Source organism: Enterobacter cloacae complex sp. P6RS, assembly GCF_014982245.1.
Taxonomy (GTDB): Bacteria; Pseudomonadota; Gammaproteobacteria; order Enterobacterales; family Enterobacteriaceae; genus Enterobacter; species Enterobacter bugandensis.
In genome coordinates this window covers 348,955-405,759 of sequence record NZ_JADCLB010000020.1, presented here as the reverse complement: position 1 = coordinate 405,759, position 56,805 = coordinate 348,955, and the positions used below count along the sequence as shown (strand labels likewise).

Annotated in this window: 58 protein-coding genes and 1 pseudogene (2 of these 59 cut by a window edge); 27 read left to right on the top strand and 32 right to left on the bottom strand. The window is 55.9% G+C overall.

Annotated features, from left to right (window positions below):
• Nucleotides 1–524 carry the beginning of an IucA/IucC family siderophore biosynthesis protein gene (locus tag INF73_RS15685; RefSeq protein WP_193541496.1) on the bottom strand. It extends 1,219 nt beyond the left edge of the window, so the window shows 524 of its 1,743 coding nt (coding positions 1–524); the start codon lies at nt 522–524; the stop codon falls past the left edge of the window.
• 138 nt (nt 525–662) lie between these two features.
• On the opposite strand from INF73_RS15685, the gene INF73_RS15680 reads away from it, so the two are divergent.
• A complete protein-coding gene (locus INF73_RS15680) occupies nt 663–1,874 on the top strand; it encodes an MFS transporter (RefSeq protein ID WP_193541494.1) in 1,212 nt (403 codons plus the stop codon).
• Here the strand turns inward: INF73_RS15680 and mtfA are convergent.
• Nucleotides 1,871–2,668: a DgsA anti-repressor MtfA gene (gene mtfA / locus INF73_RS15675; RefSeq protein ID WP_045260370.1), complete on the bottom strand. Its 798-nt coding sequence runs from the start codon at nt 2,666–2,668 to the stop codon at nt 1,871–1,873. The genes INF73_RS15680 and mtfA overlap by 4 nt on opposite strands.
• A gap of 189 nt (nt 2,669–2,857) precedes the next feature.
• Here mtfA and INF73_RS15670 point away from each other — a divergent pair, with 189 nt between their 5' ends.
• From INF73_RS15670 to INF73_RS15660, 3 genes are all read left to right on the top strand, one after another.
• On the top strand, nt 2,858–3,004 hold the full coding sequence (locus INF73_RS15670; protein ID WP_193541492.1) for a DUF2256 domain-containing protein: 147 nt from the start codon (nt 2,858–2,860) through the stop codon (nt 3,002–3,004).
• Entirely contained in the window at nt 3,001–4,530 is a 1,530-nt protein-coding gene (locus INF73_RS15665; RefSeq protein ID WP_193541490.1) for a cryptochrome/photolyase family protein, read from the top strand. Before INF73_RS15670 ends, INF73_RS15665 begins: the two co-directional genes overlap by 4 nt.
• Nucleotides 4,531–4,620: 90 nt before the next feature.
• Entirely contained in the window at nt 4,621–5,520 is a 900-nt protein-coding gene (locus INF73_RS15660) for a LysR family transcriptional regulator (RefSeq protein WP_193541488.1), read from the top strand.
• Here the strand turns inward: INF73_RS15660 and INF73_RS15655 are convergent.
• The 3 genes from INF73_RS15655 to INF73_RS15645 form a co-directional block, all read right to left on the bottom strand.
• Nucleotides 5,495–6,283, bottom strand: coding sequence for a substrate-binding domain-containing protein (locus tag INF73_RS15655; protein ID WP_193541485.1), 789 nt, complete (start codon nt 6,281–6,283; stop codon nt 5,495–5,497). The genes INF73_RS15660 and INF73_RS15655 overlap by 26 nt on opposite strands.
• Nucleotides 6,280–7,593, bottom strand: coding sequence for an MFS transporter (locus tag INF73_RS15650; RefSeq protein WP_028013725.1), 1,314 nt, complete (start codon nt 7,591–7,593; stop codon nt 6,280–6,282). The genes INF73_RS15655 and INF73_RS15650 overlap by 4 nt, the downstream gene beginning before the upstream one ends.
• A 280-nt stretch (nt 7,594–7,873) precedes the next feature.
• Entirely contained in the window at nt 7,874–9,172 is a 1,299-nt protein-coding gene (locus INF73_RS15645; RefSeq protein ID WP_193541484.1) for a serine hydrolase, read from the bottom strand.
• 106 nt (nt 9,173–9,278) lie between these two features.
• Between INF73_RS15645 and INF73_RS15640 the strand changes: the two genes are divergently transcribed.
• Nucleotides 9,279–10,172 (top strand): LysR family transcriptional regulator, encoded by an 894-nt coding sequence (locus INF73_RS15640; RefSeq protein WP_193541482.1) that lies wholly within the window; start codon nt 9,279–9,281, stop codon nt 10,170–10,172.
• Here INF73_RS15640 and fumA read toward each other — a convergent pair.
• Complete coding sequence (fumA, locus tag INF73_RS15635) at nt 10,161–11,810, bottom strand: class I fumarate hydratase FumA (RefSeq protein ID WP_193541480.1); 1,650 nt, start codon at nt 11,808–11,810, stop codon at nt 10,161–10,163. The genes INF73_RS15640 and fumA overlap by 12 nt on opposite strands.
• 53 nt (nt 11,811–11,863) lie before the next feature.
• Nucleotides 11,864–13,372, bottom strand: coding sequence for an anion permease (locus INF73_RS15630; protein ID WP_023325580.1), 1,509 nt, complete (start codon nt 13,370–13,372; stop codon nt 11,864–11,866).
• A 612-nt stretch (nt 13,373–13,984) separates the two neighbouring features.
• On the opposite strand from INF73_RS15630, the gene INF73_RS15625 reads away from it, so the two are divergent.
• Both INF73_RS15625 and INF73_RS15620 read left to right on the top strand, forming a co-directional pair.
• Nucleotides 13,985–16,765: a flavocytochrome c gene (locus INF73_RS15625; protein WP_193542889.1), complete on the top strand. Its 2,781-nt coding sequence runs from the start codon at nt 13,985–13,987 to the stop codon at nt 16,763–16,765.
• Nucleotides 16,766–16,823: 58 nt separating this feature from the next.
• Nucleotides 16,824–17,786 (top strand): FAD:protein FMN transferase, encoded by a 963-nt coding sequence (locus INF73_RS15620; RefSeq protein WP_063437814.1) that lies wholly within the window; start codon nt 16,824–16,826, stop codon nt 17,784–17,786.
• Here the strand turns inward: INF73_RS15620 and dcuR are convergent.
• Both dcuR and INF73_RS15610 read right to left on the bottom strand, forming a co-directional pair.
• Entirely contained in the window at nt 17,767–18,486 is a 720-nt protein-coding gene (gene dcuR, locus INF73_RS15615; protein ID WP_028013719.1) for a two-component system response regulator DcuR, read from the bottom strand. The two genes, INF73_RS15620 and dcuR, sit on opposite strands and share 20 nt — an antisense overlap.
• Nucleotides 18,483–20,099: a sensor histidine kinase gene (locus INF73_RS15610; protein ID WP_193542891.1), complete on the bottom strand. Its 1,617-nt coding sequence runs from the start codon at nt 20,097–20,099 to the stop codon at nt 18,483–18,485. The genes dcuR and INF73_RS15610 overlap by 4 nt, the downstream gene beginning before the upstream one ends.
• Nucleotides 20,100–20,264: 165 nt before the next feature.
• Here INF73_RS15610 and INF73_RS15605 point away from each other — a divergent pair, with 165 nt between their 5' ends.
• Nucleotides 20,265–21,143: an N-acetylmuramic acid 6-phosphate etherase gene (locus INF73_RS15605; RefSeq protein WP_193542893.1), complete on the top strand. Its 879-nt coding sequence runs from the start codon at nt 20,265–20,267 to the stop codon at nt 21,141–21,143.
• 42 nt (nt 21,144–21,185) lie between these two features.
• Here INF73_RS15605 and ompC read toward each other — a convergent pair whose 3' ends face one another.
• Nucleotides 21,186–22,352: a porin OmpC gene (gene ompC, locus INF73_RS15600; RefSeq protein ID WP_047367847.1), complete on the bottom strand. Its 1,167-nt coding sequence runs from the start codon at nt 22,350–22,352 to the stop codon at nt 21,186–21,188.
• Between the two features lie 285 nt (nt 22,353–22,637).
• Here ompC and INF73_RS15595 point away from each other — a divergent pair, with 285 nt between their 5' ends.
• The 3 genes from INF73_RS15595 to INF73_RS15585 all read left to right on the top strand — a co-directional run bounded on the left by INF73_RS15595 (nt 22,638) and on the right by INF73_RS15585 (nt 25,288).
• A complete protein-coding gene (locus INF73_RS15595) occupies nt 22,638–23,339 on the top strand; it encodes a phosphohydrolase (RefSeq protein ID WP_045260359.1) in 702 nt (233 codons plus the stop codon).
• 61 nt (nt 23,340–23,400) lie between these two features.
• Complete coding sequence (locus tag INF73_RS15590; RefSeq protein ID WP_049000107.1) at nt 23,401–24,816, top strand: DNA cytosine methyltransferase; 1,416 nt, start codon at nt 23,401–23,403, stop codon at nt 24,814–24,816.
• Nucleotides 24,797–25,288 (top strand): very short patch repair endonuclease, encoded by a 492-nt coding sequence (locus INF73_RS15585; protein WP_041909351.1) that lies wholly within the window; start codon nt 24,797–24,799, stop codon nt 25,286–25,288. Before INF73_RS15590 ends, INF73_RS15585 begins: the two co-directional genes overlap by 20 nt.
• Here INF73_RS15585 and yedA read toward each other — a convergent pair.
• Nucleotides 25,260–26,174: a drug/metabolite exporter YedA gene (yedA, locus tag INF73_RS15580; protein ID WP_193540494.1), complete on the bottom strand. Its 915-nt coding sequence runs from the start codon at nt 26,172–26,174 to the stop codon at nt 25,260–25,262. The two genes, INF73_RS15585 and yedA, sit on opposite strands and share 29 nt — an antisense overlap.
• A gap of 175 nt (nt 26,175–26,349) precedes the next feature.
• Here yedA and INF73_RS15575 point away from each other — a divergent pair, with 175 nt between their 5' ends.
• From INF73_RS15575 to dgcQ, 3 genes are all read left to right on the top strand, one after another.
• Nucleotides 26,350–27,264 (top strand): DUF808 domain-containing protein, encoded by a 915-nt coding sequence (locus tag INF73_RS15575; protein WP_169804339.1) that lies wholly within the window; start codon nt 26,350–26,352, stop codon nt 27,262–27,264.
• Between the two features lie 78 nt (nt 27,265–27,342).
• Complete coding sequence (locus INF73_RS15570) at nt 27,343–27,525, top strand: YodC family protein (protein WP_193540496.1); 183 nt, start codon at nt 27,343–27,345, stop codon at nt 27,523–27,525.
• A gap of 73 nt (nt 27,526–27,598) precedes the next feature.
• Nucleotides 27,599–29,299 carry a cellulose biosynthesis regulator diguanylate cyclase DgcQ gene (gene dgcQ / locus INF73_RS15565; protein WP_063437729.1) on the top strand — a complete coding sequence of 567 codons (1,701 nt, stop codon included), beginning with the start codon at nt 27,599–27,601 and terminating at the stop codon, nt 29,297–29,299.
• Here the strand turns inward: dgcQ and INF73_RS15560 are convergent.
• Nucleotides 29,284–30,084: a mannosyl-3-phosphoglycerate phosphatase-related protein gene (locus tag INF73_RS15560; protein WP_193540498.1), complete on the bottom strand. Its 801-nt coding sequence runs from the start codon at nt 30,082–30,084 to the stop codon at nt 29,284–29,286. The genes dgcQ and INF73_RS15560 overlap by 16 nt on opposite strands.
• 300 nt (nt 30,085–30,384) lie before the next feature.
• The gene (gene yodD, locus INF73_RS15555; protein WP_048959254.1) at nt 30,385–30,612 is read right to left on the bottom strand and encodes a YodD family peroxide/acid resistance protein; all 228 of its coding nucleotides are present in this window, start codon (nt 30,610–30,612) and stop codon (nt 30,385–30,387) included.
• A 128-nt stretch (nt 30,613–30,740) separates the two neighbouring features.
• On the opposite strand from yodD, the gene dsrB reads away from it, so the two are divergent.
• Complete coding sequence (gene dsrB, locus INF73_RS15550; RefSeq protein WP_013097741.1) at nt 30,741–30,929, top strand: protein DsrB; 189 nt, start codon at nt 30,741–30,743, stop codon at nt 30,927–30,929.
• A 102-nt stretch (nt 30,930–31,031) separates the two neighbouring features.
• On the opposite strand, the gene rcsA is transcribed toward dsrB, so the two are convergent.
• From rcsA to fliF, 14 genes and pseudogenes are all read right to left on the bottom strand, one after another.
• Nucleotides 31,032–31,655, bottom strand: coding sequence for a transcriptional regulator RcsA (rcsA, locus tag INF73_RS15545; protein ID WP_013097740.1), 624 nt, complete (start codon nt 31,653–31,655; stop codon nt 31,032–31,034).
• Nucleotides 31,656–31,942: 287 nt separating this feature from the next.
• Nucleotides 31,943–32,735 (bottom strand): annotated as a pseudogene (fliR, locus tag INF73_RS15540) (flagellar biosynthetic protein FliR); the annotation flags it as partial.
• A 7-nt stretch (nt 32,736–32,742) separates the two neighbouring features.
• Nucleotides 32,743–33,012: a flagellar biosynthesis protein FliQ gene (fliQ, locus tag INF73_RS15535; protein WP_003859587.1), complete on the bottom strand. Its 270-nt coding sequence runs from the start codon at nt 33,010–33,012 to the stop codon at nt 32,743–32,745.
• Between the two features lie 9 nt (nt 33,013–33,021).
• The gene (gene fliP / locus INF73_RS15530) at nt 33,022–33,759 is read right to left on the bottom strand and encodes a flagellar type III secretion system pore protein FliP (protein ID WP_028013705.1); all 738 of its coding nucleotides are present in this window, start codon (nt 33,757–33,759) and stop codon (nt 33,022–33,024) included.
• Nucleotides 33,759–34,133 (bottom strand): flagellar biosynthetic protein FliO, encoded by a 375-nt coding sequence (gene fliO / locus INF73_RS15525; protein WP_193540500.1) that lies wholly within the window; start codon nt 34,131–34,133, stop codon nt 33,759–33,761. Before fliO ends, fliP begins: the two co-directional genes overlap by 1 nt.
• Before the next feature lie 2 nt (nt 34,134–34,135).
• A complete protein-coding gene (gene fliN, locus INF73_RS15520; protein WP_003859592.1) occupies nt 34,136–34,549 on the bottom strand; it encodes a flagellar motor switch protein FliN in 414 nt (137 codons plus the stop codon).
• The gene (fliM, locus tag INF73_RS15515; protein WP_028013703.1) at nt 34,546–35,550 is read right to left on the bottom strand and encodes a flagellar motor switch protein FliM; all 1,005 of its coding nucleotides are present in this window, start codon (nt 35,548–35,550) and stop codon (nt 34,546–34,548) included. Before fliM ends, fliN begins: the two co-directional genes overlap by 4 nt.
• 4 nt (nt 35,551–35,554) lie before the next feature.
• Nucleotides 35,555–36,025, bottom strand: coding sequence for a flagellar basal body-associated protein FliL (fliL, locus tag INF73_RS15510; RefSeq protein ID WP_021241388.1), 471 nt, complete (start codon nt 36,023–36,025; stop codon nt 35,555–35,557).
• Between the two features lie 106 nt (nt 36,026–36,131).
• A complete protein-coding gene (fliK, locus tag INF73_RS15505; RefSeq protein WP_193540502.1) occupies nt 36,132–37,364 on the bottom strand; it encodes a flagellar hook length control protein FliK in 1,233 nt (410 codons plus the stop codon).
• Nucleotides 37,361–37,804, bottom strand: a complete 444-nt coding sequence (gene fliJ / locus INF73_RS15500) for a flagellar export protein FliJ (protein ID WP_006811155.1) — start codon at nt 37,802–37,804, stop codon at nt 37,361–37,363. Before fliJ ends, fliK begins: the two co-directional genes overlap by 4 nt.
• 21 nt (nt 37,805–37,825) lie before the next feature.
• Nucleotides 37,826–39,196, bottom strand: a complete 1,371-nt coding sequence (gene fliI / locus INF73_RS15495; protein WP_023330814.1) for a flagellar protein export ATPase FliI — start codon at nt 39,194–39,196, stop codon at nt 37,826–37,828.
• The gene (gene fliH, locus INF73_RS15490; RefSeq protein WP_193540504.1) at nt 39,196–39,903 is read right to left on the bottom strand and encodes a flagellar assembly protein FliH; all 708 of its coding nucleotides are present in this window, start codon (nt 39,901–39,903) and stop codon (nt 39,196–39,198) included. The genes fliI and fliH overlap by 1 nt, the downstream gene beginning before the upstream one ends.
• Complete coding sequence (gene fliG / locus INF73_RS15485) at nt 39,896–40,894, bottom strand: flagellar motor switch protein FliG (RefSeq protein ID WP_014832476.1); 999 nt, start codon at nt 40,892–40,894, stop codon at nt 39,896–39,898. The genes fliH and fliG overlap by 8 nt, the downstream gene beginning before the upstream one ends.
• A complete protein-coding gene (fliF, locus tag INF73_RS15480; protein ID WP_028013700.1) occupies nt 40,887–42,566 on the bottom strand; it encodes a flagellar basal-body MS-ring/collar protein FliF in 1,680 nt (559 codons plus the stop codon). Before fliF ends, fliG begins: the two co-directional genes overlap by 8 nt.
• Before the next feature lie 228 nt (nt 42,567–42,794).
• On the opposite strand from fliF, the gene fliE reads away from it, so the two are divergent.
• From fliE to yedD, 3 genes are all read left to right on the top strand, one after another.
• Nucleotides 42,795–43,109, top strand: coding sequence for a flagellar hook-basal body complex protein FliE (gene fliE / locus INF73_RS15475; RefSeq protein WP_013097729.1), 315 nt, complete (start codon nt 42,795–42,797; stop codon nt 43,107–43,109).
• A gap of 242 nt (nt 43,110–43,351) precedes the next feature.
• Nucleotides 43,352–43,864: a DUF4823 domain-containing protein gene (locus INF73_RS15470; protein WP_126327033.1), complete on the top strand. Its 513-nt coding sequence runs from the start codon at nt 43,352–43,354 to the stop codon at nt 43,862–43,864.
• A 154-nt stretch (nt 43,865–44,018) separates the two neighbouring features.
• On the top strand, nt 44,019–44,432 hold the full coding sequence (gene yedD / locus INF73_RS15465) for a lipoprotein YedD (RefSeq protein WP_045260349.1): 414 nt from the start codon (nt 44,019–44,021) through the stop codon (nt 44,430–44,432).
• A 102-nt stretch (nt 44,433–44,534) separates the two neighbouring features.
• Here the strand turns inward: yedD and amyA are convergent, their stop codons facing one another.
• The 4 genes from amyA to fliD are packed head-to-tail and all read right to left on the bottom strand — an operon-like array spanning nt 44,535 to nt 48,305.
• A complete protein-coding gene (amyA, locus tag INF73_RS15460) occupies nt 44,535–46,022 on the bottom strand; it encodes an alpha-amylase (protein WP_193540506.1) in 1,488 nt (495 codons plus the stop codon).
• Between the two features lie 52 nt (nt 46,023–46,074).
• Complete coding sequence (gene fliT, locus INF73_RS15455) at nt 46,075–46,449, bottom strand: flagella biosynthesis regulatory protein FliT (protein ID WP_045260347.1); 375 nt, start codon at nt 46,447–46,449, stop codon at nt 46,075–46,077.
• Nucleotides 46,450–46,454: 5 nt separating this feature from the next.
• Complete coding sequence (gene fliS / locus INF73_RS15450) at nt 46,455–46,859, bottom strand: flagellar export chaperone FliS (protein WP_193540509.1); 405 nt, start codon at nt 46,857–46,859, stop codon at nt 46,455–46,457.
• 21 nt (nt 46,860–46,880) lie between these two features.
• Nucleotides 46,881–48,305: a flagellar filament capping protein FliD gene (gene fliD / locus INF73_RS15445; RefSeq protein ID WP_045631645.1), complete on the bottom strand. Its 1,425-nt coding sequence runs from the start codon at nt 48,303–48,305 to the stop codon at nt 46,881–46,883.
• A 399-nt stretch (nt 48,306–48,704) separates the two neighbouring features.
• Here fliD and INF73_RS15440 point away from each other — a divergent pair, with 399 nt between their 5' ends.
• The 9 genes from INF73_RS15440 to sdiA all read left to right on the top strand — a co-directional run bounded on the left by INF73_RS15440 (nt 48,705) and on the right by sdiA (nt 56,616).
• Entirely contained in the window at nt 48,705–49,529 is an 825-nt protein-coding gene (locus tag INF73_RS15440) for a flagellin (protein ID WP_047362882.1), read from the top strand.
• A gap of 62 nt (nt 49,530–49,591) precedes the next feature.
• Nucleotides 49,592–50,797, top strand: a complete 1,206-nt coding sequence (gene fliB / locus INF73_RS15435; protein ID WP_193066858.1) for a flagellin lysine-N-methylase — start codon at nt 49,592–49,594, stop codon at nt 50,795–50,797.
• A gap of 129 nt (nt 50,798–50,926) precedes the next feature.
• Nucleotides 50,927–51,646: an RNA polymerase sigma factor FliA gene (locus tag INF73_RS15430; protein ID WP_014170714.1), complete on the top strand. Its 720-nt coding sequence runs from the start codon at nt 50,927–50,929 to the stop codon at nt 51,644–51,646.
• Nucleotides 51,647–51,700: 54 nt separating this feature from the next.
• Nucleotides 51,701–52,252 (top strand): flagella biosynthesis regulatory protein FliZ, encoded by a 552-nt coding sequence (gene fliZ / locus INF73_RS15425; protein WP_028013680.1) that lies wholly within the window; start codon nt 51,701–51,703, stop codon nt 52,250–52,252.
• Between the two features lie 86 nt (nt 52,253–52,338).
• Entirely contained in the window at nt 52,339–53,139 is an 801-nt protein-coding gene (gene tcyJ, locus INF73_RS15420) for a cystine ABC transporter substrate-binding protein (RefSeq protein ID WP_028013679.1), read from the top strand.
• 107 nt (nt 53,140–53,246) lie between these two features.
• A complete protein-coding gene (gene dcyD / locus INF73_RS15415) occupies nt 53,247–54,233 on the top strand; it encodes a D-cysteine desulfhydrase (protein ID WP_193540511.1) in 987 nt (328 codons plus the stop codon).
• A gap of 21 nt (nt 54,234–54,254) precedes the next feature.
• On the top strand, nt 54,255–54,923 hold the full coding sequence (tcyL, locus tag INF73_RS15410; protein ID WP_028013677.1) for a cystine ABC transporter permease: 669 nt from the start codon (nt 54,255–54,257) through the stop codon (nt 54,921–54,923).
• Nucleotides 54,920–55,672 (top strand): L-cystine ABC transporter ATP-binding protein TcyN, encoded by a 753-nt coding sequence (tcyN, locus tag INF73_RS15405; RefSeq protein ID WP_041909387.1) that lies wholly within the window; start codon nt 54,920–54,922, stop codon nt 55,670–55,672. The genes tcyL and tcyN overlap by 4 nt, the downstream gene beginning before the upstream one ends.
• A gap of 221 nt (nt 55,673–55,893) precedes the next feature.
• Complete coding sequence (sdiA, locus tag INF73_RS15400; RefSeq protein ID WP_028013675.1) at nt 55,894–56,616, top strand: transcriptional regulator SdiA; 723 nt, start codon at nt 55,894–55,896, stop codon at nt 56,614–56,616.
• Between the two features lie 66 nt (nt 56,617–56,682).
• Here sdiA and INF73_RS15395 read toward each other — a convergent pair whose 3' ends face one another.
• Nucleotides 56,683–56,805 carry the 3' portion of a DUF2594 family protein gene (locus tag INF73_RS15395; protein WP_014832453.1) on the bottom strand. It continues 102 nt past the right edge of the window, so 123 of the gene's 225 nt are visible here — the last part of the coding sequence; its start codon lies off the right edge, out of view — the gene reads right to left on this strand; the stop codon is at nt 56,683–56,685.

Genomic DNA, 56,805 nt, shown 5'->3' with positions numbered 1-56,805 from the left:
GGCAGATACCGGCGCGCCTCGGTTTCGTTGAACGGCTCGTGGGATTTTGGCGCAGGGTGAAACGCGTGGCCCACCAGCAGCGCCTGTTCCGCTTCGGCAAACGTCAGCGGCTTGTCGCGCAGCGTTGCCCAGCCGTGACGCAAATCAATCGCCTGCCAGGTATGGGTATGGCTTTCCAGCGCGCGCTGTTTAAAACGCGTCAGCGTATCGGCATCCAGTGAGCCTTTTACTGAGGGTTTTTCAAGAATTAAATCAATCATTTGAGTGAAAGTGACGGCGTCACCACTGTCGCTATCGCTCTGAATAAGCGTTGCCGGGAAACGGTACTGATGGTGCTGGGTGGGGGAGAAATAGCGTACCGGAACCCGAAGGGCCTGGGAGGAAGAGAGTGGAATATGAATGTGCGCTAACTCATCCGCTGCGGCTGCAGGGAGATAGCGCCAGTCCTTCGTTTCGCGTAACAGGGCGTTTAAAAAACACTGGGCTGCAACGTCTGTACCGGCAGAGCGGGGCAGAGCACGCATAGATGTACCTCATTCCATGACTGATAATAATTCTCGTTATGATATTCATTCTGTTTACAGTGGCAACTATTTTTGCAATATTTGTTTTCATTAACTTCATAATTTCCACACATTTATTGACACTATGTTCACATTCTCATGCGCGCTGATTCTGAAACGTTGACCGAAAATATCACCTCCAAAGCCAACTGGCCCCTGGCGCTCTGCGCGGGCCTGCTGGGCATTGGGCAAAACGGTTTGCTGGTCATGCTTCCGCAGCTGGTGACCCTGACCGGGCTTTCACTCTCGGTCTGGGCCGGGCTGCTGATGTTCGGCTCAATGCTTTTTTTACCCGCGTCCCCCTGGTGGGGACGCCAGAGCGAGCGCCGCGGCTGTAAGGTCGTTATGGTGGCCTCCCTCAGCGGCTATCTCGCCAGCTTTGGCGTCATGGCGCTGGTGGTCTGGGCGATGGCGGCAGGGAGGCTGGAAAGCACCTGGGGGCTGTCGGGGCTGATCCTCTCGCGTCTGCTGTATGGCCTGACGGTGTCGGGCATGGTGCCTGCCGCGCAGACGTGGGCCATTCAGCGTGCGGGCCTGGATAAACGCATGGCGGCGCTGGCAACCATCAGTTCCGGCCTCAGCTGCGGCCGCCTGCTGGGGCCTCCGCTGGCGGCGCTGATGCTCAGCGTTAACCCGGTCGCGCCGCTCTGGCTGATGGCGATCGCGCCGTTAATCGCTCTGCTGCTGGTGCTGCGGGAGGTGGCGGATCCGCCGCTGCCGCCGGTGGCACACCAGGCGACCCGTCTGCAGATGTCCATGCTGCCGTTCCTGCTGCTGGCGATGCTGCTGGCGGCGCTGGTGAGCCTGATGCAGCTCGGCCTGTCACCGCACCTCAGCCCCTTGCTTGACGGCAACGCCCGGGATATCAGCCATCATGTTGCGCTCCTGCTGAGCCTGGCCGCGCTGGCTACGCTCGCGGCGCAGTTCCTGGTGGTTCGTCCGCAGCATTTCAGCCCGCTGACCCTGCTTTGCATGGCGGCGGTGCTGATGGTGGCTGGGCTGGCGCTAATGTGTATCGCCGAACTGGCGCTATTCTACGTGGGGATTGCTATCACTTCGCTCGGCGCGGCAATGGCAACGCCGGGCTATCAGCTGCTGCTGAACGATCGCCTGACCACGGGGAAGGGGGCGGGCGCTATTGCGACCAGCCACACGCTGGGCTATGGCGTCAGCGCGCTGCTGGTGCCCGTTGTGACGCGCTTTTTCGGCGAACAGTATTTAACGACGGCGGCCTTTGGCGTGGCGGCGCTGTTTTTAGCGCTGAGCATCGGGGTACGGTTAACCGAGCGTACCCCTGTCGAAAAAAATTAATGGACGTGGTGGGATGAAGGGCCGCCAGCGCCCTCATTTTGCCGCAGGCGCTGGAGCGGATCCTGCTGATAAAACTGGCTGAAACGCTGCCACAGCGCCGGGAAACGGGGCGCGAAGAGTTCGGGGGCGCTGAAGAAGTACTCCGAGAGCACTGCAAAGCACTCGGCGGGGTCAGTTGCCGCATAGGCATCAATGCTGGCCGCGCTTTCGCCCACCAGATCGATCTCATCCTGGATGTTATCCATTGCCGCATGCAGGTCGTGCTCCCATCCTGCGACTTCACGTAGCGGAATAAAAGGCACGCCGCTGGCGCGATCCCCGTTGCGGGTATCAAGCTTATGCGCCACCTCGTGAATAATCAGATTAAAGCCCGAGGCGTCGAACGAGTCCTGAATGTCGAGCCAGTTGAGGATAATTGGCCCCTGCTGCCAGCTTTGTCCGGACTGCACCACCCGCTGGTTGTGTACCAGCCCGATATCATCCTCCCACTCGTCATCGACGACGAACGGTGCAGGATAAATCAGCACTTCATGAAAACCGTCCAGCCACTCAATGCCGAGCTCCAGCACCGGCAGGCAGAAAAGCAGGGCGATGCGGGCGTTTTTCAGCGGATCAAGCTCGAACCCCTGCAGCGGCACCAGACGTTTTTGCTGCAAAAAACGATCCGCCATCTGAACCAGCTTCGATTGTTCATCCGGCTTAAGATTCGCCAGAACAGGGATCGCCAGCGCGTCATCCCACGGCAGCGCCATATCCCGGCCAGCCTCATTCGTTTTCCAGGGCCACTTAATCATCGCTTTGCTCGCAAACTCGTCACTTGAACACAAAGGGGAACGTTATCATTGCAACACTTATAGCCCGAATAAACTATCATTTCGTACGTAGCGGTGGGTAGCGCTTTGCAGGCATCACCTTCATTTTGTGACGTCTGTCGTAGCCTTTATCCGCAGGTGGGGTGAATAAATCAGTACGGTATTGAAAAGATGAGCGATTTCAAAGGCAACAAGCAGGACCTGCCCAGTCGGCTGTGCGTGCACTGCCAGCGGCCGATGACGTGGCGCAAAAAATGGGCGAAATGCTGGGATGAGGTCAAATACTGTTCCGAGCGTTGCCGCAGGAGCCAGCGTTGACCGAGCTGCGTCTGATCCTGGGCGATCAGCTTAATCCGCATCACAGCTGGTTTGACACCCGCAACCCAAACGTCATTTACGTGATGCTGGAGCTGCGGGCGGAAACCGCATACGTGCTGCATCATGCCCAGAAAGTTATCGCTATCTTCGCCGCCATGCGGGCGTTTGCCTCAGCGTTGAAAGAGAAGGGGCATCGGGTAAGGTATGTCCGGCTCTCTGACGGTTCAAACCGCGGCGCGCTGGAAGAGAATCTCAACGCGCTTGTTACGCATTACAGCGCCGACAGGGTATTGTGGCAGGAGCCCGACGAATGGCGTCTTGATGTGCAGCTGCAGGCGTGGGCGAAAACAGTGTCCGTTGAAACAGCCTGCGTCAGCAGCGAGCATTTTTTCACCCCCCGCGACGCGGTAAGCGTGTTTTTTGCGTCGCGTAAAAGCTGGCGAATGGAATACTTTTATCGGGAAATGCGCCGTCGGCACGGGATTCTCTTGACCTTTGAAGGCGAGCCGGAAGGGGGGAAATGGAATTATGATGCTGAAAACCGCAGGCGCTGGTCCGGCGAGCCGCCCGCACCGGGTGACTCGCGCCCCCGCCACGATCGTTCAGCCTTGTGGGCAGAGATCCAACGCTGCGGCGTAAAGACCTTCGGCGAACCGCAGGCCGACAATTTTCGCTGGCCGCTCAACCGTTCGGAAGCCAAAGCCAGTCTGGATGCGTTTATTTCTCACGTGCTCCCGCAGTTTGGAAACTGGCAGGATGCGATGCACGCGGAGGAACCTTTTCTTTTTCATTCGTTAATTTCTTTTGCGCTGAATACCAAAATGCTTAATCCCCGGGAAGTGGTGGCCGCCGCCCAGCAGGCATGGCGTTCTGGCCACGCGCCGCTGCCTGCCGTTGAAGGGTTTATCCGACAAATTCTCGGCTGGCGGGAGTACGTGCGCGGGATCTACTGGTCGCAAATGCCGGGCTATCGCGAGCTGAATGCCCTGGAGCAGCACGCTCCGCTGCCGGACTGGTTCTGGACGGGGAGAACGCAGATGCGCTGCCTGGCGCATGCCGTTGGGCAATCGCTTACCGAGGCTTACGCCCACCATATCCAGCGCCTGATGGTGATCGGGAACTTTAGTCTGCTCAGCGGTCTGTCGCCGCAGGCGGTCCATGAGTGGTATCTGGGGGTCTATATTGATGCGTTTGAATGGGTGGAGCTGCCCAATACTCTCGGCATGAGCCAGTTTGGCGATGGCGGGTTACTGGCCAGTAAGCCCTATGTCTCAAGCGCATCCTACATTCATAAGATGAGTAATTACTGTCAGGGATGTCGGTACCAGCACAACCAGCGCACCGGAGAGCTGGCGTGCCCGTTCAATGCCCTCTACTGGGATTTCTTTGCGCGCAACCGGGCGCGCCTCGGTAACAATCCCCGCCTGGGCATTGTCTATAAACAGCTTGCGGATATGAAGGAAGAGGAACGGCGGGCGATTGCTGACCAGGCCGGGCGCATTCGCCTCAATCTCAACGACCTCTGACCTATTTCAACACCGCGCCGGTTGCGGAAGGTCAATAAGACGCTATTATTTTTGACTTTGTTGCTTTCCCTGCCAGGACATCCAGACGCTATGCCCGTGAATTTCGACCTTAACGATCTCTATGCCTTCAGGGCGTTAGTGGAATACGGTAACTTCCGTGTCGCCGCTGAATCAATCTGCATATCCCAGTCGGCGCTGAGCCGCAGGATCGAAAAGCTGGAAGCCGCGCTGGGAACCAGGCTGTTTGACCGAACCACCCGCCGCGTCGCCCTGACGTTATACGGGCAAAACTTTGCTGAGCGCTCCGCGCAGCTGCTCGACAGCGTTGAGTCAATGCTGGCGGATGTCGATAAGGCCAGTGAAGAGCGGACGGGGCTGATTACGGTCGCCGCGGTACCTTCCGCCGCCTGTTACTTTATGCCTGATGTGATCCGTCGCTTTCAGTCTCGCTTTCCGCGCGTTCGCATTAAGCTCATCGACAGCAGCGCGGGGAATGTGATTGACGCCGTGGCCCGCAGCCAGGCGGATTTTGGCATCTGCTTTGCAGGAAACCTGCCGTCTGAAATCGAATTTTTCCCGCTGGTGGAGGATGTCTACGTTGCGGCGTGCAGAAAGGATCACCCTCTGGCGCAGAAGAGTCACCTGACGTGGCAGGCGTTTTACCAGCAAGACTATATCTCCCTCGATAAAACGTCAGGCAACCGCAACCTGCTCGATCGGATGCTGGGGGAGATCGTTCCCGAGCGCCCCAGCGTCTGCGAAACGCGCCACGTCACCACGATGCTCGGTATGGTAGAGGCGGGGATCGGCATTGCCGCCGTTCCCGCCATGTCAATGCCGACCTCAGAGCACACGCCGCTGACGCACCTGCCGCTCGTGGCGCCGGAAGTGAAACGCACCGTTGGGCTTATCCGGCGCCGGGGGCGCATCCAGTCTTATATCGCGGCTGAACTGGAAAAAGAGATCACCGAGCGGTATCGCCGGACGTAACGGGGATCATCCCCGTCTTCTCGATGACGGCGCGTGAGGGCGGTGAGGCGAGATAGGTCAGCAGCGCTTTACCCTCGTCAGGATGTTCAGCGTGACGGGTGACCGCGCCCGCGAAGCGCGTGATGTACTGCAGATTATCCGGGATTTTACCGATAAAAGTGACGCCCTGAACCGGCAGTAGCTCGCTCACCTGCTGGAAGCCCACGGCGTATTTCCCTTTTGCCACTTCTGAAGCAACCGGAATGCGTTCGACCATCGTTGCTTTAGCCGCCGCCTCCTTTTCAATCCCCAGCTTTTTGAACAACGTCTGGCTGACATATCTGCCGCTGGCGCTGTCTGAGTAGGCGATGGAGCTGGCCTGAAGCAGCGCTTTACGTAGCGTCGCCTCGCTGCTGATATCAGGGACATCCGCCCCTTTTTTCACCACCATTCCGACGGGGGAGTCCGCAAGTTCCGTTCGCGAACCCGGCTGGGTCTGGCTGGTTTTTTCGAGCTTCGCCAGCGCATCGCCCACCATAATCACCACGTCGGCTTTCTCGCCGCGCGCGAGCCGGTTTGGGATCGCCTGCGGCGTAGCGCCCATTGACGGACCGGGAATAATCACGATGGTATCGCCAGTCTGGCGTTCATATTCCGGTGCCAGCTTTTCAAGGGCGGCTTTGAAACCGCCTGAAATCATCACTTTCACCTCCTGAGCGCAGGCATTGGCGCTCAGGAACGTCAGCATCAGCGCGGTGGCGGCATAACGAGAAGTGCGAGTCATGCGGCCCCCTGCGACTTAACGGTGTTTTGCACCGAAACCGCGCGACGACGGTAGAGGTAGAGGGTTGCCAGCAGGGCACACACCGCGGCGAAGCTCATCCAGTAGCCCGGCGAGGCTTTGTCACCAGTGTATTCAATCAGCGCGGTGGACATCACCGGGGTAAAGCCGCCGAAGATCGCCGTTGCGAGGCTGTAAGCCAGAGAGAACCCTGCCACGCGGACTTCAGCGGGCATAATTTCCGTCAGCGCCGGGATCATCGCCCCGTTATACAGCCCGTACAGGAAGGAGAGCCACAGCAGGACGCTCAGCATCATGGAGAAGCTTGGCGCATCAGCCAGCAGCGTCAGGGCCGGATAGCTGCTGGCCAGCGCCAGCAGGGTCATGGCAATCAGCACCGGTTTACGCCCGAAGCGGTCCGACAGCGCGCCGCCCACCGGCAGCCAGATGAAATTAGAGATCGCAACCAGCAGCGTGACCAGCAAGCTGTCCGAGGCGCTCAGCATCAGCACTTTTTTGCCGAAGGTTGGCGCGTAGACGGTGATCAGGTAGAACGCGGTGGTGGTCATCGCCACCATCAGCATGCCCGCGACCACCACCTGCCAGTTGCCAAGCAGCGTTTTAAAGACCTGACGCATCTCCAGATGATGGCGGCGCGCGCTGAACTCTTCCGTCTCCTCCAGCTTGCGGCGCAGGAAAAAGATAAACGGCACGATTAAACAGCCGAACAGGAACGGGATGCGCCAGCCCCATTCACGAATTGCGCTCTCTTCCATCAGCGCGTTCAGGGCAAAACCCATCGCCGCGGCGACCATAATGGCAACCTGCTGACTGCCGGACTGCCAGCTGGTATAGAACCCTTTGCGGCCCGGCGTGGCGATTTCAGCGAGATAGACCGAGACGCCTCCAAGCTCCGCACCGGCGGAAAAGCCCTGCAGCAGACGGCCCGTCAGTACCAGCAACGGTGCCCAAAGCCCGATGCTTTGATAGGACGGGATCAGCACGATCAGGAAGGTGCCTGCCGCCATGATGGAAAGCGTCACGATCAGCCCTTTGCGGCGACCCACCTTGTCAATATAAGCCCCCAGCACAATGGCCCCGACTGGACGCATCAAGAAGCCCGCGCCGAAGACGGCAAAGGTCATCATCAGCGACGCAAATTCACTGCTCGCCGGGAAGAACGTGTGGGCGATGTAGGTGGCGTAGAAGCCGAAAAGAAAGAAATCGAATTGCTCAAGAAAGTTGCCGGACGTCACGCGAAGTATCGCGCCCGCCTTAGAGCGTACGGTTGCAGGTGAGGTTGAGGAAAACATGGTTATCTCCAGTTTATTGTTGACGTTTTACGCGTCTGTTTCTGAAAACTGGATCAGGATGAGGAATTAGATAAGCGCAAATGCCGCATCGACTGATGCATTTCTTGCATGAATATAATCCGGCGAATAAATACAATTAATGGCAACAATAACTTAACAAAATATTGGCTTTTTATTCACCAACATTCTGTAAGTCTCTGATATTGCGATTTTGTGATGTAGCGCAGAGGCGCGTTTTAGAATGAGCCGGGTAACCGCGTCGTTACCCGGCGGAGGCCATTTAGCGCAGCGCCCTGGCAATCGCGCTAAACATCAGAGAGGCTTCCAGCGGCTGGGCGCTGAAGGACGGTTCCGCCTGCGGCCAGATAGACCACTGGACGATGACCAGATTTTCCTTCGGGTTCACCATAATCATCTGCCCGAAAATGCCCAGCGCCCAGAGTGAACCTTTCAGCGAATCCTGGGCCGTCGGCTCTACGCCCGTGGCGTTGGCGGGCACTTCGTTGTTCCACCACTGATAGCCGTACAGCCCCTCGGGATGGGCGTCTGAGACCGAGCCTTTGGCCTTCGTCCAGTCTGACGACTGCTGGATCCAGTTTTCCGGCAGGATGGTCTTACCGTTCGGCAGCGTACCGTTGTTCAGGATAAATTGCCCGAAGCGTCCCCAGTCCTCCAGCGTGGCGTTAAAGCCGTGCGCGCCAACGTCGTGCTGGCCTTTGCTGTAGGCATGCCACACGCCGTCGCTCGCCATGCCGTAAGGCTGCCAGATGCTTTTCTCCAGATAGGCCGCCAGCGTCATGCCGGTGGCCCGCTCCAGCACGTCACCCAGCAGCCAGGCGCCGCCCGAAGAGTAAGACCAGGTCTCTCCGGCCGGGTGCGCCCTGCGTAACCCCTTCACCAGCTTGCGCACGCAGTCATAGGTACCCGGCTTCGCCTCGCACTCGGTGAGCTGCGCGAAGTCGGATTTAGGGTTGGTGTAATCCTCGTTCCACGCCACGCCGGAGGTATGGGTGATAAGCTGCTTAAGCGTCACGCCGTCCCACGCGGTGCCTTTCAGGTCGGGTTCATACCGCGTGACCAGGTCGTCGAGCGAGTGAATTTTTCCCTCTTTGAGGGCCACGCCCACCAGCGCCGATACCACCGATTTCCCAACCGAGCGCGAGGTCCAGAGCGTGGAGTCGGTATTGCCCTCTCCAAGGTACTTCCAGGCGATTTTGCCGTCCTTCAGCACCAGCATGCCGCTTACGTTCTGGCGTTTAAGGTACTCCTGAAGGCCGTAGCGCCTGCCGTTGACCTGATACCATGCGTCAGTGAGCGGCTTATCCGACATTTCCAGCGCCACGGCGCTACCGTGGCGGAAAACATCCCCGGCGTAGTTGCGGTAGTCATTGCGAAAGCCCACCACGCGGTCAGCCTGACTCCAGGTGAGCATCTTATGGGTGTCCGGCAGCGCGGCGTCAAAGGGGGCAGGGCAGGCGCTAAGGTCGGTGCCTTTGCAGGCGGCCACTGCCGCAGGGGAGAGCAGGGCGCTGAAGACAAGTCCCGCCAGCAGGGCATGGTTTACTTTTCTGTTTTTCATATCCGTCTCTTTCAGGTTAAGAACGGCTTCAGTTTAAAAACCCGGGGGCTATAATAAAAAACGCGTAGTGGGGGAAAATCCCCCTATAAAACAGAGGGAGCGTAGCGTGGCGGGACTGATTTACTCTTTTGCACAGCTCGAGGCATTTACCGCCGTGGCCGAGAACGGGGGCCTGAGTAAAGCCGCGGTGGCGCTGAAGAAGGACCGCACGACGCTTCGCGATCTGGTTGATTTTCTTGAGGATGGCTTGGGCTACGCGCTGTTTATTCGCGACGGCCGCACCCTGCGGCTCACGCCCGAAGGGGAACAGCTTCAGCGCCAGGCGCACCTGCTGATGCGGCAGGTAAAAGCCTTTGAGGCGTTTGCCAGAGAGGTGCCGCACGGTGCCACGCAGGACCTGACGCTGGCCTACGATCCTTTTACGCCCAGAGCCTTTCTGCACGGGGTGATTGCTGAAATGGCCGCGCGAAACATCCGGCTGAGCCTTATCTGCACCTCTCGGGATGAATCGGAACGGCTGCTGGCGAACACCGACGCGGATCTGGCCATCTGCCAGGCGCGCAACCGCAGCGTGGGCAATGACATGGAGTGGCGCGCCCTCGGCGCCATTGATATGGATTTTTATGCCGCCCGCGGGCTGTTTGCGGACAGTGCTTCCCCACTGTCGCTGCTCGATCTCTCCCTGGTGCCCCAGGTCGTCATGCACCCCGCCTCGGACGAGCCGGTGGCGCGCCGCCTGCAGATCTCCGGGCATACCCTCTTTACCAACGAACCGGAGATGCTGCGCGGTCTGCTGGAGCGCGGCTGCGGCTGGGGATTCTTACCGACGCATTTTCATGCCGGTCAGTGGCAAAACGTAAAAAGGCTGCACACCGAAGTGGGCAGCCAGGGGATTGGTCAGACGATGGTCACCATCTGGAAGCCGGGGAGCGACAAGCGCAGCACGATCGCTGAAACGCTGTCGCTCCTGCCGGACGTATGGAAGCACTCAGCGCTGTGAACAGCCTTTGCACTGCTTGTTCTGGATCTGCTGGAAGAAGTCGTTGCCTTTATCATCCACCAGAATAAACGCCGGGAAGTTCTCCACCTCAATTTTCCAGATCGCCTCCATACCCAGCTCAGGATAGGCCACACACTCCAGGCTCTTGATGCTGTTTTGCGCCAGCACCGCCGCCGGGCCGCCAATGCTGCCCAGGTAGAAGCCGCCGTGCTTATGACAGGCGTCGGTTACCTGCTGGCTGCGGTTGCCTTTTGCCAGCATGATCATGCTCGCGCCGTGGGATTGCAGCAGGTCTACATACGAGTCCATGCGCCCCGCCGTGGTCGGGCCGAGTGAGCCAGACGCGTAGCCTTCCGGGGTTTTTGCCGGACCCGCATAGTAAATCGGATGATCTTTGACGTACTGCGGCAGCGCTTCGCCGTTATCCAGCAGCTCTTTAAGCTTCGCGTGGGCAATGTCGCGCGCCACGATAATGGTGCCGTTCAGCGACAGGCGGGTAGAGACCGGGTGCGCGGAAAGCTGCGCCAGGATCTCGTTCATCGGCTTGTTCAGGTTGATGCTCACCACGTTGCCTTCGCCCTGCTGGCGCAGGGATTCAGGAATATACTGACCCGGGTTGTGCTCAAGCTTCTCAATCCAGATCCCGTCGCGGTTGATCTTCGCCTTGATGTTGCGGTCGGCGGAGCAGGAGACCCCCATGCCGATTGGGCAGGAGGCACCGTGGCGTGGCAGGCGGATCACGCGGATATCGTGGGCGAAGTATTTCCCGCCGAACTGCGCGCCGAGGCCGAGGTTCTGTGCTTCCTGGAGCAGTTCCTGTTCGAGCTGAACGTCGCGGAACGCCTGGCCGTGCTCGTTGCCTTCGGTTGGCAGCGCGTCGTAGTAGCGGGTGGAGGCGAGCTTCACGGTTTTCAGCGTGGCTTCCGCTGAGGTGCCGCCGATAACAAACGCGATATGGTACGGCGGGCAGGCTGCGGTCCCCAGGGTACGCATCTTCTCAACCAGGTAGTTTTTCAGCTTCGCCGGGGTAATCAGCGCTTTGGTTTCCTGGTAGAGATAGGTTTTGTTGGCAGAGCCGCCGCCCTTCGCCATGCACAGGAATTTATACTCGTCACCGTCGACGCTGTAGAGGTCAATCTGTGCGGGCAGGTTGGTGCCGGTATTCACCTCTTTATACATATCCAGCGCCGCATTCTGCGAGTAGCGCAGGTTGTCTTCAATATAGGTGTTATACACGCCCTGGCTCAGGGCCGCTTCGTCACCGCCCCCGGTCCAGACGCGCTGGCCTTTCTTACCCATAATGATTGCCGTGCCGGTATCCTGGCAGGTTGGCAGCACGCCTTTCGCCGCAATTTCCGAGTTGCGCAGGAACTGCAGGGCCACGTACTTATCGTTCTCGCTGGCTTCCGGGTCGTTAAGAATGGCGGCAACCTGCTTCTGGTGGGAAGGACGCAGCATAAATGCGGCGTCGTGGAAGGCCTGCTGCGCCAGCAGGGTCAGGGCTTCGGGCTCCACCTTCAGCACTTCCTGGCCGTCGAATTCGGCAATGGAGACATGCTCGTTGGTCAGCAGGTAGTATTCGGTGTCGTCATGCGAAAGAGGGAAGGGGTTCTGATAAAAAAACGGTTTATTCGACATAGTATTGCTCCACAAAAATAAAACCGCCGGAGGAGAAGTCCGGCGGTCAGGAATCAGAACATCATGGACATCCACGGGTAGCCAATCAGCAGCAGGGCCGCCAGGAAGATGGCACCGAAGATGGTGCCGAGGCGCCAGTAGTCTTTGGTTGGCAGGTAGCCGCTACCGTAGTAAATCGGGCTTGGGCCAGTGCCGTACGGGGTGATAATCCCCATGACGCCCAGCGAGGTCACCATCAGCAGAACGAACACTTCCATATTCATGCCCGGAATGGTGGAGGCGATGGTCAGCATCGCTGGCAGCAGCGCCGTGGTGTGCGCGGTGGTGCTGGCAAACAGGTAGTGCAGCAGGTAGAACGCCAGCAGCAGGACGATGGTCGCCACGCCCGGAGAGATACCGCTCATCAGCAGGCCGCCTTCTTTACCTAACCAGCTGATAAAGCCGGTAGAGGAGAGGCCATCCGCCAGCGCCACCAGGGTGGCGAACCAGACGAAGGTGTTCCACGCCGCTTTGTTGCCGGTGATATCGTTCCACTCCAGCACGCCGGTCCACAGCATCAGGCCGACGATGAGCAGGGCCGCCATCGCGGGTTCAATCCACGCGGCGGCGAAGATCCACATCAGCAGCGCGCAACATACGAACACCAGCAGCAGGATTTCATTGCGGGACAGTTTGCCCAGTTTTTCCAGTTCACGGGTCGCCCACAGCGGCACTTCGTTGTTCACCTTCACTTCTGGCGGGTAGAACCAGTAGGCCAGCAGCGGCATGGTCAGAATCAGCAGGATGCCCAGCGGCAGGAAGGCGAGGAACCAGGTCCCCCAGGAAATGTCGATCCCAACCGTACTTTTCACCAGCGCCAGGGCCAGCAGGTTTGGCGCGAGGGCGGAGAGGAACATTGAGCTGGTGATACAGGCCGCGGTGATCGCCACCCACATCAGGTACGAACCAATCTTACGCGCGCTAGGGTCGTTCGGTTTTGAACCGTACAGCGGCGGCAGGTTAGCGATGATCGGGTAGATGGTCCCGCCGCTGCGCGCGGTGTTGGACGGGGTGAACGGTGCCAGCAGCAGGTCAGCAAACGTAATCGCGTAACCGAGCGTCAGGCTGCGGCGGCCAAGGTACTTCACCAGAATCAGCGCCAGACGGCGGCCGAAGCGGGTTTTGTCATAGCCTGCGGCGAACATAAAGGCACCGAAAATCAGCCAGACGGTGGAGTTACCAAACCCGCTCACCGCCCATTTAAAGGAGGCGCCCGCCAGCTTAAATTTCGGGTCAGCCAGCTGTTCAGGGCTGAACAGCACCCACTGGCTGCACAGGGCAATGGCGACCACGCCGGTCAGACCGATCACCGCGCCCGGCAGGGGTTCGAAGATAAGACCGACGATCACGCCGACGAAGATGGCGAAGTAGTGCCACGCGTAAGGCGGCAGCCCTTCAGGAACGGGAACAAACAGCAGCAGTACGGCGACGATGACGGGCAGTGCCATCATCAGCAGACGTTTTGCGTTTCCATTTGATGCCTGGTTCGCCACAGGGGGCGTTACAGCAGTTTTTGTATTCATAGTTTCACGTCTTAAGTTGTCAAAAATTCGGTCGCACTGAAAAGTCAAAATTGCTTTCTTAAGTTTCTTTGCTTTTTTTAGTTATTAAAGGTGCGTTTTTGTATTTTCAGTAATAGCGATTTAACGCTTTTTTGTGTGCGTTAAATTAAAAAATGATGATGTTTTTTATATTGCGCTTTTAAATGCCATGACTATTGATCGAGATCAAAAAAACAGAATTGCAGCGTTATTTTTATGCTTTTATTAATAACCACTCTGGCGTATGTGGTTATTATCTTTTTTGCGGGTTTATTTTATCATTTCTGTAACAATTTGAATTTTTAATAATTGCTATTTAGTTGATTTTAAAGAGTGTTTTTGGTTTTTGGTGTAATGGTTTTACCATTTTTTATTTAACGTATTTTAAAATATTGTGAATGCCTGAATGACAATCGCTAACACCAATGTATTATTAGTGTTATTACAGGGATTAAATAGTTTTTTAACTAACGTAATAGCTTTAGAAACTAAAAAAATCATTATATTAATATCATGACATCGGCAAAGAACGACGAAATAAAAAAATTAATCCGATAACGAATTCTCAATTTTTAAAAGTTTGGAGTTTCTATTATGAGCACTAACGAACGCATTCTTAGCCCCTTCACATTACCGAATGGCACTGAACTGAAAAACCGTTTGTTAATGGCCCCTATGACCACCTGTACCGGCTATTATGACGGCACCGTCACCAGCGAGCTGGTGGAGTACTATCGGGCCCGTTCCGGCAGCATTGGCACCATCATCGTGGAGTGCTGCTTCGTCGACGATCTCGGCCTCGCCTTCCCGGGCGCAATTGGTATTGATAACGACGAGAAAATCGCCGGGCTGGCGAAAATCGCCAAGGCCATTAAATCCAAAGGCTCTAAGGCCCTGCTGCAGATCTACCACGGTGGCCGCATGGTTGATCCGAAACTGATCGGTGGCCGTACCCCGGTTGGCCCAAGCGCCGTGGCCGCGCCGCGTGACGGTGCCGCAACGCCGGTTGCCCTGACCGCCGAAGAAGTGGAAGGCATGATCGGCAAGTTTGGTGAAGCCGTGCGCCGCGCCATCCAGGCCGGTTTTGACGGTGTGGAAATCCACGGGGCGAACACCTACCTGATTCAGCAGTTCTACTCTCCAAACTCTAACCAGCGCGACGACGAGTGGGGCGGCAGCCGCGACAACCGCGCGAAGTTCCCGCTGGCGGTGCTGGACATCACCCACAAAATGGTGCGCCAGTACGCGGACGACGCGTTTATTATTGGCTACCGCTTCTCCCCTGAAGAGCTGGAAGTGCCGGGCATCCGCTTTGAAGACACCATGTACCTGCTGGAAAAACTGGCGGCGCGCGGCGTGGACTACCTGCACTTCTCCGTCGGCGCGACCCTGCGTCCGTCCATTGTCGACACCCAGGACCCGACGCCGCTGATCGAAAAATATTGCGCGATGCGTTCTGAAACGCTGGCGCAGGTTCCGGTGATGGGCGTGGGCGGCGTGGTGAATGCGTCAGACGTGAATGAAGCGCTGGATCACGGTTACGACCTGATTGCCGTTGGCCGCGCCACTATTGCCTACCCGGACTGGACCGACCGCATCGCGACGGGTGAAAGCCTTGAGCTGTTTATGGACAGCACCAAACGCGAGGAACTGAGCATTCCTGAACCGCTGTGGCGCTTCTCGCTGGTGGAAGCGATGATCCGCGACATGAGCATGGGCGAATCGAAATTCAAACCGGGCATGTTCACCGAGAAGGTGCAGGACGACGCGAACGAGCTGGTGATTAACGTCAGTCTGGAAACCGACCGCATTGCGGACATCGAGCTGGCCTCTGGCCCGAGCGATGACGTTGAGTTCGTCACCAGCTTTGAAGAGATCCGTACCCGCATTCTGGACGCCAATACCCCGCACGTGGATGCCATCACCGGTGCAACCAGCCAGAGTGAAGCGGTGAAGAAAGCGGTCTCTAAAGCGATGCTGAAATCCAGCAAAGCGCTGGCAGCGGAAGAGGGCGTTGACCCGAACGAAACCCGCAGCGTGGACGTGGTGGTGGTCGGTAGTGGTGGCGCCGGTCTGGCGGCGGCGATTCAGGCTCACGACGAAGGCGCGAGCGTGCTGATTGTTGAGAAGATGCCGACCATCGGCGGGAACACCATTAAAGCCTCTGCCGGTATGAATGCCGCCGAAACCCGCTTCCAGCGCGTGAAGGGCATTCAGGACAGCAAAGAGCTGTTCTACCAGGAAAGCCTGAAAGGCGGCGGCAACAAGAACAACCCTGAACTGCTGCGCCGCTTTGTCGAGAACGCGCCGCAGGCGATCGAGTGGCTGGCAACGCGCGGCATCATGCTGAACGACATCACCACCACCGGTGGGATGAGCATCGACCGTACTCACCGTCCAAAAGACGGCTCTGCGGTGGGGGGCTACCTGATCAGCGGCCTGGTGCGTAACGTCAACAAACGCAACATCGAGGTGATGCTGGATACCTCCGTCAGCGACATCATCTTCGAGAACGGTGAAGTGACCGGGGTTCGCCTGACCACTGAAGAGAACGAAACCGTCACCGTGGCAGCGAAAAGCGTGATCGTGGCGACGGGCGGCTTCAGCGCCAACAGCCAGATGGTCGTCAAATACCGTCCGGATCTGGAAGGTTTCGTTACCACCAACCATAAAGGGGCGACCGGCGGCGGCATCGCGCTGCTGGAGCGCATCGGGGCAGGCACCGTGGATATGGGCGAAATTCAAATTCACCCAACCGTTGAGCAAAACACCTCTTACCTGATTTCCGAATCCATCCGCGGGGGCGGGGCGATTCTGGTCAACCAGAAAGGGGAGCGCTTCTACAACGAAATGTCGACCCGCGATAAAGTCTCGGCGTCAATCATCGCGCTGCCGGAAAAATACGCGTACATCGTCTTTGACGAGCACGTACGTGCCAAAAACAAAGCCGCGGATGAGTACATTGCGAAAGGCTTCGTGACCAGCGCCAGCTCGCCAAAAGCGCTGGCGGAAGCGCTCGGTATGGATCACCACGCTTTTCTCGCGACCCTGGAACGTTACAACGGTTTCGTTGAAAAACAGCACGATGACGATTTTGGTCGTACCACCGCGCTGCGTGCGCCTATCAACGAAGGGCCTTTCTACGCTATTCAGATTGCGCCAGGCGTGCACCACACCATGGGCGGCGTGACCATCAACACCGAAACCTGCGTGCTGGACAGCAACCACAACGTACTGCCGGGGGCGTTTGCGGCGGGTGAAGTGGTCGGGGGGATCCACGGCGGCAACCGTATCGGCGGTAACGCGGTGGCGGATATCATTATTTTTGGTACCCTTGCAGGACATCAGGCGGCGATGCGCTCAAAAAGAACGTAAGGCTCCTGTCTCCCCGGCGGCGCGGTGCCTGCCGGGGCTACATCTGAGGACACATGCAATGCCTGATAGCCATCGCGTTTACAGCTACTCCGCCGTTCTGATGGGCTCGCCCATTCTCCTGAAGCTCTTCTCCCATGACGAAGCCCTCGCGTCCCGCGTTTTCCGCCTGATCAAACAGTACGAAGATCTCCTCACCGTTAACCGGGCGCATTCCCAGGTGATGGACATCAACCATGCGGCGGGCCAGCATCCGGTTGCCGTCAGTCGTCCGGTGTTTGAACTGATCCGCTGTGCCAAAGCGGCAAGCATGCTAAAAGACAGCGCGTTCAACCTGGCGATCGGCCCGCTGGTGAAGCGCTGGAAGATTGGCTTTCAGGGAGACAGCGTTCCGCCTGCCGATGACATTGCGTCCCTGCTGGCGATAACCCGGCCCGAGGAGGTCATCCTTGATGAGGCGCAGACCAGCGTGTTTCTGACCAGATCGGGGATGGAGATTGATCTGGGTGCCATCGCCAAAGGCTATATCGCCGACCGGGTGCGGGACTACCTGCGCAAAGAGGGTGCTGAGCTGGGGCTGATCAACCTCGGCGGAAACATCCAGACGTTAGGCTCGCCGGAAGGGGGCTGGAGTGTGGGGCTAAAAAAACCGTTCGCCGGTGACGCGCTGATCGGTGCGATGACGGTGGAGAACCTCTCCGTGGTGACCTCGGGAACGTACGAGCGCTACTTCGAGCAGAACGGCAAGCGCTATCACCATATTCTCGATCCGCGCACCGGGTATCCGCTCGACAACGAGCTGGAGAGCGTCACTATCATTTCAAAAGACTCCATTGACGGCGACATCTGGACCACGCTGATGTACGGCATGGGGGTAGAAAAGGGCTGTGCCGCCCTGCGCGCGCGCCCCGATATTGAAGCTATCTTTGTGACCAAAACAAAAGAAGTGGTGATCTCCTCGATGCACCACTTCCGTTTTACCCTTCTGGACGAGAGCTACCGCGTTATTGGCAGTACTGTTTGAGCAGCCCGATCTGTTCCGGCTGTAAGCGGTAGCGATACACCGGACGCCCGGTGGCGCCGTAGTGAATGCTGGTGAACAGAATGTTGATCTGCGCAAGCCAAATCAGGTACTTACGGCAGGAGACGCGGGAGATATTGACTGCGTTAGCCAGATCGTCGGTGGAAAATTCCGTCTCCGGGTGGCCATCAATCCACTGGCAAATCGTGCGCAGCGTTTGCGGCGTTAACCCCTTCGGCAATTTTTTAGTGTCCGCCAGCTCCGGCGCGCCGCCGTGGATCAGCCTGTCGACGTCCGCCTGCTCGTAATACTGGTGCGAGCCCATCAGGCTGTGCTTTGCCTTCCAGCCGTTCAGCGCCTCTTCAAAGCGCGGGAACTGGAAAGGCTTTATCAGATAATCCACCACGCCGTAGTGGATGGAGGTCTGGATCGTGGCGGCATCGGCGGCCGAGGAGATCATTATCACATCAATCGGGCGGCCTGACGCGCGAATATCGGGCAGCAGATCCAGCCCGTTATCCTGCTGCATGTAGACGTCCAGCAGCACCAGATCGACAGGCTGGCTGGGGTTATTGATAAAGGCCCTGGCCTGATTGAGCGTGGAGGCGACGCCGCAGCAGCTGAAGCCTTCAACACGGTTGACGTACAGACGGTTGAGGTCGGCTACCATGGCGTCATCATCGACAATTAATACATTTATCACGCGATATTCCTCTCGCTATCCCAGGGGATGTGAACAAAAAATTGGGTAAATACGCCAGGCTCAGACTCGACGGTAATATCGCCGCCCAGGTTCTGGATCTGCTGGCGAGCAAGGAACAGCCCAACGCCGCGGTTTTCACCTTTTGTTGAGAACCCCTTAGTAAAAATAGCCTCCAGCTGAGTGGGATCAATGCCGGGGCCGTCGTCGCTGACTTCGCAGCTGAGCCAGCCATTCTGATAATGCAGCAGCAGGCCAATCTCGCCTTCCTGCTGTCCTGCCATCGCGTCGAGCGCGTTTTCGATTAAGTTACCAAGGGCGGTGATCAGCACCGCAACCTGCTCTTCACTGGCGGTATCCGGTATCAGGCTTTCATCCGCCAGCGTCAGGGTGACGCCGGCCTCTTTCGCCCGGTTGATTTTACCCAGCAGGAATCCGGCAACGACCGGGGACTTTACCTTGCTCTGGATCGTGCCAATGTCCGTCTGGTAATTATGCGCCGTCTGGATGATGTACTCCTCCAGCTTGTCGTAGCGCTTCATGTGCAGCAGGCCGAGGATCACATGCAGTTTATTCATAAACTCGTGCGTATGGCTGCGCAGGGCGTCGACGTAGTTGACCATGCCATCAATACGCTGCATCAGCTGGCTGATTTCCGTTTTATCGCGGAAGGTGCTGATAGCCCCGATCACCCGATTCTGGCTTTTGACCGGCACCATGTTGCAGAGCAGCAGTCGTCCGTTGCAGCTGATCTCCTGATCCTGACGCGCAACCCCGGTTTTCGATACCTCACGCAGGTTTGCCAGCAGCGGCTCGCTGGTGTTTTCGGTCTGCTTGCCGGAGGGAAGAAGTAATATCTCTCTGGCAGCGTGGTTAATCATCGTCACGCGGCCGTGAATATCGACGGCCAGCACCCCTTCGCGAAGCGACTGCAGCATCGCCTGGCGCTGTTCGAACAGGGCGGAGATTTCATAGGGTTCGAGCCCGAAAAGAATGCGCTTCAGCACCCGTACCAGACCCCAAATCGCCATCGAACTCATAAATATGCTGAACAGAATCGTCCAGAGCGCGTTCAGCCGCCCGCGGGCTATCTGGTCTTCCACCTTTTTGAGGGAAATCCCCACCACGACGACACCGATCTGATCGTGTTGGCTGTCATAGACCGGCGTGAAAACGCGAAGCGCCTCGGCGAGGGCGCCGCGGTTAACCGAGACATTCTCTTTGCCTTCCAGCGCGGGTTCCAGATCGTTGCCGATAAAATGCAGGCCGATGAGCGCCTCGTTAGGGTGCGAGTAGCGAATCCCCCGCATGTCGGTCACCACGGTAAGCAGCAGATCGTTGCGTTGGGTAACGGCTTTGGCGATGGGCTGAATGATGTCGGCCTGCGGCGACTGCATCAGGCCGCGCTGGATCTCCGGGCTGTCGGCCAGCGTGCGGGCGATGCCCAGAGCGGTATCTTTTACATCATCGCGGGTCGCCCGGGTGATCTGCACGGAATAGAGCGCAAAAACCACCAGCAGCACAGAGGCGATAATCGCGGACACCATCAACGTGACCAGCGTGTACAGTTTCATGGGGCGCTTGCGCGTCAGAGGGAAAGGCTGCAGATCGCTCATCAACACTCCGCGATGATTAAGAAAGGGAGTGATTATCGCTGATGATGGGCTTTTCTTAAAGCCATGTAAAAGCGTCGATTTACTCTTCTTTTCGTGACCCCACTCGCAGGTCATCTATATAAAACACTTTATAGTGTGTGGGTACTCATAATAAGGAGGCTGTTTATGAGCATTACGCTTACCGGTTCAGTCAAGGAAAGACGGCACGCCAGCACGATGAATATAGATAGATTGTCCACGCTGGACATGCTGAAGGTTATCCACGAGGAAGATGCACGCATTTCTGCTGCTATAACCCCCTGCTTAACGACAATCGCCCGTGCGGTGGATAACGCCTCCTCGGCGCTCAACCACGGCGGCCGTCTGGTGATTGTCGGCGCGGGCCCGTCAGGCTGCATCGCACAACAGGCTGCAGATGAGTATGCGCCGGGTAAAACGCCGGTAATTGCCGTGACGGCAGAAGAGGGGGATGGGAGCTACGAGCGCGGGGTGGCTGATCTGCAGGCCATTAAATTTGATGAGCACGATATGATGCTTGCCGTGACCGTCAGCGGAAAAACGCCGTGGGTCTGGGGGGCAATGCGGCATGCATGGTCGTTGGGTTCACCGGTCGCCATTATTACCGGTGATGCGCAAAGTGAAGCCGCGCAGTTGGCGAGTATGGTTATTGCTCCCGAACTGGGTGCCGATGTGGTGGCCGGCTATCTCAACACCAAATCGGGGATCGCGCAAAAAATGATCCTCTCAATGATTACCACGGCGCTGGCCGTTCGTACCGGGCGCGTTTACAGCAACCTGCGCGTGGATCTTGAGGCAAGCAATACCAAATGGGCCGAACGGCAGATCGCCATCGTGATGGAGGCGGGGGGATGCACCCGAGCGCAGGCAAAAGCCGCGCTGGAGAGCTGTAACCACCACTGTAAAACGGCGGTGTTGATGGTGCTGACCGGTCTGGATGCGTGGAAAGCCCATGAGCTGCTGGCGCAGAATAACGGGTTTATCCGCGTGGCGCTGCAGGAAGCGCCGAAAAATAGTGTCCCTTGAAACAAAAAAGCCCGCAAATGCGGGCTTTAATATTTTCAGGGATCAGAACTGGTAGATCATGCCGATGCCAACAATGTCATCGGTTGCAATACCGTTGTCATTGTAGAAGGCGTCATCTTCGTCCAGCAGGTTGATTTTATAATCAACGTAGGTGGAGAAGTTCTTGTTGAAGTTGTAGGTCATGCCCAGGTCGATGTAGTTAACCAGATCCTGGTCTACATAGTCATAACCATTGCGTGGGTGATAATCGTTACCGCCCAGATCGATGCCTTTGGAATAGACCCATGCCAGGGATGGACGCAGACCGAAGTCAAACTGGTATTGCGCTACGGCTTCAAAGTTCTGCGTTTTGTTGGCGATGCCGTCGCTGCCGTACGGCGTCATGTTGCGGGTTTCCGCGTACATCATCGCCAGGTAGACGCCTTGAGCATCATATTTTGCGCCAACGGTCCATGCGTCTGCACGGTCACCGCCTGCGTATTTGCTGAAGCGGTTATAGTTGCCCGCACCATAAGCAACCTGATCGTTGGTACGGTCAGAGGAAGAATACGCCGCACCCAGCGTCAGACCGAAGTCGAAGTCATAGGTGGTAGACATACCGAAGCCGTCGCCGTTCTGGAAGCGTACGTCGTCGTGACCGTTTTTGGTGCCTTCCTGATCTTCGTTAGCGTTTGCGCCTTCGTTAGCACCCTGATACTGCAGCGCGAAGTTCAGGCCATCAACCAGACCGAAGAAATCATTATTACGGTAGGTCGCAACACCGTTGGTACGGCCAACCATATAGTTGTCAGTCCAGGTGTAGGAATCGCCACCAAATACCGGCAGCATATCGGTCCAGGCTTCAACGTCATACACGACGCCGTAATTACGGCCATAATCAAATGAACCGTATTCGCCATATTTCAGGCCCGCATAGGCCAGACGGTTGAAAGAGGTATCCCCGGCGTCTTCGGTATCATTTGCGTAGGTTTTATATTCCCACTGACCGTAACCGACCAGATCGCGGGTAATCTGTGTTTCGCCTTTGAAACCAATCTGCACGTAGGTTTCGTCGCCGTCGTCGCCCGCGTTGTCGGAGAAGGTGTGACGCGCGTCAACCTTGCCGTACAGGTCAACTTTATTGCCGTCTTTGTTATACATTTCAGCCGCGTTTGCCGCGCCAGCCATTAATAATGCGGGTACAAGAATTGCCAGAACTTTTCTTTTCATTATATATTCCCTTTAAAGATAATTTATATGAATATATGTAATCACCCTCCGTAATTACGTGTCTGATACTATTCTATGGCTCGTAAATTTGGTTCAAAAATAAATGTAATTAAACCAGTGAAAATATTACAAAATATTTCCAAGGATCTCTTTATTTTTCAAATGAATTAATCGCTTGAAAGTATTGCGGGTAATTATTATTAAGTATTTCGGGGTTCTATTTTTTAATTTATTTTATTTAGCTATGTTATAATTCAGTGCCCATTTTCGTAACAGGAAAGGATGATGGAACTCATACAGTGGCAGCAGCGCTTTGAATCCTGGCTTGATGAACATCACGCGACCGACGACACCGCGCACGATATTTCACACTTCCGTCGCGTCTGGCTGACGGCGCAGAAAATCATGGTTCATCACCACGTCGACCCGCTGACGATCCTGACCGCCTGCTATTTTCACGACATCGTTAGCCTGCCGAAAAATCATCCTGAACGCAGCCAGTCGTCGCGTCTGGCTGCCCGCAGAACGCGGGACATTCTGCACCGCGATTTCCCTGACTTCCCGTCCGATCGCTATGCCGCCGTGGAGCACGCCATCGAGGCGCACAGTTTCAGCGCCGGCCTGACGCCGTACACGATTGAGGCCAAAATTGTCCAGGATGCAGATCGTCTGGAGGCGCTGGGGGCGATTGGCCTGGCGCGCGTGTTTGCCGTGTCAGGCGCGCTGGGCGTACCGCTTTTTGACGCGGACGATCCGTTTGCCGACGCGCGCCCGCTTGATGACCGGGCGTTTGCGCTCGATCATTTTCAGACCAAGCTGCTGCGCTTGCCTGATACAATGCAAACCGACGTCGGGCGCGAGCTCGCGCAGCACAACGCCGATTTTCTGATTCAGTTTATGGCGAAACTCAGTGCCGAATTACAGGGCGACTGCATCGGGCTGGATAGCCAGATTCAACACCGCTTCCGTCGCAGTTTGCGAAAGTGAACTGTGGTAATCTGTTTCCAGTCTTTATTGCCCGGTTAAAAGAATGCAGGAAAATCGATCAGTGACAGAGCCCGCGCCTGAGCAGGCTGAGAAGTCAACGGCAACGGTGCAGGCATTACTGCGCCAGCTGCTGGATATTTATGACGCTAAAACGCTGGCAAACCAGCTGGTGGCGCACGGCGAGAGCCACTGGAGCCCGGCCATCCTTAAGCGACTGCTGACCAGCGATCGGGCAGGGCGCCGCCTGAGCGAAAGCGAGTTTCGTTATCTGCAAGACCTGCTTCCGCGGCCGTCTGCCGCGCACCCGAACTATGCCTTCCGCTTTATCGATCTGTTTGCCGGCATCGGTGGCATCCGGCACGGCTTTGAAGCTATCGGCGGTCAGTGCGTGTTTACCAGCGAGTGGAACAAACATGCGGTACGCACCTATAAAGCGAACTGGTACTGCGATCCGCATGAACATCATTTCAACGCCGATATCCGCGACGTTACCCTGAGCCATAAAAGCGGCGTCACGGATGAACAAGCCGCCGAGCACATTCGCCAGACGATTCCGGCGCATGACGTGCTGCTGGCGGGCTTCCCGTGCCAGCCTTTCTCGCTGGCCGGCGTCTCCAAAAAGAATGCCCTCGGGCGTGCCCATGGTTTTGCCTGCGATACGCAGGGAACGCTGTTTTTCGATGTGGCCCGAATCATTGACGCCCGTCGCCCGGCCATATTCGTGCTGGAAAACGTCAAGAACTTAAAGAGCCATGACGGTGGAAAGACCTTCCGCATTATCATGCAAACGCTGGACGAGCTGGGCTATGACGTGGCTGATTCCGAGGACATGGGCGCGGATGACCCGAAAATTATCGACGGGAAACACTTCCTGCCCCAGCATCGCGAACGCATTGTGCTCGTCGGTTTCCGCCGCGATCTCAATCTGAAGGGGGATTTCACCCTGCGGGATATTCCCTCCTTATACCCCGAGCGTCGTCCAACGATTGCCGACCTGCTGGAGCCGGTGGTCGACGCGAAATTTATCCTTACCCCAATCCTGTGGAAATACCTCTACCGCTATGCCAAAAAGCATCAGGCCAAAGGCAACGGCTTCGGGTTTGGCATGGTGAACCCAAACGATCCGCACAGCGTGACCCGCACGCTGTCCGCTCGCTACTATAAAGACGGCGCGGAAATCCTGATCGACAGAGGCTGGGATAAAGCGCTGGGCGAGAAAGATTTCGACGATCCGCAAAACCAGCGTCACCGTCCGCGTCGCCTGACGCCGCGGGAGTGCGCCCGACTGATGGGCTTTGAAACGCCGCAGGGCTACCGCTTTCGCATTCCGGTTTCGGACACCCAGGCTTACCGTCAGTTTGGCAACTCGGTGGTGGTGCCCGCGTTCGCGGCGGTGGCAAAACTGCTGGCCTCGCGCATCAGACAGGCGGTGGCGCTCCGCCAGGGTGAGGCCGTCAATGACGGACGTTCACGATAAGGCCACGCGGAGCAAAAACATGCGTGCCATCGGCACGCGTGACACCGCGATAGAAAAGCGTCTGGCCGGGCTTCTGACGCAGGCGGGCTTCGACTTTCGCGTGCAGGATCCCGCACTTGCGGGTCGCCCGGATTTCGTCATTGACGCGTATCGGTGCATTATCTTCACCCACGGCTGTTTCTGGCATCATCACGACTGCTACCTGTTTAAAGTTCCGGCGACGCGCACCGATTTCTGGCTGGAGAAGATTGGCAAGAACGTTGAGCGCGACGCGCGCGATCTCGCCACGCTTGTCGCGCAGGGCTGGAGAGTGCTGATCGTCTGGGAATGTGCGCTGAGAGGGCGGTTAAAGCTGAACGATGCCGATCTGAGCGAACGGCTGGAAGAGTGGATCTGCGGCGGCGGCCAGGCCGCGCAGATCGACACCCAGGGGATCCACGCGCTTACGGTTTCTCCACCTCGCAAGGCGTAACCACGGGCTTTGCCGGCAGCAAATATTTGCCTAAGGTCACCAGCACGACGGCAAAAACAATCACCCCTAAAGCTAACCACTCAACCGGAGAGAGCGTTTCACCGCCAAGCCCGGTGCCGAGCAGCACGGCCACGACCGGGTTGACGTAGGCATAGCTGGTGGCAACCGCCGGTGAGACGTTACGGATCAGGAACATATAGGCGTTGATGGCGATGATTGAGCCAAACAGCGCCAGATAGCCTACCGCCAGGAAGCCCGACAACGGCGGCAGGGTAGTCAGCTCCTCTCCCGTCAGGGCTGAGGCCAGCAGCAGCACAATCCCAGCCGCAAGCATCTCTATTGCCCCCGCCATCATGCCGGTCGGCAGTTCGATACGCGAACCGTATACGGAACCAAACGCCCAGCTCATCGAGCCGATAAGGATAATCACTGCGCCCCACGGATTCCCGCTCAGGTTACCGCCGCTGTTGAGCAGAATGATGCCGGCAAGGCCGATGCCAATCCCCAGCCACTCCAGCTTGCGGGTGCGGATGCCGAAAAGGCGGCTGAAGCAGAGGGTAAACAGCGGTACGGTGGCAACGACCACGGCGGCGATCCCTGACGGTACGTTCTGGTGCTCGGCAATGGTCACAAAGCCATTACCGACCGCCAGCAGCAGCATGCCTATCAGGGCGGCGTTCAGCATTGGGCGGAACGGTGGAAGCTTATGCCCGCGCAGCAGCAGGAAGGCCAGCAGCAGCACACCCGCCGAGAGGAAGCGAATGCCCGCCATCATCAGCGGCGGCCAGCTTTCCACGCCGATGCGAATGACAAAATAGGTGGAACCCCAGATGATATACAGCGAAAAAAGTGCCCCGATAAGCGGAAGCAGTTGCCGGAAACGCATAATCCCTCACGACGAAATAAAAAGGTCGCTGATAGTAAACGCGAAAACTATCGCGCTGGCGAGCCCTTTAATTGTGTTGTTGATGTGAATTTTTTGTTGACGAAAGCTGCCTGTTTCCGCGATTGCGCTTTTGCTCCATACTATTCACTTAATTACCAAAAAAAGAAGGATCACCATTTTGGCAGGAAGTAGCTTATTAACATTGCTGGATGATATTGCCACCTTACTGGATGATATTTCCGTGATGGGGAAACTGGCGGCGAAGAAAACCGCAGGGGTGCTGGGGGACGATCTCTCGCTTAACGCCCAACAGGTGAGCGGGGTACGGGCTAACCGTGAGCTGCCGGTGGTGTGGGGCGTGGCAAAAGGCTCGTTTCTGAACAAAGTGATCCTGGTGCCGCTGGCGCTGCTGATTAGCGCATTCATCCCCTGGGCCATCACGCCGCTGCTGATGATTGGCGGGGCATTCTTGTGCTTCGAAGGCGTGGAGAAGGTCCTGCACTCTTTGAGCTCGCGCAAGCAGAAGGATACCCCGGAGGCGCGCCAGCAGCGCCTTGAAGCGCTTGCCGCGCAGGATCCGAAAGTTTTCGAGCGCGATAAAATCAAAGGCGCCATTCGCACCGACTTTATTCTGTCGGCTGAAATTGTTGCCATTACGCTGGGCATTGTCTCCGATGCGCCGCTGCTGAATCAGGTGTTGATCCTCTCCGGGATCGCCATTCTGGTCACGGTGGGCGTTTACGGCCTGGTCGGGCTGATCGTGAAGCTGGATGATATCGGCTACTGGCTGGAGGAGAAATCCAGCGCGGTGGCTAAAGGCATCGGCAAAGGCTTACTGACGCTGGCGCCGTGGCTGATGAAGAGCTTGTCCGTGGTGGGTACCCTGGCAATGTTCCTCGTGGGCGGCGGCATTGTGGTCCACGGCATTGCGCCGCTGCACCATGCCATCGAACATTTCGCCTCGGCGCAGGGGAGTGTGGTGGCAGCGATTCTGCCCACGCTGCTTAATCTGGTGCTGGGCTTTATCGTTGGCGCTATCGTGGTGGCGGCGGTGAAACTGATCGAAAAAATGCGCGGTACGGCGCACTAATTGTTACCCGTCGCAGGGTGCAAAAAGACCATTCCTCGTCTAAATTGAAACAGTTTCACCCTGATACAGGAGGCAGGTATGGTCTTTTTGGTCAGTGATGAAGTTAAGCCTAAGAAGGGCGGCCCGCGCATGATTGTCACCGGGTATTCCTGCGGAATGGTGGAATGTCGGTGGCATGATGGCTACAGCATTAAGCAGGAAGCCTTTCGTGAAGATGAGCTTCAGCCGGGTGACGGCCAGCGCAAGCACGATCAGGCTTAATCACATAACGCCCGGCTTTGCCGGGCGTTTTTACCTGAAGTACCGGGTGTAAGGCAGTAATCAGGGAGTGTGTGTGCAGCGCGATACCTTTGTTGTAAGACGAACTTTTCTGCAATGGCTGCATAAGCGTAGCAATCCGGGTTTGATTGTTAACCTCTGTTTTATCACTGTTCTGGTGTTTTCAACCCTCCTGACCTGGCGTGAAGTGGTGGTCCTCGAAGAGGCGTATATCTCCAGCCAGCGCAACCACCTGGAAACCGTGGCCAGCTCGCTGGACAGGCAGTTACAGAACAGCGTCGACAGGATGCTGTTATTTCGCCAGGGCATGCGTGATGCGATCGAGACGCCGCTGGCCTTTGATGTCTTACAGGACGCGGTGTCACGCTTTAATGCCGTCCGCATGCTTCCCACCTGGCAGCTTGCCGTTGATAAAAAGCGCACGCTTCCCATTAACGGGGTCTCGGACGCGTTCGTGGATAAAACCACGCTTCTGAATCGGGACGCCGATCGCATCAGTCATGAAATTTCTGCCGCGCTTGAAGTGGGGTATCTGCTCAGGCTGGCGTCATCGAGAGCGCAAACGGAAACGCGGGTGCTCTACGTCTCTCGCGCCGGGTTTTACCTTTCCACGGATACGCCGGATCGGGAGGATGATATTACCGCCCGCTATTATCATCTGGTCACGCAGTCCTGGTTTACCCAGCAGTCAGAGCGTAACAATCGCGCGCGCGCCGTGCGCTGGTTTATCTCCACAGCCTCATTCTGGACCGGGGATAAACGAACGATCACCGCCAGCGTCCCCATCTACTTCGATCATTACTGGTATGGCGTCGTGGCGATGGATTTTACCTTAGACACGATGCAGCGTCTGCTGACCGACGCGACGGAAGAGCGGACGGAGGGGGAGTATCAGCTGTACGATACCCGGCTCAATATGATTGCCACCTCAGCCCATGCGGGAAGCCCGGTTAACCAGTTTGACGAACGCGAAACGGCGCAGATTGCCCACGCGATTGAGCACGATACCGGCGGCGGTATCCGCCTCGGGAGCCGGTTTATTACCTGGGAGCGGCTCGATCACTTCGATGGCGTCGTCTTGCGGATCCACACGCTGCATGAAGGGGTACAGGACGATTTCGGCAGTATCAGCATCGTGCTGGCGCTGCTGTGGGCGCTCTTTACCGCCATGCTGTTGATCTCGTGGCTGGTGATCCGTCGGATGGTGAGTAACATGTATACGCTTCAGCACTCGCTCCAGTGGCAGGCCTGGCACGATCCGCTGACCCGGCTCAATAACCGCGGCGCGCTGTTCGACCGCGCAAAACTGCTGGCGGAAACCTGTCGTCAGCAGTCGCTGCCGTTCTCGGTGATTCAGATCGATCTCGACCATTTTAAAAACATCAACGACCGTTTCGGCCATCAGGCCGGTGATAAGGTGCTTTCCCATACGGCAGGCGTGATTGCCAGCGCGTTACGCAAGAATGATGTGGCCGGGCGCGTCGGTGGAGAAGAGTTCTGTGTCGTCCTGCCGGGGATCGGTCTGGAGGAGGCGAAAGGCGTCGCCGACCGTATACGCTGCCGGATCAACAGTAAGGAGATCCTGGTGAAGAAAAGCACCACCCTGCGCATCAGCGCGTCACTGGGCGTCAGCAGCGCGGATGAAACGGGTAACTACGATTTTGAACAGCTGCAGTCCGTGGCGGACGCCCGGCTTTATCAGGCCAAGCAGGGCGGGCGTAACCGGGTCGAGTGGCGGGATCAGGACAGGAAGTGATCCAGCCCCTCCTGCCAGCCGAGCGGTCCCGCCTGCCGGGTGTGATAAACCCGACGGGGGTTATCGTCCCGTAACGTAATACCCTGCCGGTTTATCCCCTTAATCACCACCGCGAAGTCCACGATGTCCAGCAGCGGCGCGTCGTTCGGCCCATCGCCGAGCCCCAGGGTCGTGGGTTCAATATTTTCCCGTTCACGGTACTGCGCGATTAGCCAGTTAGCCGCAACGTCCTTACCGCAGCCGGCATCGAGAATATGCCAGAAACGGGCTCCCTGCAGGCATTTCAGCCCGTGTTGCGCCAGCGCCGCTTCAAACCGGGCCATGGCTTCGTCGGAATCACGCCAGATGAGCGTGACGGAGGCGTCATGCTTGCGGGCAAGCACCGCACGGTAGCGGGTCATCCCCGTCCATTCGCTAATGACGCGGTCGTCCACGTCGTCAAAGGTGGTGAATTTGAAGCCCGCCTGCTGGCGGATTTGCTCAATAAGCGGACGAATCTCCCGGTGCGTTATACCGTTGATGTGGCGCTGACCCATTTCCCAGCGCACGTCAGGCTGAATCACCGCGCCGTTCTCAGCGATAAACGGTAACCCTTCCAGACCCAGATCCTGCTGAATATCCAGCATCTCTACCGCGCTCTTGCTGCTGCAAAGAATCACCGGCACCTGGTTGTCCTGCAGTTTATCCAGCCACGGCATTGCGGGCTGCCACTCATAGGTATGAATATCCAGCAGCGACCCATCCAAATCGGAAAAAATCAGCAGGGGACCCCGGAGTGAAAGCATAGTAACTCCCGAAAACGAATGAGCCTTAATCTAAGAATATTCCTAAAAAATATCTGGGCTTAAACCGGATTGAGGAGAACCGATCCAGCCAAACCCGCATTCGGCGCATGTTGTTGCTCATAACCAAAACGATTATGTTAAAAATATTATATTCATCGTAAGAATATATGCTTGTCATGCAAAATCGTTGGGGATAGTGTTGTTTGTACATCAGATTTCCTGGTGTAACGAATTTTCAAGTGCTTCTTGCATAAGCAAGTTTTGATCCCGGCCATCCCCATGACCGGGATTTTTTTCGTGCTAACGATTTGCTTCAGACACGCTAAAGTCATGAATATCCAGCTCGAAGGCCTCCGCCAGCTCGCGGTAGGTGTGATAATCCCTCCCGTTAACAATGACGTGGTCCGAACCATCGTCCGTGCGGCGGACTTCTGACTCACTGATCTCATTGATGGCGGCCAGCAGGGCATCGACATCCACCTCGACCTCGCGTTTGATGGTGTCGCTGTACTCTTTATCGGTCTTCATTACGGGGCTCCTCATTAAACCGTGTCCACGGTAAGTATAGACTGTGTATAAAAACGCCATTCACGCCGTGCGGCGATGTGTGTTTTTGCGTTTTGTTCTACACTGGCTCAAAACCAGAGGAGGAATGTATGAAGGTCAACGATCGGGTAACGGTTAAAACGGACGGTGGGCCGCGCCGCCCGGGGGTGGTGCTGGCAATTGAAGAGTTTAGTGAAGGCACAATGTACCTGGTCTCACTGGAAGACTACCCGCTCGGCATCTGGTTTTTTAACGAACTGGGGCATCCGGACGGCATTTTTGTTGAGAAAGCGGAGTAGTACGGCGTCGGGTGGCATTGCGCGTGCCCGACCACGTCCGCAAAAGCAAAAATCTCTGGCCAGGCCAGAGATCAAAGGTAGGGTGCAAAGGGGTTTAAGCCACTAACGCATGTTGACGAAAATCCCGTTCGTCACATTATCGGTCAGACGTACCACGTGATAGATCACTTGCTTATTATGCGTTTTAATTTTCCTTTTAATATTTCCTTTGTGTGACGAAACGGTTTTCGCTTTAATATTCATCTGGTCGGAGATCTGAATAGTTCCTTGTCCAGCCATCCACATTCGCAGCATACTTGATTCAGTCCTGCTTAATGAAAGGGTGGGTAAGTTAACCGCTCCTACATTTTTAACTTCTTTATTCAAATAATCACCCAGAATGTCATCCAGCGACTCGGGTTTAATCGACTTAGAACTGATCAATAAATTTTTACGGACCAACAAATACTCATCGAAATGGATATTCGCGATCGCCATAAAAACAATAAACAGGGTTTTTGGATGCTGATTAATGATTTGCTTAATGTGCTGACTGTTGGCTGGATCGTGAATGAAACAGTCCTCATTAATAAACACCACGCCTGGTTTGAGTTCGTCACAAGCGGCTGCGAGTTCTTCAACGGTGTGTGCATCGTTGATGTCTCTCTTTCTTACCCCTCTGCTTGCCAGGTACCCGGTTAACCCTAGCCGGGTGTAGCTGCATAAATCCATAATGATCGTTGACATGGCATACCCTCACTCAATGCGTAACGATAATTCACCATCTGCCTGAGAGCTCAAAACAGCCATACGGGATGGAAAAAAATAATAAACCTGTGAGCATGACAAAGACTTTCAGGCGGACTCACTATCCCGTAAAGTTACGTATAATTTGCCAGGAATCTTCTTAAAGTAAAGTAAATATTAAGTATTGTGAGGTGGTTAGAAACATTTAAACCGCGTCAGATATATCCTGGAAGATGTTTTTCGCGTTTTATTTTAGGAATATCCTCAGAAAGACAATAGCGATCGTGAGGACTATTATTTACGTGGCAATTCGCTGACAATATCCGCTAACAGATTGAATATCTCGCCGAATAAATGTTCACAGAAGGGGGCGATAAGGGGCATCAGTAATGACATTAATAAAATTCCGACCGTCAACGTTAGCGGAAAACCAATCACAAACACCGAGAGCTGCGGAGCCATTCTGTTCAGCAAGCCTAATGCCAGGTTGACGGTGAGCAGCAGCGTGATGATCGGCAGAGCCAGCATCAGACCGTTGAGGAAGATCAGCCCCGCCGCGCGGGTCAGCGCGAGGAAGGCATTGCTGTTGACCGGGTTATCACCGATCGGCAGCGTATGGAAAGTATCCACCAGCATGGAGATGAGCCACAGATGACCGTTGAGCGACAGAAACAGCAGCATGGCGAGCAGATCGATGATGCGCGCCAGCACCGGCATGTTGAGATGGCTGCCGGGATCGACAAACGTGGCGAACGATAGCCCCATCTGCAGGCCAATCAACTCACCGGCCGTGCGCACGGCGGCGAAGGCGAGCTGCATGGTAAAGCCCACGGCGACGCCAATCATCACCTGCTGTAAAGCGACCCATACCGCGTTAGCCGAGAAGATGGGAATATTCACGGGTGGCAGGGAAGGGGCGACGATAATGGTGATGATAATGCCCAGCCCCACCTTAACGCGCTTGGGGATCGATTTCTCGCTGAGAATGGGGGCGGTGGAGATCAGCGCCAGAATGCGCAGCATCGGCCAGAAATAGACGCCGAGCCACTGAACCCACTGGTCGCTGGTGAAGTGCAGCATCGTCAGGTCAGCCGATGATGTACGGCAGATTGGTAAACAGGTTGCGCATATAGTCCAGCAGCAGGTTCAGCATCCACGGTCCGGCCACGATAATCGCCACGAACACGGCGATGATTTTCGGGATAAACGACAGCGTCATTTCGTTAATCTGCGTGGCGGCCTGAAGAATACTGATAATCAGGCCGGTAACCAGCGCGACAAGCAGCAGCGGCGCGGCAACGGCAATCGCGACTTTCATCGCTTCCGTGCCCATCATCATGACCGATTCGGGTGTCATTGCCGTTCCTTAACTGTAAAAACTTTGCGCCAGCGAGCTGACCAGCAGCTGCCAGCCGTCGACCAGCACAAAAAGCATGATCTTAAAGGGCAGGGCAATGGTGGCGGGCGGCACCATCATCATCCCGAGCGCCATCAGGACGCTGGCGATCACCAGGTCGATAATCAGGAACGGGATAAAGATGGTAAAGCCAATCTGGAACGCGGTTTTCAGCTCGCTGGTGACATAGGCCGGCAGCAGAATGCGCATCGGTACCGCTTCCGGCCCCTGCAGCTCGCCGGTGTTGGACAGGCGGGCGAAGAGGGCCAGGTCCGCCTCGCGCGTCTGGCGCAGCATAAATTCTCGCAGCGGCTGCGCGCCTTTTTCCAGCGCCTCCTGCATCGAAATTTTATCTTCGCTGAACGGCTGGTAGGCGTCGGTATAAATCTTATCGATCACCGGCGACATGATGAAAAAGGTCAAAAACAGCGCCAGGCCCAGAAGCACCTGGTTTGGCGGCGCCGAAGGGGTGCCCAGCGCGTTTCGCAGCAGACCAAAAACGATGATGATGCGGGTAAAGCTGGTCATCATCAGCAGAATGGCCGGAATAAAGGTCAGCGAGGTGATGAAGACCAGCGTCTGAACCGGGAGCGACCAGCTCTGGCCGCCACCCGCGATCGGCGTGGAAACCAGACCGGGCAGTTGCGCATAAACTGCAGGAGCAAACAGGCCAACGCCCGCAAGCGTCAGGGATAACAAACGGCGCATCAGGTTCTCCCGGAACGCTTAAGCAAACTCTTCATGACGGACTGAAAATCCGCAGGGGCTTGTGCGCGCTCGTCCACCGTGACCGGGGCGGGCGGCAGTTTATGTAATACGTTGATGTTTGAGCCGGTTACGCCCAGTACCAGACGCGCATCTTCCACATCGACGATGACCACGCGTTCGCGCGGCCCAAGCGTCGTGCTGGCGCTGACCTTCAGGCCGCGGGTGCCGGCAGTTTTACCCGCCAGGCCAAAACGCTTTGCCAGCCAGGCGGCGATCAGAATAAAGGCAATAATACCGAACAACGCCCCGCTCACCTGGAGCAGCGGGGAGCCGGGTACGGCGGAAGGTTGCGATAGTGTTGCCTGGGTTTTCATGCTTAACGGCTCAGACGACGCATGCGTTCAGACGGGGTGATGATGTCGGTGATGCGCACGCCGTATTTATCGGCAACCACCACCACTTCACCCTGGGCAATCAGATAACCGTTGATCAGAATATCCAGCGGTTCGCCGGCCAGGCCGTCAAGGGCCACAACTGAACCCTGCGTGAGGCGCAGCAGCTCTTTAATGGTCATCCGGGTGCGTCCCAGTTCAACGGTCAGCTTAACCGGGATGTCCATAATCAGGTCGATGTCCTGCAGCGTGCCGCTGACGTCGCCGCCGCCTAACTGCTGGAATACCGCGTCCGCCGCGCTTTTTGTCGGAGTCGTTTTTTGCTCGTTTAACGCGTCAGCCCACAGATCGTCCAGTGCTCCGCTGTTTTCATCGGACGGATTGTTCATGTCACTCATTTGGGCTGTTCCTCATTCAGCGAATTCAAAATCGGGTTGATCAAGTGCTCAACGCGTAGCGCATACTGACCGTTAATCGTGCCGTACTGGCTTGTAAGTACGGGGACACCATCCACGTGGGCAATAATGCGGTCGGGTTTGTCTATCGGCAAAACGTCGCCGGGTTGTAATTTCAGGATCTGGGATAACCGCATCGAAATGTCGGCGAAGTTCGCCACCAGCTCCAGCTGCGAGTGCTGCACCTGGCGTACCAGGTTTTCGCGCCAGTTCTGATCTTCGTTGCGTGAGTTCTCCAGCGGCGGGTTAACCAGCAGCTCGCGCAGCGGTTCAATCATGCTGAACGGCAGGCAAATGTTGAACTCACCGGTCAGGTTACCGATCTCCACGTGGAACGGCGTATTGACGACGATATCGTTCGGTGAGGTGGTGATATTGGTAAATTTCACCTGCATCTCAGAACGGACGTACTCCACTTCCAGCGGGTTAATCGCTTTCCACGCGTCGCTGTAGGATTCCAGCGCCAGCTTCAGCATGCGGTTAATGACGCGCTGCTCGGTGTGGGTGAATTCACGACCTTCCACTTTGGTCGGAAAACGCCCGTCGCCGCCGAACAGGTTATCCACCGCGATGAACACCAGGCTTGGGGAAAACACCACCAGACCGGTGCCGCGCAGCGGCTTCAGATGAATCAGGTTAAGGTTGGTTGGCACCGGCAGGTTGCGGGCAAACTCATGATACGGCTGGATGCGGATCGCACCGACCGTGATATCCGGGCTACGACGCAGCAGGTTAAACAGCCCCATACGGAACTGACGTGCAAAACGTTCGTTAATGATCTCCAGCGCCTGCAGACGTTCACGTACCACGCGACGCTGGGTATTGGGATCGTAAGGACGAATATTATCGTCGCCGGTGAGACCCGGTTGCGGGTCGTCACTCTTATCGCTGTCGCCGTTAAGTAGCGCGTCGATTTCTGCCTGAGAAAGAATACTGTCGCCCATGTCGTTACCGCAGAATAAAGGCTGTGTACAGAACGTCAGTGACTTCCTGCTTAGGTTGACCGTTTACCAGCGGGGTGGCCAGCGTCTGCTTGATGGCGTCGACCAGCTTTTGCTTACCCACGTCGGTAGCCAGCGCGGAGGCGTCCTGACGAGAAAACAGCAGGAGAAGGCGGCTACGCACTTCCGGCAGATAATCGTTCAGGCGCGCGCGGGTTGCTTCGTCCTTCAGGCGCAGCGTAATACCGACATACAGCACGCGATCCGCATCACCGAGGTTAACGGTGAAGGTGTCCAGAGGGAAAAAGACCGGCGCCGGCGGTGGGGCAGGTTCGGCTTTGGCCGCAGCGGTTGAAGGTTCCTGCTGCATACGCCAGTAACTATAGCCCGCGGTAGCGCAGGCGGCGAGCGTGATCAACACCAGCAGCGGGATCCAGATGGAACGCTTGCTTTTTTTGGTGATAGCGGAGTCTGTCATCTGATACGAGCTTCCTGTTTCGGTACAGCTTAATAAGGTGATTATCCCGTGTCCTGCCGTCGTCAAAGCGTGGAAAAGACGGGGATAATCACGCTACCTCTGGCGTTTAGGCGAAGATGTCTACGGCACCGTTACCGCGCGCCGCGGATTGCAGGGCGGCAGGGGTCGGCAGGAGCTCATCGCTCTCTTCATTAAAACCGCCGTGCTGGCCCGGGCGTGAAGCATGGTGCTGCTGGGATGAAGACTGTTGTTGCCCGGCAAAGCTCTCGCTGCTGACGCTGCTTTGAGAAAGCTGAATGCCGTTCTCCGCCAGCGAGGTCCGCAGGACCGGCAGCGCGGCTTCCAGCGCCGCGCGCACGTGACTGTGCGCAGAGACCATCTGCAGCTGTGCCTGGTTATCGTCCAGCTTGAGCGAGATTTGCACCTGGCCCAGATCTTCCGGGTGCAGGCGCAGCTCCGCCGTCTGCTGGCCCTGCTTAGTGAACAGGGTGATGTGCTGGCTCAGGGACTGCTGCCATTCATGTGTGCCCAGAGGCTGGCTTAGCACCGGGGCGGTGGCAACGGTAGCGGCAGGCTGGCTGGCCGCATGGCTGGAGATAATCGGCGCCAGGGTAGCGGTCGGCGAAGATGACGAAGAGGCGCTGGCGAAGTCCTGTTTCTCAGCGGCTGCGGCCACGACCGGTGTGGCTGGCGCGTTGGCGGCGAGATCCGGACCGTTGTTCTTCGCCTGGCTCTGATAGGACGCAGAAAGAGGCGCTTTATCATGGCTTCCCGCAGGCGCGTTCAGGGACGGCGGCTGTCTAGCACCGTTTTGCGAAAGCGTTGCTGAACTCAGCGCCGCGGTGGCGTCAACGCCGTCGCTGCCTGCCGCACGAGAGGCGGTCGTCTGCTGGTGCGGCAGCATCGCCATCAGCGCGCTTAGCCCCGCCAGCTCTTCTTCGCTCAGCTCGGTTTTAGCGTCATCTTTACCGTTGGCCGCAGTGAGCGTCTTCAGCGCGTCGCCCTTTGACAGCGGTACCAGCCCGGAGACCAACGTTTCAAGCGGCGCGGACTCCGACGTTTCAACGCCATTCAGCGCAGGCTGACGCGAGAGCAGGTCGGCAATTTTGGCCTGCAGAGCGGTATCGCCTTTGGCATCCTGTGCGACCTTCGACAGCTTGCTGCCGGCGGCTTTCAGATCCGCCAGGGTGAGCGGCGCATCGTTGCCCTTGCCCGTTGCGTCCGTCAGGGCGCCCGCTAGCAGGGAGAGAAAGTCCTGTGCACCCTCGGTGCCTTTCCCTGTTTGCATCCCGCCTGACGGGTCGCTGTCGCTCATGAGCAGTTGTTGCAGTGTGATCATTCCGGTTTCCTCATTGATGCGCGCTGGGCAAACTCATCCATTTTCTTCTGATCCAGGCGGTTTTCCGCCAGGGTCGAGGCTGCTATCTGCCGGTCCTGTAAGGTCTGCCAGGCCTGCAGCCGCTGTTTTTTCTCGCGCCAGAAATTCAGCGCGGTATCGACTTTTTGGGTCCACTGGTTTAGCTGCTGGCGGTGCTGCTCTATCGCCTTCTCCAGCGTCTGGATAAACTGCTGATAGTTAATCCAGCGCTGGCTGCCAATGCCCTGCGTCATATCGGTATTGAGGTTGGTGCGATATTCATGCTGATAGTCGATTAACATCTTCAACTGTTCTTCAGCCTGCTGGCACCCGCGTCGCATTGCGCCAAGCTGCAATGCGGCATCATCAACTTCTTTTTCAGCCAGATCTTTCAGCGTTGATAACGCGCTGTTTTGCGCCATGACCTTCGCCCTCCACCTGTGTTACACCTGCGGGAAAATCAGCTCCAGCGCCTGGATTGAATCTTCCCAGTCGGCACGCTCAAAAATGCCCTGTTGTAAAAACGCCTCCAGCTGCGGCCACAGGCTAATCGCCTTGTCGAGCATCGGGTCGCTGCCTTTGGCATACGCCCCCACGCTGACCAGATCGCGGTTGCGCTGGAAGCTGGAAAGCAGTTGTTTGAAGTTACGCACGCGGGCGTAGTGCTTCTCGGTAATCAATGCCGTCATCGCACGGCTGATGGACGCTTCAATATCAATCGCCGGGTAGTGCCCGGCTTCGGCCAGGCGGCGCGACAGCACGATATGGCCGTCCAGGATCGCGCGCGCGGAGTCGGCAATCGGGTCCTGCTGGTCGTCGCCCTCGGTCAGCACCGTATAGAACGCGGTGATGGAGCCGCCGCCGCTGATTCCGTTCCCCGCACGCTCTACCAGCGCCGGAAGTTTGGCGAAGACCGAAGGCGGATAGCCTTTGGTGGCCGGCGGCTCGCCGATGGCCAGCGCAATTTCACGCTGCGCCATCGCATAGCGGGTGAGGGAGTCCATGATCAGCAGCACGTGCTTGCCGCGGTCACGAAAATCTTCGGCGATACGGGTGGCGTAGGCGGCACCCTGCATACGCAGCAACGGCGACACGTCCGCCGGCGCGGCGATCACCACCGAACGGGCGCGGCCTTCCGCACCCAGAATGTTTTCGATAAAGTCTTTTACTTCGCGACCACGCTCGCCGATCAGCCCCACGACAATCACGTCGGCCTGGGTATAGCGCGCCATCATGCCGAGCAGGACGGATTTCCCGACGCCGGAACCGGCGAACAGGCCCATGCGCTGTCCGCGCCCTACGGTGAGCAGGGCGTTAATCGGACGCACGCCGGTATCCAGCACGTGCTCAATAGGGGTACGCTGCAGGGGGTTGAACGGCTGGGTAATCAGCGCGCCGGTTTCGGTGGTGTCCGGCGCGGGCAGGCCATCCAGCGGCTTCCCGCTGCCGTCCAGCACGCGGCCGAGCAGGGCAGGGCCAAGCGGCAGCTGTTTCCCGCTTTGCAGCCCGTCGCCGCTGATGTTTTTCGCGTATACGCGCGCGCCGGGCAGAATGCCTTCCACCTCTTCAAGCGGCATCAGGAACAGGCGCTGGCCGTTAAACCCGACCACTTCGCTTTCCACTTCACGCGTTTCCTGCCCATCCTGACGCTCAATGACGCAGGTCGCACCCAGGGGAAGCTGCAGGCCGGTGGCCTCCAGTACCAGACCGGTGGCGCGCGTCAGTCGCCCATAACGACGAACAGATGGCAGTTGCGCCATCTTCGTCTCAAAGTTGTCGAGCGTGGTGAGCCAGCGGGTAAGGCGTGCGGTCATCAGACGACTCCCGGTGCCGCCAGGCGACACAGTTCCTGCCAGCGGGTGGCGACGCTGGCATCCAGGTCGCCTTCATCGGCAGAGACTTTGCATCCGCCGTGGTGTAAGGATGGGTCGCCGCGCAGACGCCAGCCGTGCAGGCTAAGCGTTGCGCCCAGGCTCTCTTCAACGCGCTGCAGATCGTCCGGGTGGACGCGCAGCTGCGGCTTGCCGCTGAACAGCGGCTCCTGCTGAAGCAGACCGTGAATTTGTTTGATCAGCGCGGTGTTATCCACCACGGGCGTCTGGCCGATAACCTGACGCGCCGCCTCCAGCGCCATCTGCATCAGACGCGAGGCAATCACGCTGTCGAGCGCGTCCAGCGTGTGCTGGAACTCGCTGACCAGCTGCTGCATGCGGGCATGGATCGGCGCCTGCTGCTGGCGCGCCTGATCGATGCCGTGCTCTAACCCTTTCGCCAGGCCTTCCTGGTACCCCAGATCGTGCCCCTTCTGGCGGCCTTCGTTCAGACCGGCGTTATAGCCTTGCTCGTGCGCCTGCATTTGCAGCTGCGCCAGCATCTGCGCTTGCTGCTCCTCTTCGCTCAGCTCGGGCTGTTCAACGTCCGCGTCGGGTTCTGCGGGCGAGACCACCGCAGGCGTGAATTCGGCAAGGGGAGGGGCCAGATCGTCCGGCGTCCAGCGCTTCCACGACAGCTCATTAGACATAGGTGTCGTCTCCGCTGCCAATCACCATCTCGCCGGTTTCCGCCAGACGACGAACGATAAGCAGGATGGCTTTCTGTTCGTTTTCCACCTGAGACAGACGCACCGGGCCACGGTTGGCAAGGTCGTCGCGCAGGATATCGGCCGCACGTTGAGACATGTTGCGCAGGAACTTCTCGCGCAGCGGCTGTTCGGCGCCTTTGAGGGCGATAAGCAGCGACTCGGAATCCACTTCCTGGAGCAGGCGCTGGATGCTGCGGTCGTCCACTTCGACGAGGTTTTCGAACAGGAACATCTCGTCGATGATTTTCTGCGCCAGCTCGCCGTCGAATTCGCGAACCGCCGAAATGACGGCTTCTTCCTGCTGCGTTTTCATCAGGTTGATGATTTCCGCCGCCGTTCTCACGCCGCCCATTTTGCTGCGCTTGAGGTTCTGGCCGTCGAGCAGGTTGTTTAGCACTTCGGTCAGCTCCGCCAGCGCGGCCGGCTGAACGCCGCCGAAGGTCGCGATACGCAGCATCACGTCGTGACGCAGGCGCTCTTCGAACAGGGCCAGAATATCGGCCGCCTGGCCACGTTTGAGGTGAACCAGGATGGTGGCGATAATCTGCGGGTGCTCGTCGCGAATCAGGTCGGCGGCACTCTGCGGCTCCATAAAGTTGAGCGTTTCGATACCGCTGGCGGTATCGCGGGTTTCCAGAATGTCTTCCAGCAGGCTGGCGGCACGCTCTTCGCCCAGCGCCTTGACCAGCACGGAGCGCAGGTAGTCGTTGGCGTTGACGTTCAGCGCGGCAAACTGTTCGGCTTCCTGTTCAAACTCTGACAGCACTTCGGTCAGCTGTTTGTTGGAGATTTGACGCACGTTGGCCATCGCCGCACTGAGAATTTGCACTTCTCGCTGGGAGAGGTGTTTAAACACCTCTGCCGCGCGATCTTCGCCAATGGTCATCAGCAGGATGACGCTTTTATCGGTGCCCGTAAGCGTATTACTCATGTTCGTTACCCATCCACTGGCGGATGACCAGCGCTACGACGCGCGGATCGTTATCTGACATTTCGCGAATGCGCTGGCTCATCACCTCAGCGCCCATGCGCTGGTTAGCACGACGCTGCTGCATCTGTTCATCTTTGCTGAGGCGAACTTCAACCGCTTCTTCCGTTTCCTGACGCGTATTCATCTGCTCGCGAGCCGCTTTTTCGGCTTCCGCACGACGCTGGAGCTGAGGACGAACGCCCTTACGCCACAGCAGCCACGCGACAATCAGCACCAGCAGCCAGCGGCCTGCGGACATCAGCTGGTCGATAAACGCCTGCTGTTGCCAGAACGGCAGTTCACCGCCGGTCTCTTCAACCGAGTTAAACGGAGAGTTCACCACGTTGAGGGTATCGCCGCGCTTCTCGGAATAGCCCATCGCTTCGCGGGTCAGGTTTTCAATCTGCTTCATCTGCTCGGCGGTTAACGGCAACGGTTTGCCGTCCGGCAGCGTTTTGTAGTTCACCACCACCGCAACGGAAAGACGCTGAATATCACCCACGTTCAGTTTAGTGTGGCGGATCGTCCGATCCACTTCATAGTTCGTGGTTTCGTTACGGCTGCTGGAGCGCGGACCGGCGTTATTGGTCGTTGAGGTGGTCTGCTGATTATTTTGCTGACCGTTCTGCTGGTTGGCCGGCGGCGTGGAAATCGGCGCCGCGTTTGCCGGCGCTGGCTGGTTAGAGAGCGCGCCCGGCACGCCGCCAGGGTAGGCCCCGCCGATCTGTTCGCTGGAGTTGATCTGGCGTGAACGCATGACCGCCTGAGCCGCATCGCCGTTCGGGCTGTATTGCTCTTCGGTTTGTTCTTTATTAGAGAAGTCAATCTGCGCGGTAACCTGGGCGTGGACGTTGCTGTTACCCACCACCGGGCCGAGGATCGCTTCGATACGGCGCTGGAGACGGCTTTCAACGTCGGCGGCGTATTTCAGCTGCGCGTCGTTGAGGTCACGCCCGGCGGTATTGGATTGCGTCAGCAGGTGTCCGCTTTGATCCACCAGCGTCACGTTACCCGGCGGCAGGCCGGCGACGGCGCTGGAGACGAGATGCGTTACCGCGCTGATTTGCCCTTCGTCCAGCGCGCGGCCGGGCTCGAGGTTCACGGTAACGGAAGCTGAAGGGGATTTCTGTTCACGAACAAATAAAGAGGGTTTAGGCATTGCCAGGTGCACGCGGGCACTCTTCACCGGGCCTAACGTTTCAATGGTGCGAGCCAGCTCGCCTTCCAGCGCACGCTGGTAGTTTACCTGCTCGCTGAACTGGCTGATGCCGAATTTTTCCTGGTCCAGCAGCTCAAAGCCGACCGCGCCGCCCTTTGGCAGGCCCTGCTGTGCCAGACGCAGACGAAGCTCGTGTACTTTATCCGCCGGTACCTCAAGCGCACCGCCATTATCGGCAAAGCGATACGGGATGTTCATCTGGGTAAGCTGGGTGACGATGGCGCCGCCATCCTGATCGGAAAGGTTGCTGTAGAGCGTGCGGTAATCAGGGCTTTTCGCCCATAAAACCATCGCTACAAGGATCGCAATTGCGGCAGCGCCTGCCACGATCAACGGGATTTTAGGATTCGCGCGAAGGCGGTTCATCCACTCGAGTGATTTATTTTGTGGCGCTGTCGATGCTGTTGCACTCATTGCGCACCTCTTAAATCCTGGTGGTTTACGTTATTCGTGTAGAGAAACAAAACTGACTCCCGGGTCGGCAAACACGACAAAAGTTCCATATTGATGGCCCTGCCATTATTTGACGATTCCGGATTTTCTATGCGTCAAATAACCTGGTTTTTTCACGCTATTTACCGCCATTATCTTATTGACAAGCTGTTAGTCTTGACCCCGTAAAAAACCATCCAGGGGAGAGTCATGGCTATACAGGGCATTGAAGGGGTCATCAGTCAGTTGCAGGCAACGGCGATGACGGCCCGTAATCAGAATGTGGCAGAACAGCAGCCGACCATCAGCTTTGCGGGGCAACTGCATGCCGCTCTTGACCGTATCAGCGATACCCAGACCGCTGCGCGTACGCAGGCGGAGAAGTTCACCCTCGGCGAGCCGGGCGTGGCGCTCAATGATGTGATGACCGATTTGCAAAAAGCCTCGGTTTCCCTGCAGATGGGGATCCAGGTGCGTAACAAGCTGGTGTCGGCGTATCAGGAAGTGATGGGGATGCAGGTTTAAGCAATCAAACCTGATGAAATTTATAGTTAATGATTGCTCTCAGACATGTTATGGGACATGGGTGGGACAAAGCTAATTACATTTCGTTCTGGACAGGCGTCTCATACGGTCAATTTCGCCTTCCAGAACTGTGCCTCCTCGACGCATTTCACCAGTTTTGTCACGTCTTCATGATGCAAACATATGTTTCACCTGGACTGGCCTGATAAAATGTAACTCCTTTATTTTACAGGGATAGAAAAGTGAAAAGTTTGTTTCTGTTTTTTTCTGCAATTTTACTGGCAGGTTGTTCCGCCAAATACAGCACAAATAATATTCAGGAGCGTACCGAGCCCCTGTTAAAAGATTCCCCAGTTGCGATCTCTCAACCAACTGACGGTGTATATGAAACACACACTTATTCGGGGTCTGGCAAAGCTACGGCAGACGCTGTAAAAGCTGCATTTTTGCGACATTCAGATAATGTGACAGTTTTTGCCGACTGTGATGATCTTGCCTGTCTCAAAAGCCGCCATACACTTAGCCGCGGTTATTATGTGGTCCCACAGATATTGCACTGGGAAGATCGTGCAACTGAGTGGTCCGGCATTCCAGACAAGATTGAAGTGAAAATCACTGTATATAATAGTGAATCCAATAGTCGTGTTGCATCAACAATTATCAATGGCAAAAGCAAGTGGGCTACCTTCGGTGGCGATCACCCACAGGATTTGTTACCAGAACCTGTAAGCGCGTTTATCTCGAGTCTGTATTAATTTCCAACATGCTGTCATACAAAACCCCGTTTAAACGGGGTTTTATCAGATTTCAGTAAACCTGTCCTTCTTGTGTTTAAGCCCCCTCGATCTTCGCTGGCAGCCTCGGCGCTTTAATGCCACAATATTTTTTTCTTCGAATGCAGGAAAGATGATGAAAAAAATAGCAATTGCTGGCGCGCTGCTGGCACTGACCGGGTGCGTTCAGGTCGATAACTATAATGACGTGATCAAACATCCCGTCCCGGCGAACCTGGCGGGATACTGGCAGTCGAAAGGGCCGCAGAGCAGTCTGGTCAGCCCTGAAGCGATTGCCACACTGGTGGTGACGGAAGAGGGCGATACGCTGGACTGCCGCCAGTGGCAGCGCGTGATTGCCGTACCGGGTAAGATCATGCTGCGTTCAGACAGCTATTACAACGTCACACGCAAGCTGGATATCTATCCGCTGGATCGCGACGGCGCTACGCTTGAATATGACGGGATGGAGCTGCAGAAGGTTGACCGACCAACGGTGGAATGTGCGGATTACCTGAGCAAGAATCCGCTGGAGAGTAAACTGCCCTAAGGGTAAAAGCAAAACGGCAACCTCGTTGCCGTTTTTGGTGTTTGCGCCCTCTCCCTGTGGGAGAGGGACGGGGTGAGGGCATCAGGCCGCACGTTTCCCGTTCTACAGCACATCCTCAATCACCCACACGCTGACGCTTCCCCCTTTACAGGTAAAGGTGCCTTCGCCATCCGCCGCGGTGGTGACCGTTTCTTCACGATTGCCGAGGAAATCACGCCACGTTTTGTTGCCGTAGTTTTCCCCCAGGCAAATCACCTTCTCGCCATCGTCGCCGTTCGACATCACCACCACGCAGCCGGGATCGTCTTCCGTGCCGCTGCGGCTGAAGGCGATGCAGTTAGGATGGTCAAAAAAGAGCGTCTGCACGCCGTGGGCAAAGCGCTGGCGGGCGAGGATCAGCTCGTGAAGCTGCTCAATCACCGGCATATCAATATGGTACGTTTCACCGTCCCCTCCCGTATCGTCATAGCTTGCGCCGAACAGATCCGGATAGAAGACGCTCGGCACGCCGTTTTCCCGCAGCAGGATCAGCGCGTACGCCAGCGGTTTAAACCAGGCTTCGACCGGGGCTTCCAGCGCCTGCAGAGGCTGCGTGTCATGGTTCGCGACGAGGGTGACCGCATGGAACGGGTCGGCCTCCACCAGCGTGCCGGTGAAGATCTGGCTCATGTCGTAATCTCGTCCCTGGCGCGACGCTTCGTGGAATTTCATCTGCAGGGGGGCATCAAACAGCATGGTTTTACCGTCGACCTGGTCAATATAGGCCTGAAGTTTATCCACCTCGTGGGACCAGTATTCCGCCACGATAAACAGCGGCTGTTCGGCGACTTCCTGAACGTGCTCAATCCACTCTTTGTAAAACCAGGCGGGAATATGCTTGACGGCGTCCAGACGAAAACCGTCGCAGCGCGTCTGTTCCATGACCCAGCGGGCCCAGTATTTGATCTCCTCGGTGACGGCGTGATTGCGAAAGTCGATATTTTCGCCCATCAGGTAATCGAAGTTGCCCATCTCATCATCAACCTGATCGTTCCAGCCTTCGCCGGTGTAGTCGTTGACGATTTTAAAGATCCCGTCTTCATCCGGGTTTTCAATATGGTCGACGCCGCTAAAGCATTTGTAATCCCAGATAAACTGCGAATATTGCCCGGCGCGGGCGGGGAAGGTGTAGCGAGTCCAGGCCTCACACTCGATGATTTCATCATCAATTTGTGTACGGTCCTGTTCGTTCACGCGCTGCACGCGGACAGGCTCTTTCTCATCTGCCCCCATTTTGTGGTTCACCACCACGTCCAGCAGGACGGCAATCTCGTTGCTTTTGAGGGCGTCGATGGCTTCCAGCAGCTGCGCTTTGTCACCGTATTTCGTGGCGATACTGCCTTTCTGGTCAAACTCGCCGAGGTCAAACAGATCGTAAGAGTCATAGCCAACCGAATACCCGCCGGAAGCCCCTTTATACGCGGGCGGCAGCCAGATCATGTTGATGCCGATTTCATTAAGATTGGGGGCTAACGCCGTGACTTCTCGCCACAATTCACCGCCAGCGGGGTAATACCAGTGAAAGCATTGTAACAGGGTGGGATTTTTCATCGTCCGTGCTCCAGAAGCCATATGGCAGACTTCTGGAGTATGGATGAAGAAATCATAATTGTGTGTCGCGGGTAACACTTTCTGGATAAAGAATATTCCCTGACAGCTTTCCATAGGTAGAGGTGATGGATTGCTGTTTGCCGGTTTGATCGATGAGATTACGCAGTTCGTCCATCCGCACTTTCAGCAGCGCCTTTAACGTATTCTCATTGTCGAGGATCATCTCCAGCAGCGCACGCGCTTGCTCAACCTGAGCCGGGGGGCATGACATGATGGGCGTTTGCGAAATCCTTTCCACCAGTTGAACGTAATGCATTTCCTGCTCAATAAGCGCATCCCATTGACCAGAATGTGCGAGATTTAGCATAGCAATGCTCTGAGCATGTAACGCCTGCCAGTGGCTAAGCGCTGCGCTGGGATTATTCATCAAAATTATCCTGAAATAGAGGACGCATTGGGGCCGATTTGCTTCCACGCATCCGCAATGTTGTTTAATAAACCCTCGACTTCAACAATTGCGTCTATGTCATTACTGACGTTCGCCAGTAATAAACGTCGAACCATATATTCGTACAAGGAGGCAAGATTACTGGACAGCTCGCTCTCAACCTCCATGTTCAGTCCTGCTTTTAAACCGTTGTCGATGATGTTAATGGCTTTCGATAACGCTTCGCCTTTTTCACGAATTTGTCCGGCTTCCATGAACAAACGCGCGCGGACGAGGGCGCTATGCGCCCCGTCGAACAACATGACAATCAGCTGGTGTGGACTGGCATTCATAACTGCGCTTTCTACTCCTATCTGCTGATAGGATTGAACACCAGAGGTCTTATACATATCCACTCCTGAAGGCTACGACTATTTTTGTGAGAACTGTTGGGTCAGATAGTTGGCCGTACTGGTCATTTTGGTGACTAATACGTCCAGGCTGGTGAACTGCGCTTTGTAACGCGCCATGGTGGCATCAATAGAGGCTTCCATAGAGTCGTAACGTTCGCCCAGGGTTTTCAGCGTTTTGTTGATACCGTCTTTCGCGTTCTGGATCACGCCCGCGCTGCCGGTGCTGGTGCTGAGCATGGTGGTCAGCGTGTTGTTCATCTGGGTCGCCAGACCGGTTTTCTTTCCGTCACCGATAAAGTACTGCTGTACGGCGGTCGGGTTGTCGGTCAGCGCTTTTTTCAGCTTATCGGAATCCACTTTGAGGTTACCGACCGTACCGTCTGCACCTTTCACCGGATCCTGGGTAATCCCCAGCTGAGCCATGATCTGAACGGAGCCAGCCTGAACTTCGGTCAGCAGACCGCGCAGCTGAGACTGGATCCCGCGCACGTTTGCATCACCCACCAGCGCGCCGTTGCTGGTGGACTGGCTGCCAGAACCTGCGTCGACCGGCACATATTTGGTGAGGCTGTTAATGGTGGACTGCAGCGAGTTATACGCGGTTACCCAGTCCGTTACGGCTTTTTGGTTTGCGTCCGTGGCGCGCGTCACTTCCAGCATTTCATCCGCTTTACTTTCTGCCTTCACGGTGAAGGTCATCCCCGGCAGCGCATCGGAAATGGTGTTCGATTGACGCTCAATCTTGATGTCGTTCACAACGACAATCGCATTCTGGGCCGCGGTATTTACCGCCAGCGCGCCGGTTTTGGCGGTTGAGTCGTAGCCGATTACGCTTTGCAGCTTGTCGTCCCCGGTGACGCTGATGGTCATCTCGCCATCCGTACCGGTGGTTTTCGAGGAGAGCATCAGGCGGTAATCGCCGTCTTTCGCCTTGATTACGCTGGCGGTGACGTTGCCGTTCGCTTTATTAATCGCGCTCGCGATCCCGGCAAGCGACGTATCGCCATCGGCCAGGTTCACCTCTAAAGGCGTTTTTGTCCCCGGCTGGGTAATCGTAATTTTACGCGTCGTGCCGGTCGTATCGCCCAGCAGCTCCGTGTTGGTGGCATAGGAGCCCGTCGTGAGCGCCTGTGCTTTTGCCACCTGGTTGACATTAACCACATAAGAGCCGACGGATGCGTCTGCGGTCGTGGTTGCCGTAAAGGCCGTGTTGGTGCTGCTTACGGCGGTTGAGTTCCATGTGGTCGCTTTACCCAGCGCAGCGGTCGCAGTCTGCAGCGAGGTCATGGCACTCTGCAGCTTGCCGTACGCGCTTAACTGTGCGTTATACGTTGATTGCTGGGTAGTAATCGTCGTCAGCTTGGTTCGTTCTGCTGCATCCAACTGATTATATAATTCCCCGAGTCCTGCAGAACCTATCCCGAGGTTACTGATAGTAGCCATGCATATTTTCCTTAAATACGAAAGTAGTTCAGGACTCTTATCGGCCTCGAATAGTAAAAGTTTACGATGGTGAGAAAAAAATAATCCAAAGAATAGGCATGTCCTGGCGCGTTAAATGAAACGATTGCACTTTGGGACGATTTTTAGTGCGTCAATAACACAGATAAATGTGTGCCTTTTTTGGCATATTCCGCGTAATAAAAAGCCGTAAATAATAACCTCATGATGAACCTTAATTGATTTTTTAAAAATAAAACCATTAATAATCATTGAGTTATAATTTTTTCGAAATTGATTCTAAAGTCTTTTCGGGACCCGTCGATAACCTTGTTGACGGTGAGAGACGCTGTGAGTGTTAGGCACCGGACCTAAAACCCAATTTTTGAAGGAAAGAAAATTATGGCAGTTATCAATACTAACCTGTTGTCCCTGACTACTCAGAACAACCTGAACAAATCTCAGTCTTCTCTGGGCACTGCTATTGAGCGTCTGTCTTCAGGTCTGCGTATCAACAGCGCGAAAGATGATGCCGCTGGCCAGGCGATTGCAAACCGCATGACCGCTCAGATCAAAGGCATGACTCAGGCAGCACGTAACGCCAACGACGGTATCTCCATGGCGCAGACTGCTGAAGGTTCCCTGAACGAAATCAACAACAACCTGCAGCGCGTTCGTGAACTGGCTGTTCAGGCAAGCAACGGCACCAACAGCACGTCTGACCTGGCTTCTCTGCAGGATGAAGTTACCGCTCGTCTGGCTGAAATCAACCGTGTTGCCAGCAAAACTGACTTCAACGGCATCAAACTGCTGGACGGTTCTGCAGGTACTGCTGGTGTGGTTAAAATTCAGGTTGGCGTGAACGACGGCGACACCATCGATCTGGACCTGAGCGGTGCTAAAGCTGACACCACGACTCTGGGCGTGAACGCTATCGACCTGAAAGCAATGACTGCGACCGATCTGGACACCATTGACAAAGCTATCGCTAAAGTTGATACCGCTCGTTCCGGTCTGGGTGCTGTGCAGAACCGCTTCACTTCTGCAATCAACAACCTGAACAACACCTCTAACAACCTGTCTGCTGCTCAGTCCCGTATCCAGGACGCTGACTACGCAACTGAAGTTTCCAACATGTCCCGCGCGCAGATCCTGCAGCAGGCTGGTACTTCTGTTCTGTCCCAGGCAAACCAGGTTCCACAGACCGTTCTGTCTCTGCTGCGTTAATTTTACGCATCAAACCCCGCTTCGGCGGGGTTTTTTTGTCTCTGAATTTTGAGGATCCGCCCGTGAAACAGATCGTTATTACCCAGCCTAAACTGGTCGCAGATTTTTCCTGTGTCGGTGGGGAATGCCGTGAACATTGTTGTCAGGGCTGGACCATCGCGTTTGATAAATCCTCCGTTAACCGCTATCTGAACAGTAAAAATGCCGCCATTCGTCACACGGCAAAGAAGGCTATAAAAGTCACAAAAAAACAGTATGGCAACTGGGGCGAAGTGATTTTCCATACGGAGAGTAAAAACTGCCCGTTTATGGATACGGAAAAGCTCTGTTCTATTCATAGCGCCATGGGCGCTCAGGCGTTAAGCCCGACCTGTTCGACGTTCCCGCGGACAAACCGGGTCTATAAAAATGAAATTGAAAAATCACTTAATCTCTCGTGTCCGGAAGTCACTCGACTGCTGTTGAACGATCGGGCATCGATGTCGATGATGGAATCCATCAGCGTTCAGCAGGACGTGAATAATGCGCCAGCGATGGATTTGAAGATTAAGGTCATCAATCTCTTCTGCCAGAACCTCTTCAGCGTTGAGGCGGTGAGCGTTGAAGAACAAGTTTATGCCGTGGTGAAATTCCTCATGGTGGCTGAAAAGCTCGAAAACCTGGAAGAGAATATCAGTACGCTCGAAACGGTTTATTATTCGCTGGTGAACGAGCTGGTGAGCGGTAAAATCAAGACGGAGTTAGGCGGGTTTAATCAGAACTACAGCCTGAAATTCGCGTTAATCTCGCTCATCCAAAGCTACTTTACGAAGAAAGCGACGGCCCGCGGTGGCGCCGTATTAAACCGTTATTTTGATCAGCTTTATAAACAGTTTGAATCTGTCGATGATACCGTTTCGGCAGAAAAGGTCATGGAAAACATCGAGTCCGTCTGGCGCGATGTGGCGGGCGGTTACATCGCGGCAAACGATCACCTCTTTAAGAACTTTTTTAAATACAAGCTCTGGGAGCAGGGCTTCCCGCAGAGCAATGGCCGCAGCATGTTGAATAATCTTTATTTAATCGTTGCGGAGTTCTATTTTCTCAAATCGCTGCTTGCCGGTCAGGCCATCGTGGCGGGGAAAATTGAACAAGACAATATTATTGACGTTATTTACAGCTTCCACTCACTGAGCCAGCATAATCAGGAAGCAGGAAAGCTCTTTCATCAACATATAGATAGCGTCAAATTGGGCGACGATCTTTCATTGTTACAACTGTTAATTTAGCCAGAAAAGTTGCCCCTGCTGCGGGCAACCTCAGAATAACCTCACTTTATCCCCCTTTTTCATCCAATTGAACGCCCTGCAGAATCGGATAATCATGCCGATAACTCAACTAACGCAGGGCTGTTTATCGTGAATTCACTCTATACCGCTGAAGGTGTAATGGATAAACACTCGCTGTGGCAGCGTTATGTCCCGCTGGTGCGTCACGAAGCATTGCGCCTCCAGGTGCGTTTGCCGGCGAGCGTGGAACTTGACGATCTGCTACAGGCGGGCGGTATCGGGTTATTAAATGCAGTTGACCGATACGACGCTCTGCAAGGAACGGCATTTACGACTTACGCAGTTCAGCGTATTCGTGGTGCGATGCTGGACGAGCTGCGCAGCCGCGACTGGGTGCCGCGCAGCGTTCGCCGCAACGCGCGCGAAGTGGCGCATGCGATGGGACAGCTGGAACAGGAACTGGGACGCAACGCAACGGAAACCGAAGTGGCGGAACGTCTTGGCATTGCTGTTGAAGAGTATCGTCAGATGTTGCTCGATACCAATAATAGCCAACTCTTCTCCTATGACGAGTGGCGCGAAGAGCATGGCGATAGCATCGAGCTGGTGACGGACGAGCACCAGCAGGAAAACCCGTTACACCATTTAATGGAAGGGAATTTACGCCAGCGCGTAATGGAAGCGATTGAAGCTCTGCCCGAGCGCGAACAGCTGGTGTTGACCCTTTATTACCAGGAAGAGCTTAATCTCAAAGAGATTGGCGCGGTTCTGGAGGTGGGGGAGTCGCGGGTTAGCCAGCTGCACAGCCAGGCCATTAAACGCTTACGAACCAAACTGGGTAAGTTATAGGTGATCCAATCACCCGAAAAATGCCGCACAACGTATTGACAACCAGGAGTTATCATGACGGTGCAGCAATCTAAAAGACGGCCTTTAAGCCGCTACCTGAAAGACTTTAAACACAGCCAGACGCATTGCGCCCACTGTAACAAATTACTCGATCGTATCACGCTGGTTCGCCGGGGCGAGATCGTGAATAAAATCGCTATCTCTCGCCTCGACACGTTAATGGATGAAGCCGCGTGGCTCGAAGAGCAAAAAGAGTGGGTGGCGCTTTGCCGTTTCTGTGGCGATCTCCACTGCAAAGAGCAAAGCGACTTCTTCGATATCATCGGCTTCAAACAATTCCTGTTTGAACAAACGGAGATGAGCCACGGCACCGTGCGCGAATATGTGGTTCGCCTGCGCCGTCTTGGGCAGCATCTGAGCGTTAACAATATCTCTCGCGATCTGCTGAAGACCGGTTATCTGGATGAAAATCTGGAGCCGTGGCTGCCTGCAACCAGCACCAACAACTACCGTATTGCGCTGCGCAAGTATGCGCAATATAAGGTGCAAATGCCGGGTTCCGTGAAGCAGAAAGCGCTCGCCGGAACAACTTCTGATATATATTAAAAAAGAATAAGATGTAGCGCAGTCGCCTTTGACGTTGCAGGCGATTTCTCTACACTACGTAAAAATTCCACTATATCGGGGTATTTATGAAATTTGCACTTCTGGGTCGTCAGGCGCTGATGGGTGTTATGGCCGTCGCGCTGGTTGCGGGCATGAGCGTGAAAACGTTCGCCGCAGAAAACCTGCTGAATAAAGTAAAAGAGCGCGGTACGCTGCTGGTCGGGCTGGAAGGAACCTATCCTCCGTTCAGCTTCCAGGGCGATGACGGCAAGCTGACCGGTTTTGAAGTGGAATTTGCAGAAGAACTGGCGAAGCACCTCGGCGTTAAAGCCTCCCTGAAACCGACCAAATGGGACGGTATGCTGGCGTCACTGGATTCAAAACGCATTGACGTGGTGATTAACCAGGTGACCATTTCTGACGAGCGTAAGAAGAAGTATGACTTCTCCACGCCGTACACCGTGTCCGGTATTCAGGCGCTGGTGAAGAAAGGTAACGAAGGCTCCATTAAATCCGCTGCCGATCTGAAAGGCAAAAAAGTCGGCGTCGGTCTGGGAACTAACTACGAAGAGTGGCTGCGCCAGAACGTTCAGGGCGTGGACATCCGCACCTATGATGATGACCCGACGAAATATCAGGACCTGCGCGTAGGCCGTATCGACGCCATTCTGGTTGACCGTCTGGCCGCTTTGGATCTGGTGAAGAAAACCAACAATACCCTGGCAGTAGCGGGTGATGCGTTCTCTCGTCAGGAATCCGGCGTGGCCGTCCGTAAAGGCAACGAGGATCTGGTGAAAGCCATTGATTCCGCGATTGCTGACATGCAGAAAGACGGCAGCCTGAAGGCGCTGTCTGAGAAGTGGTTCGGGGCAGACGTCACCAAATAAGTCGGTGACCTGGAAAAAAGGCGCTTTTAAAAGCGCCTTTTTTATTTCTTACGCGTCTGCGTGCATAATGAAAAATATCACATTTTGTCTGAGTTACCGGAGAGTCCATGTCACTACAGAATTTAACGCGCTTTCCCCGTCTGGAATTTATCGGTGCGCCGACGCCGCTGGAGTACCTGCCGCGATTTTCTGATTATCTGGGACGCGATATTTTTATTAAGCGCGATGACGTGACGCCGATGGCGATGGGGGGCAATAAGCTGCGCAAGCTGGAGTTTCTGGCGGCCGACGCGCTGCGCGAAGGCGCGGATACGCTTATTACTGCCGGAGCCATTCAGTCCAACCATGTTCGTCAGACGGCCGCCGTGGCGGCAAAACTCGGGCTTCACTGCGTGGCTCTGCTGGAAAACCCGATTGGCACGCGGGCTGAAAACTATCTGTCCAACGGTAATCGTCTGCTGCTGGATCTGTTTAACGTGCAGGTGGAGATGGTGGATGCGTTGACCGACCCGACCGCGCAGCTCGACGATCTGGCCACGCGTCTGGAAGCGCAGGGTTTCCGTCCCTACGTTATTCCCGTCGGCGGTTCGAACGCGCTGGGCGCGCTGGGCTATGTGGAAAGTGCGCTGGAAATCGCCCAGCAGTGCGAGGGCGCCGTTAGCCTCTCGTCGGTCGTTGTCGCCTCCGGAAGCGCGGGCACGCATGCCGGGCTGGCGGTGGGGCTGGAACAGCTTCTGCCGGATGTCGAGCTGATTGGCGTGACGGTTTCCCGCAGCGTCGCGGACCAGAAGCCAAAAGTAGTGGCGCTGCAACAGGCGGTGGCAGAGCAGCTGGAGCTGAAGGCCAGGGCCGAGATCTTGCTCTGGGATAACTATTTTGCGCCGGGCTACGGCACGCCTAATGAAGAGGGGATGGAAGCCGTTAAGCTGCTGGCGCGCCTTGAAGGTATACTGCTCGATCCGGTCTATACGGGTAAAGCGATGGCCGGGCTTATCGATGGCATTGCGCAGAAACGCTTTAAGGATGAAGGGCCGATTTTATTTGTGCACACCGGCGGGGCGCCCGCGCTGTTTGCTTATCATCCTCATGTCTAAAAATCAGGTCGAAAAATAATAATGCAAGAAAGTATTCAACTGGTTATTGATTCCCTGCCATTCCTGCTGAAAGGTGCGGTATTCACGCTACAGCTCAGTATCGGCGGGATGTTCTTCGGTCTTGTGCTGGGCTTTGTACTGGCCTTAATGCGCATGTCGCCCATCCTGCCGGTACGCTGGCTGGCGCGCTTTTATATTTCCGTGTTTCGCGGTACGCCGCTTATCGCTCAGCTCTTTATGATCTACTACGGTTTACCGCAGTTCGGCATCGAGCTGGATCCGATCCCGGCGGCGATGATTGGCCTGTCGCTTAACACGGCGGCCTATACCTCCGAAACCCTGCGCGCGGCGATCTCGTCGATTGATAAAGGCCAGTGGGAAGCGGCGGCCAGTATCGGGATGACGCCGTGGCAGACGCTGCGACGCGCCATTCTGCCGCAGGCGGCGCGGGTAGCGCTTCCGCCGCTGAGCAACAGCTTCATCAGCCTGGTGAAAGATACCTCTCTGGCGGCAACCATTCAGGTGCCGGAGCTGTTCCGTCAGGCGCAGCTCATTACCTCGCGCACCCTTGAAGTTTTCACCATGTATCTGGCCGCCTCGCTGATCTACTGGGTGATGGCGACGGTGTTGTCTGCTCTGCAAAACTACTTTGAAAACCAGCTTAACCGCCAGGAGCGTGATCCAAAATGAGTGCAATTGACGTCAAAAACCTGGTGAAAAAATTCCACGGGCAAACGGTGCTCCACGGCATCGACCTGGAAGTTGAGCAGGGCGAAGTCGTGGCGATTATTGGCCCGAGCGGGTCGGGGAAAACCACGCTGCTGCGCAGCATCAACCTGCTTGAGCAGCCGGAAGGGGGCACCATTCGGGTTGGGGAGATAACGATTGATACCGGTAAATCCATCAGCCAGCAGAAAGGGTTGATTCGCCGCCTGCGTCAGCATGTTGGCTTTGTGTTCCAGAGCTTCAATCTATTCCCGCACCGCACGGTGCTGGAAAATATTATTGAAGGACCGGTCATTGTAAAAGGTGAGCCCAAAGAGGAAGCGACGGCACGCGCCCGCGAGTTGCTCGCCAAAGTCGGGCTGGCAGGGAAAGAGACCAGCTATCCGCGCCGCCTGTCGGGCGGGCAGCAGCAGCGCGTGGCCATCGCGCGCGCGCTGGCGATGCGCCCTGACGTGATCCTGTTTGATGAACCGACCTCCGCGCTCGATCCCGAACTGGTGGGTGAGGTGCTGAACACCATCCGCCAGCTGGCGCAGGAAAAACGCACGATGGTTATCGTGACCCATGAAATGAGCTTTGCGCGCGACGTGGCGGACAGAGCCATCTTTATGGACCAGGGGCGGATTGTGGAGCAGGGACCGGCGAAAAGCTTATTTGCTAACCCTCAGCAACCACGAACCCGTCAGTTCCTGGAAAAATTCCTTATGCAGTAGCATTTATGTACTCATTTGCTCCAGAAAGTTCTTCTGGAGCAAATTATTCTCGTTCTCCGCCTTAAACGGTGTTCTTTTATTCCACCCGAACAGAATAATCCTTATCCATAGCACAGTTAATTGTGCTAGTGCCGATATTTTGTAGTTAGAAATAAGTTTTATGTGTTAGGTTATATTCACCATAATAATGATTATCTTTTCAGAGGCTTCTTTTAGTAAGTATGAAGGATTCAGACTTTTTCACCTGGCGACGGGATTGCTCCCTGCGGTTTCAGGAATTGACCTGTGCCGCCGAGGTATATCATGAACTTCAGCGACAAACTCAGGCGCTGGAATTCGATTATTACTCACTCTGTGTGCGCCATCCGGTGCCGTTTACGCGGCCTAAAATTGCTGTGCATGCCACTTATCCGCAACAGTGGCTGGCGCAATATCAATCAGAGAACTATTTCACCATCGATCCGGTGCTAAAGCCGGAGAATTTCATTCAGGGGCATTTACCCTGGACGGACGAATTATTCGCGGATGCTCAGGAATTATGGCATAGGGCGCAGGACTTCGGTCTACGTTCGGGAATAACGCAGTGTCTGATGCTGCCTAATCATGCGCTCGGCTTCCTCTCTGTTTCCCGTACTCGCGCGCAGGAAGGACCGTTTGCCGGCGAGGAAATAGAGCTGCGGCTGCAGATGCTGGTGCAAATGGCATTAACCGCGCTGCTGCGTTTTGAAGATAAGATGGTTATGCCGCCTGAGATGAAATTCAGCAAACGCGAACGAGAAATTCTGAAATGGACCGCGGAAGGGAAGACGTCGGCGGAAATAGCGATCATTCTCTCTATTTCAGAGAATACGGTTAACTTCCATCAGAAGAATATGCAGAAAAAATTTAATGCGCCAAACAAGACGCAGATTGCCTGTTATGCGGCGGCTACGGGACTGATCTGATTAGAGAGTACGTTCTGCGTGACAGACGAGTGGACGGCTGAATGCACTGCATCCAGCCGTTTTTTGTTACTGGCGGTACGCTTGTTTGATTTGCTTAACGGTGTTAGCAAATACGGCCGATTCCGCCTGGTCTTCCATCTGCGCGATTTGTTTTTCCATTTTAATGATCACACGACCAGCATCAGCCTG

Coding starts and splice junctions, on each gene's coding strand:
- INF73_RS15680 (WP_193541494.1), top strand. CDS start 663: ATGCGCGCTGATTCTGAAACGTTGACCGAAAATATCACCTCCAAAGCC.
- mtfA (WP_045260370.1), bottom strand. CDS start 2,668: ATGATTAAGTGGCCCTGGAAAACGAATGAGGCTGGCCGGGATATGGCG.
- INF73_RS15670 (WP_193541492.1), top strand. CDS start 2,858: ATGAGCGATTTCAAAGGCAACAAGCAGGACCTGCCCAGTCGGCTGTGC.
- INF73_RS15660 (WP_193541488.1), top strand. CDS start 4,621: ATGCCCGTGAATTTCGACCTTAACGATCTCTATGCCTTCAGGGCGTTA.
- INF73_RS15655 (WP_193541485.1), bottom strand. CDS start 6,283: ATGACTCGCACTTCTCGTTATGCCGCCACCGCGCTGATGCTGACGTTC.
- INF73_RS15650 (WP_028013725.1), bottom strand. CDS start 7,593: ATGTTTTCCTCAACCTCACCTGCAACCGTACGCTCTAAGGCGGGCGCG.
- INF73_RS15645 (WP_193541484.1), bottom strand. CDS start 9,172: ATGAAAAACAGAAAAGTAAACCATGCCCTGCTGGCGGGACTTGTCTTC.
- fumA (WP_193541480.1), bottom strand. CDS start 11,810: ATGTCGAATAAACCGTTTTTTTATCAGAACCCCTTCCCTCTTTCGCAT.
- INF73_RS15630 (WP_023325580.1), bottom strand. CDS start 13,372: ATGAATACAAAAACTGCTGTAACGCCCCCTGTGGCGAACCAGGCATCA.
- INF73_RS15625 (WP_193542889.1), top strand. CDS start 13,985: ATGAGCACTAACGAACGCATTCTTAGCCCCTTCACATTACCGAATGGC.
- INF73_RS15620 (WP_063437814.1), top strand. CDS start 16,824: ATGCCTGATAGCCATCGCGTTTACAGCTACTCCGCCGTTCTGATGGGC.
- INF73_RS15610 (WP_193542891.1), bottom strand. CDS start 20,099: ATGAGCGATCTGCAGCCTTTCCCTCTGACGCGCAAGCGCCCCATGAAA.
- INF73_RS15605 (WP_193542893.1), top strand. CDS start 20,265: ATGAGCATTACGCTTACCGGTTCAGTCAAGGAAAGACGGCACGCCAGC.
- ompC (WP_047367847.1), bottom strand. CDS start 22,352: ATGAAAAGAAAAGTTCTGGCAATTCTTGTACCCGCATTATTAATGGCT.
- INF73_RS15595 (WP_045260359.1), top strand. CDS start 22,638: ATGGAACTCATACAGTGGCAGCAGCGCTTTGAATCCTGGCTTGATGAA.
- INF73_RS15585 (WP_041909351.1), top strand. CDS start 24,797: ATGACGGACGTTCACGATAAGGCCACGCGGAGCAAAAACATGCGTGCC.
- yedA (WP_193540494.1), bottom strand. CDS start 26,174: ATGCGTTTCCGGCAACTGCTTCCGCTTATCGGGGCACTTTTTTCGCTG.
- INF73_RS15570 (WP_193540496.1), top strand. CDS start 27,343: ATGGTCTTTTTGGTCAGTGATGAAGTTAAGCCTAAGAAGGGCGGCCCG.
- INF73_RS15560 (WP_193540498.1), bottom strand. CDS start 30,084: ATGCTTTCACTCCGGGGTCCCCTGCTGATTTTTTCCGATTTGGATGGG.
- yodD (WP_048959254.1), bottom strand. CDS start 30,612: ATGAAGACCGATAAAGAGTACAGCGACACCATCAAACGCGAGGTCGAG.
- dsrB (WP_013097741.1), top strand. CDS start 30,741: ATGAAGGTCAACGATCGGGTAACGGTTAAAACGGACGGTGGGCCGCGC.
- rcsA (WP_013097740.1), bottom strand. CDS start 31,655: ATGTCAACGATCATTATGGATTTATGCAGCTACACCCGGCTAGGGTTA.
- fliQ (WP_003859587.1), bottom strand. CDS start 33,012: ATGACACCCGAATCGGTCATGATGATGGGCACGGAAGCGATGAAAGTC.
- fliP (WP_028013705.1), bottom strand. CDS start 33,759: ATGCGCCGTTTGTTATCCCTGACGCTTGCGGGCGTTGGCCTGTTTGCT.
- fliO (WP_193540500.1), bottom strand. CDS start 34,133: ATGAAAACCCAGGCAACACTATCGCAACCTTCCGCCGTACCCGGCTCC.
- fliN (WP_003859592.1), bottom strand. CDS start 34,549: ATGAGTGACATGAACAATCCGTCCGATGAAAACAGCGGAGCACTGGAC.
- fliM (WP_028013703.1), bottom strand. CDS start 35,550: ATGGGCGACAGTATTCTTTCTCAGGCAGAAATCGACGCGCTACTTAAC.
- fliL (WP_021241388.1), bottom strand. CDS start 36,025: ATGACAGACTCCGCTATCACCAAAAAAAGCAAGCGTTCCATCTGGATC.
- fliK (WP_193540502.1), bottom strand. CDS start 37,364: ATGATCACACTGCAACAACTGCTCATGAGCGACAGCGACCCGTCAGGC.
- fliJ (WP_006811155.1), bottom strand. CDS start 37,804: ATGGCGCAAAACAGCGCGTTATCAACGCTGAAAGATCTGGCTGAAAAA.
- fliI (WP_023330814.1), bottom strand. CDS start 39,196: ATGACCGCACGCCTTACCCGCTGGCTCACCACGCTCGACAACTTTGAG.
- fliH (WP_193540504.1), bottom strand. CDS start 39,903: ATGTCTAATGAGCTGTCGTGGAAGCGCTGGACGCCGGACGATCTGGCC.
- fliG (WP_014832476.1), bottom strand. CDS start 40,894: ATGAGTAATACGCTTACGGGCACCGATAAAAGCGTCATCCTGCTGATG.
- fliF (WP_028013700.1), bottom strand. CDS start 42,566: ATGAGTGCAACAGCATCGACAGCGCCACAAAATAAATCACTCGAGTGG.
- fliE (WP_013097729.1), top strand. CDS start 42,795: ATGGCTATACAGGGCATTGAAGGGGTCATCAGTCAGTTGCAGGCAACG.
- yedD (WP_045260349.1), top strand. CDS start 44,019: ATGAAAAAAATAGCAATTGCTGGCGCGCTGCTGGCACTGACCGGGTGC.
- amyA (WP_193540506.1), bottom strand. CDS start 46,022: ATGAAAAATCCCACCCTGTTACAATGCTTTCACTGGTATTACCCCGCT.
- fliT (WP_045260347.1), bottom strand. CDS start 46,449: ATGAATAATCCCAGCGCAGCGCTTAGCCACTGGCAGGCGTTACATGCT.
- fliS (WP_193540509.1), bottom strand. CDS start 46,859: ATGTATAAGACCTCTGGTGTTCAATCCTATCAGCAGATAGGAGTAGAA.
- fliD (WP_045631645.1), bottom strand. CDS start 48,305: ATGGCTACTATCAGTAACCTCGGGATAGGTTCTGCAGGACTCGGGGAA.
- INF73_RS15440 (WP_047362882.1), top strand. CDS start 48,705: ATGGCAGTTATCAATACTAACCTGTTGTCCCTGACTACTCAGAACAAC.
- fliZ (WP_028013680.1), top strand. CDS start 51,701: ATGACGGTGCAGCAATCTAAAAGACGGCCTTTAAGCCGCTACCTGAAA.
- tcyJ (WP_028013679.1), top strand. CDS start 52,339: ATGAAATTTGCACTTCTGGGTCGTCAGGCGCTGATGGGTGTTATGGCC.
- dcyD (WP_193540511.1), top strand. CDS start 53,247: ATGTCACTACAGAATTTAACGCGCTTTCCCCGTCTGGAATTTATCGGT.
- tcyL (WP_028013677.1), top strand. CDS start 54,255: ATGCAAGAAAGTATTCAACTGGTTATTGATTCCCTGCCATTCCTGCTG.
- tcyN (WP_041909387.1), top strand. CDS start 54,920: ATGAGTGCAATTGACGTCAAAAACCTGGTGAAAAAATTCCACGGGCAA.
- sdiA (WP_028013675.1), top strand. CDS start 55,894: ATGAAGGATTCAGACTTTTTCACCTGGCGACGGGATTGCTCCCTGCGG.